Annotated in this window: 55 protein-coding genes (2 of these 55 only partly in view); 30 read left to right on the forward strand and 25 right to left on the reverse strand. The window is 60.9% G+C overall.

Translation table 11 applies throughout. The features are described from left to right. The 8 genes from mlaD to hisC all read left to right on the forward strand — a co-directional run. Window positions 1-108, forward strand: partial view of an outer membrane lipid asymmetry maintenance protein MlaD gene (gene mlaD / locus J3P91_RS04200; RefSeq protein WP_030139861.1) — the final stretch only. The gene continues 360 nt to the left of window position 1, outside the view; only the last 108 of its 468 coding nucleotides appear in the window; its start codon lies off the left edge, out of view; its stop codon occupies window positions 106-108. Window positions 109-119: 11 nt separating this feature from the next. After that, a complete protein-coding gene (locus tag J3P91_RS04205) occupies window positions 120-773 on the forward strand; it encodes an MlaC/ttg2D family ABC transporter substrate-binding protein (RefSeq protein WP_434569796.1) in 654 nt (217 codons plus the stop codon). 8 nt (window positions 774-781) lie between these two features. Beyond that, window positions 782-1,087 carry an STAS domain-containing protein gene (locus tag J3P91_RS04210; protein WP_434604994.1) on the forward strand — a complete coding sequence of 102 codons (306 nt, stop codon included), beginning with the start codon at window positions 782-784 and terminating at the stop codon, window positions 1,085-1,087. A gap of 114 nt (window positions 1,088-1,201) precedes the next feature. Beyond that, window positions 1,202-1,441 carry a BolA family protein gene (locus J3P91_RS04215; protein WP_090281791.1) on the forward strand — a complete coding sequence of 80 codons (240 nt, stop codon included), beginning with the start codon at window positions 1,202-1,204 and terminating at the stop codon, window positions 1,439-1,441. A gap of 22 nt (window positions 1,442-1,463) precedes the next feature. Then, window positions 1,464-2,729: a UDP-N-acetylglucosamine 1-carboxyvinyltransferase gene (murA, locus tag J3P91_RS04220; protein WP_434569795.1), complete on the forward strand. Its 1,266-nt coding sequence runs from the start codon at window positions 1,464-1,466 to the stop codon at window positions 2,727-2,729. A gap of 129 nt (window positions 2,730-2,858) precedes the next feature. Continuing rightward, window positions 2,859-3,494: an ATP phosphoribosyltransferase gene (hisG, locus tag J3P91_RS04225; RefSeq protein WP_434602831.1), complete on the forward strand. Its 636-nt coding sequence runs from the start codon at window positions 2,859-2,861 to the stop codon at window positions 3,492-3,494. A 124-nt stretch (window positions 3,495-3,618) separates the two neighbouring features. Next, window positions 3,619-4,956 carry a histidinol dehydrogenase gene (hisD, locus tag J3P91_RS04230; RefSeq protein ID WP_434569794.1) on the forward strand — a complete coding sequence of 446 codons (1,338 nt, stop codon included), beginning with the start codon at window positions 3,619-3,621 and terminating at the stop codon, window positions 4,954-4,956. Between the two features lies 1 nt (window position 4,957). Next, complete coding sequence (hisC, locus tag J3P91_RS04235; protein WP_434602832.1) at window positions 4,958-6,010, forward strand: histidinol-phosphate transaminase; 1,053 nt, start codon at window positions 4,958-4,960, stop codon at window positions 6,008-6,010. A gap of 610 nt (window positions 6,011-6,620) precedes the next feature. Here the strand turns inward: hisC and J3P91_RS04240 are convergent. The 3 genes from J3P91_RS04240 to algW form a co-directional block, all read right to left on the reverse strand. Beyond that, window positions 6,621-7,340, reverse strand: coding sequence for a DUF4198 domain-containing protein (locus J3P91_RS04240; RefSeq protein WP_434602833.1), 720 nt, complete (start codon window positions 7,338-7,340; stop codon window positions 6,621-6,623). Between the two features lie 14 nt (window positions 7,341-7,354). Then, a complete protein-coding gene (locus J3P91_RS04245; protein WP_434602834.1) occupies window positions 7,355-9,460 on the reverse strand; it encodes a TonB-dependent siderophore receptor in 2,106 nt (701 codons plus the stop codon). A 163-nt stretch (window positions 9,461-9,623) separates the two neighbouring features. Beyond that, entirely contained in the window at window positions 9,624-10,784 is a 1,161-nt protein-coding gene (algW, locus tag J3P91_RS04250; protein WP_305496771.1) for a Do family serine endopeptidase AlgW, read from the reverse strand. 104 nt (window positions 10,785-10,888) lie between these two features. On the opposite strand from algW, the gene J3P91_RS04255 reads away from it, so the two are divergent. The 3 genes from J3P91_RS04255 to cysN all read left to right on the forward strand — a co-directional run bounded on the left by J3P91_RS04255 (window position 10,889) and on the right by cysN (window position 14,743). After that, window positions 10,889-11,647 carry a Nif3-like dinuclear metal center hexameric protein gene (locus J3P91_RS04255; protein ID WP_434569790.1) on the forward strand — a complete coding sequence of 253 codons (759 nt, stop codon included), beginning with the start codon at window positions 10,889-10,891 and terminating at the stop codon, window positions 11,645-11,647. Window positions 11,648-11,917: 270 nt separating this feature from the next. Then, window positions 11,918-12,835, forward strand: a complete 918-nt coding sequence (gene cysD, locus J3P91_RS04260; RefSeq protein WP_007912374.1) for a sulfate adenylyltransferase subunit CysD — start codon at window positions 11,918-11,920, stop codon at window positions 12,833-12,835. Between the two features lie 9 nt (window positions 12,836-12,844). Further along, entirely contained in the window at window positions 12,845-14,743 is a 1,899-nt protein-coding gene (gene cysN, locus J3P91_RS04265; RefSeq protein WP_434569789.1) for a sulfate adenylyltransferase subunit CysN, read from the forward strand. A 167-nt stretch (window positions 14,744-14,910) separates the two neighbouring features. Here cysN and J3P91_RS04270 read toward each other — a convergent pair whose 3' ends face one another. The 3 genes from J3P91_RS04270 to J3P91_RS04280 are packed head-to-tail and all read right to left on the reverse strand — an operon-like array spanning window position 14,911 to window position 18,318. Further along, window positions 14,911-15,819, reverse strand: a complete 909-nt coding sequence (locus tag J3P91_RS04270) for an acyltransferase (protein WP_434602835.1) — start codon at window positions 15,817-15,819, stop codon at window positions 14,911-14,913. Continuing rightward, window positions 15,820-17,919: a phosphate acetyltransferase gene (gene pta, locus J3P91_RS04275; RefSeq protein WP_305496764.1), complete on the reverse strand. Its 2,100-nt coding sequence runs from the start codon at window positions 17,917-17,919 to the stop codon at window positions 15,820-15,822. It lies immediately after the preceding gene. Window positions 17,920-17,979: 60 nt separating this feature from the next. Next, window positions 17,980-18,318, reverse strand: a complete 339-nt coding sequence (locus J3P91_RS04280; RefSeq protein WP_434569787.1) for a DUF3565 domain-containing protein — start codon at window positions 18,316-18,318, stop codon at window positions 17,980-17,982. On the opposite strand from J3P91_RS04280, the gene J3P91_RS04285 reads away from it, so the two are divergent. The 3 genes from J3P91_RS04285 (at window position 18,287) to J3P91_RS04295 (ending at window position 20,658) form a co-directional block, all read left to right on the forward strand. After that, a complete protein-coding gene (locus tag J3P91_RS04285; protein WP_305496761.1) occupies window positions 18,287-18,772 on the forward strand; it encodes an FKBP-type peptidyl-prolyl cis-trans isomerase in 486 nt (161 codons plus the stop codon). The two genes, J3P91_RS04280 and J3P91_RS04285, sit on opposite strands and share 32 nt — an antisense overlap. Window positions 18,773-18,887: 115 nt before the next feature. After that, window positions 18,888-19,370 (forward strand): glutathione peroxidase, encoded by a 483-nt coding sequence (locus tag J3P91_RS04290; protein ID WP_434569786.1) that lies wholly within the window; start codon window positions 18,888-18,890, stop codon window positions 19,368-19,370. A 184-nt stretch (window positions 19,371-19,554) separates the two neighbouring features. Beyond that, window positions 19,555-20,658: an NADH:flavin oxidoreductase gene (locus tag J3P91_RS04295; RefSeq protein ID WP_434602836.1), complete on the forward strand. Its 1,104-nt coding sequence runs from the start codon at window positions 19,555-19,557 to the stop codon at window positions 20,656-20,658. A 137-nt stretch (window positions 20,659-20,795) separates the two neighbouring features. Here J3P91_RS04295 and J3P91_RS04300 read toward each other — a convergent pair whose 3' ends face one another. The 3 genes from J3P91_RS04300 to cysZ all read right to left on the reverse strand — a co-directional run bounded on the left by J3P91_RS04300 (window position 20,796) and on the right by cysZ (window position 24,458). Further along, window positions 20,796-21,995 (reverse strand): glycosyltransferase family 4 protein, encoded by a 1,200-nt coding sequence (locus J3P91_RS04300; protein ID WP_434602837.1) that lies wholly within the window; start codon window positions 21,993-21,995, stop codon window positions 20,796-20,798. A 67-nt stretch (window positions 21,996-22,062) separates the two neighbouring features. Beyond that, entirely contained in the window at window positions 22,063-23,616 is a 1,554-nt protein-coding gene (locus tag J3P91_RS04305) for a family 20 glycosylhydrolase (RefSeq protein WP_434602838.1), read from the reverse strand. A 110-nt stretch (window positions 23,617-23,726) separates the two neighbouring features. Further along, on the reverse strand, window positions 23,727-24,458 hold the full coding sequence (gene cysZ, locus J3P91_RS04310) for a sulfate transporter CysZ (protein ID WP_434602839.1): 732 nt from the start codon (window positions 24,456-24,458) through the stop codon (window positions 23,727-23,729). 311 nt (window positions 24,459-24,769) lie between these two features. Between cysZ and trxB the strand changes: the two genes are divergently transcribed. Beyond that, window positions 24,770-25,732 carry a thioredoxin-disulfide reductase gene (trxB, locus tag J3P91_RS04315; protein ID WP_212799028.1) on the forward strand — a complete coding sequence of 321 codons (963 nt, stop codon included), beginning with the start codon at window positions 24,770-24,772 and terminating at the stop codon, window positions 25,730-25,732. 197 nt (window positions 25,733-25,929) lie between these two features. On the opposite strand, the gene J3P91_RS04320 is transcribed toward trxB, so the two are convergent. The 7 genes from J3P91_RS04320 to J3P91_RS04350 form a co-directional block, all read right to left on the reverse strand. Further along, entirely contained in the window at window positions 25,930-27,180 is a 1,251-nt protein-coding gene (locus tag J3P91_RS04320; RefSeq protein WP_434602840.1) for a 2-aminoadipate transaminase, read from the reverse strand. A gap of 289 nt (window positions 27,181-27,469) precedes the next feature. Further along, window positions 27,470-27,808, reverse strand: coding sequence for a HopJ type III effector protein (locus tag J3P91_RS04325; protein WP_434602841.1), 339 nt, complete (start codon window positions 27,806-27,808; stop codon window positions 27,470-27,472). Beyond that, complete coding sequence (locus J3P91_RS04330; protein WP_434602842.1) at window positions 27,801-28,097, reverse strand: DUF1244 domain-containing protein; 297 nt, start codon at window positions 28,095-28,097, stop codon at window positions 27,801-27,803. The genes J3P91_RS04325 and J3P91_RS04330 overlap by 8 nt, the downstream gene beginning before the upstream one ends. 97 nt (window positions 28,098-28,194) lie before the next feature. Further along, window positions 28,195-28,575, reverse strand: a complete 381-nt coding sequence (gene folX / locus J3P91_RS04335; protein WP_434602843.1) for a dihydroneopterin triphosphate 2'-epimerase — start codon at window positions 28,573-28,575, stop codon at window positions 28,195-28,197. Then, a complete protein-coding gene (gene folE / locus J3P91_RS04340) occupies window positions 28,576-29,133 on the reverse strand; it encodes a GTP cyclohydrolase I FolE (protein WP_434569779.1) in 558 nt (185 codons plus the stop codon). 20 nt (window positions 29,134-29,153) lie between these two features. Beyond that, complete coding sequence (folM, locus tag J3P91_RS04345) at window positions 29,154-29,858, reverse strand: dihydromonapterin reductase (protein ID WP_434569778.1); 705 nt, start codon at window positions 29,856-29,858, stop codon at window positions 29,154-29,156. A 217-nt stretch (window positions 29,859-30,075) separates the two neighbouring features. Next, window positions 30,076-30,636 carry an antibiotic biosynthesis monooxygenase gene (locus J3P91_RS04350; RefSeq protein ID WP_434569777.1) on the reverse strand — a complete coding sequence of 187 codons (561 nt, stop codon included), beginning with the start codon at window positions 30,634-30,636 and terminating at the stop codon, window positions 30,076-30,078. Window positions 30,637-30,855: 219 nt separating this feature from the next. Here J3P91_RS04350 and J3P91_RS04355 point away from each other — a divergent pair, with 219 nt between their 5' ends. Further along, complete coding sequence (locus tag J3P91_RS04355; protein ID WP_434602844.1) at window positions 30,856-31,815, forward strand: MerR family transcriptional regulator; 960 nt, start codon at window positions 30,856-30,858, stop codon at window positions 31,813-31,815. A 53-nt stretch (window positions 31,816-31,868) separates the two neighbouring features. Here J3P91_RS04355 and J3P91_RS04360 read toward each other — a convergent pair whose 3' ends face one another. Together J3P91_RS04360 and J3P91_RS04365 are read right to left on the reverse strand one after the other, a co-directional pair. Continuing rightward, on the reverse strand, window positions 31,869-32,474 hold the full coding sequence (locus J3P91_RS04360; protein WP_305496748.1) for a hypothetical protein: 606 nt from the start codon (window positions 32,472-32,474) through the stop codon (window positions 31,869-31,871). Between the two features lie 52 nt (window positions 32,475-32,526). After that, window positions 32,527-33,003, reverse strand: a complete 477-nt coding sequence (locus tag J3P91_RS04365; protein WP_434602845.1) for a PAS domain-containing protein — start codon at window positions 33,001-33,003, stop codon at window positions 32,527-32,529. A 155-nt stretch (window positions 33,004-33,158) separates the two neighbouring features. Between J3P91_RS04365 and J3P91_RS04370 the strand changes: the two genes are divergently transcribed. The 4 genes from J3P91_RS04370 to J3P91_RS04385 all read left to right on the forward strand — a co-directional run bounded on the left by J3P91_RS04370 (window position 33,159) and on the right by J3P91_RS04385 (window position 36,503). Beyond that, window positions 33,159-33,614, forward strand: coding sequence for a flavodoxin (locus J3P91_RS04370; RefSeq protein ID WP_434602846.1), 456 nt, complete (start codon window positions 33,159-33,161; stop codon window positions 33,612-33,614). A gap of 166 nt (window positions 33,615-33,780) precedes the next feature. Further along, window positions 33,781-34,563, forward strand: a complete 783-nt coding sequence (locus tag J3P91_RS04375) for a class II aldolase/adducin family protein (protein WP_434569773.1) — start codon at window positions 33,781-33,783, stop codon at window positions 34,561-34,563. Continuing rightward, window positions 34,563-35,465 carry an alpha/beta fold hydrolase gene (locus J3P91_RS04380; RefSeq protein ID WP_434602847.1) on the forward strand — a complete coding sequence of 301 codons (903 nt, stop codon included), beginning with the start codon at window positions 34,563-34,565 and terminating at the stop codon, window positions 35,463-35,465. The genes J3P91_RS04375 and J3P91_RS04380 overlap by 1 nt, the downstream gene beginning before the upstream one ends. Before the next feature lie 126 nt (window positions 35,466-35,591). Then, window positions 35,592-36,503 carry an SDR family oxidoreductase gene (locus J3P91_RS04385; protein ID WP_434569771.1) on the forward strand — a complete coding sequence of 304 codons (912 nt, stop codon included), beginning with the start codon at window positions 35,592-35,594 and terminating at the stop codon, window positions 36,501-36,503. Between the two features lie 42 nt (window positions 36,504-36,545). Here the strand turns inward: J3P91_RS04385 and J3P91_RS04390 are convergent, their stop codons facing one another. Then, on the reverse strand, window positions 36,546-37,310 hold the full coding sequence (locus J3P91_RS04390; RefSeq protein WP_434602848.1) for an N-acetylmuramoyl-L-alanine amidase: 765 nt from the start codon (window positions 37,308-37,310) through the stop codon (window positions 36,546-36,548). Window positions 37,311-37,955: 645 nt separating this feature from the next. Here J3P91_RS04390 and J3P91_RS04395 point away from each other — a divergent pair. From J3P91_RS04395 to J3P91_RS04405, 3 genes are all read left to right on the forward strand, one after another. After that, window positions 37,956-39,749, forward strand: coding sequence for a DUF1302 domain-containing protein (locus J3P91_RS04395; protein ID WP_434602849.1), 1,794 nt, complete (start codon window positions 37,956-37,958; stop codon window positions 39,747-39,749). Window positions 39,750-39,771: 22 nt separating this feature from the next. Continuing rightward, a complete protein-coding gene (locus tag J3P91_RS04400; RefSeq protein ID WP_305496735.1) occupies window positions 39,772-41,139 on the forward strand; it encodes a DUF1329 domain-containing protein in 1,368 nt (455 codons plus the stop codon). Between the two features lie 213 nt (window positions 41,140-41,352). After that, entirely contained in the window at window positions 41,353-43,905 is a 2,553-nt protein-coding gene (locus J3P91_RS04405) for a LuxR C-terminal-related transcriptional regulator (protein ID WP_434602850.1), read from the forward strand. Between the two features lie 17 nt (window positions 43,906-43,922). Here J3P91_RS04405 and J3P91_RS04410 read toward each other — a convergent pair whose 3' ends face one another. Continuing rightward, complete coding sequence (locus tag J3P91_RS04410) at window positions 43,923-44,708, reverse strand: IclR family transcriptional regulator (RefSeq protein ID WP_434569768.1); 786 nt, start codon at window positions 44,706-44,708, stop codon at window positions 43,923-43,925. A 161-nt stretch (window positions 44,709-44,869) separates the two neighbouring features. On the opposite strand from J3P91_RS04410, the gene hmgA reads away from it, so the two are divergent. From hmgA to maiA, 3 genes are read left to right on the forward strand one after another with little or no spacing between them, the layout of a single operon-like run. Beyond that, window positions 44,870-46,174 carry a homogentisate 1,2-dioxygenase gene (hmgA, locus tag J3P91_RS04415; RefSeq protein ID WP_434602851.1) on the forward strand — a complete coding sequence of 435 codons (1,305 nt, stop codon included), beginning with the start codon at window positions 44,870-44,872 and terminating at the stop codon, window positions 46,172-46,174. 3 nt (window positions 46,175-46,177) lie between these two features. Beyond that, entirely contained in the window at window positions 46,178-47,482 is a 1,305-nt protein-coding gene (gene fahA / locus J3P91_RS04420; protein ID WP_434602852.1) for a fumarylacetoacetase, read from the forward strand. Window positions 47,483-47,491: 9 nt separating this feature from the next. Beyond that, on the forward strand, window positions 47,492-48,127 hold the full coding sequence (gene maiA / locus J3P91_RS04425; RefSeq protein WP_434569765.1) for a maleylacetoacetate isomerase: 636 nt from the start codon (window positions 47,492-47,494) through the stop codon (window positions 48,125-48,127). A 121-nt stretch (window positions 48,128-48,248) separates the two neighbouring features. Here maiA and J3P91_RS04430 read toward each other — a convergent pair whose 3' ends face one another. Further along, window positions 48,249-49,052, reverse strand: coding sequence for a SirB1 family protein (locus J3P91_RS04430; protein ID WP_434602853.1), 804 nt, complete (start codon window positions 49,050-49,052; stop codon window positions 48,249-48,251). A 187-nt stretch (window positions 49,053-49,239) separates the two neighbouring features. On the opposite strand from J3P91_RS04430, the gene J3P91_RS04435 reads away from it, so the two are divergent. Further along, on the forward strand, window positions 49,240-50,259 hold the full coding sequence (locus tag J3P91_RS04435) for a Glu/Leu/Phe/Val dehydrogenase dimerization domain-containing protein (RefSeq protein ID WP_434569763.1): 1,020 nt from the start codon (window positions 49,240-49,242) through the stop codon (window positions 50,257-50,259). Window positions 50,260-50,329: 70 nt separating this feature from the next. Here J3P91_RS04435 and J3P91_RS04440 read toward each other — a convergent pair whose 3' ends face one another. Continuing rightward, the gene (locus J3P91_RS04440; protein ID WP_434602854.1) at window positions 50,330-50,587 is read right to left on the reverse strand and encodes a YebG family protein; all 258 of its coding nucleotides are present in this window, start codon (window positions 50,585-50,587) and stop codon (window positions 50,330-50,332) included. A 291-nt stretch (window positions 50,588-50,878) separates the two neighbouring features. On the opposite strand from J3P91_RS04440, the gene J3P91_RS04445 reads away from it, so the two are divergent. Further along, window positions 50,879-51,379, forward strand: a complete 501-nt coding sequence (locus tag J3P91_RS04445) for a phosphate-starvation-inducible protein PsiE (protein WP_186611035.1) — start codon at window positions 50,879-50,881, stop codon at window positions 51,377-51,379. On the opposite strand, the gene J3P91_RS04450 is transcribed toward J3P91_RS04445, so the two are convergent. Continuing rightward, a complete protein-coding gene (locus J3P91_RS04450) occupies window positions 51,376-51,693 on the reverse strand; it encodes a DUF3509 domain-containing protein (RefSeq protein WP_305496721.1) in 318 nt (105 codons plus the stop codon). The genes J3P91_RS04445 and J3P91_RS04450 overlap by 4 nt on opposite strands. A gap of 179 nt (window positions 51,694-51,872) precedes the next feature. Between J3P91_RS04450 and J3P91_RS04455 the strand changes: the two genes are divergently transcribed. Together J3P91_RS04455 and J3P91_RS04460 are read left to right on the forward strand one after the other, a co-directional pair. Beyond that, window positions 51,873-52,013, forward strand: coding sequence for a hypothetical protein (locus J3P91_RS04455; protein WP_434602855.1), 141 nt, complete (start codon window positions 51,873-51,875; stop codon window positions 52,011-52,013). A gap of 188 nt (window positions 52,014-52,201) precedes the next feature. After that, window positions 52,202-52,612 (forward strand): HPF/RaiA family ribosome-associated protein, encoded by a 411-nt coding sequence (locus tag J3P91_RS04460; protein ID WP_434569761.1) that lies wholly within the window; start codon window positions 52,202-52,204, stop codon window positions 52,610-52,612. An 84-nt stretch (window positions 52,613-52,696) separates the two neighbouring features. Here the strand turns inward: J3P91_RS04460 and fecA are convergent, their stop codons facing one another. Continuing rightward, window positions 52,697-55,036 carry a TonB-dependent Fe(3+) dicitrate receptor FecA gene (gene fecA, locus J3P91_RS04465; protein WP_434602856.1) on the reverse strand — a complete coding sequence of 780 codons (2,340 nt, stop codon included), beginning with the start codon at window positions 55,034-55,036 and terminating at the stop codon, window positions 52,697-52,699. 112 nt (window positions 55,037-55,148) lie between these two features. Then, window positions 55,149-55,835, reverse strand: partial view of a FecR domain-containing protein gene (locus J3P91_RS04470; RefSeq protein ID WP_434602857.1) — the 3' portion only. Its footprint extends 261 nt past the window's final position; 687 of the gene's 948 nt are visible here — the last part of the coding sequence; the start codon falls outside the window, past its right edge — the gene reads right to left on this strand; the stop codon is at window positions 55,149-55,151.

Raw genomic sequence — 55,835 nt, forward strand, 5'->3', positions numbered from 1 at the left:
ACCCTGCTCAAGGATGGCGGGACCATTCACGACACGCAGTCGTCGCTGGTGCTTGAGGACCTGATCGGTAAATTCCTGCTCAATACCGTTAGCAAAGACGCCAAATGAGGAGCTTTTGAATGATCTCTATCCTGCGACGCAGCCTGCTGGTCCTGCTGGCGGCGCTGCCGCTGATGGGCAACGCCGTGGCGGCGCCTTCGGCGCACGACATCATCAAGACGACCACCGACCAACTGTTGGCCGATCTGTCGGCGAACAAGGAAAAGTACAAGCAGGACCCGAGCGCATTCTACGAGTCCTTGAATCGTATCGTCGGGCCGGTGGTGGATGCCGACGGTATTTCCAAGAGCATCATGACCGTCAAGTATTCGCGCAAGGCTACGCCCGCGCAGATGACCCGCTTCCAGGAAAACTTCAAGCGCAGCCTGTTCCAGTTCTATGGCAACGCCTTGCTCGAGTACAACAACCAGGGGATCACGGTCGACCCGGCCAAGGATGAGTCAGGCGAGCGCACCAGCGTCGGCATGACGGTCAAGGGCAACAATGGCGCCGTTTACCCGGTTTCCTACACACTCGAGAAAATCAACGGCGAGTGGAAAGTACGCAACGTGATCATCAACGGCATCAACATCGGCAAGTTGTTCCGTGACCAGTTCGCCGATGCGATGCAGCGCAATGGCAATGACCTGGACAAGACCATCAACGGTTGGGCCGGTGAAGTCGCCAAGGCCAAGGAAGTTGCCGAAGACGCCCAAGAGAAGCAGCAACAATGAATGAGCCGGTGAGTGAATCGGCCATTCGCCTGAGCGAGGCCGGCGAGCTGCTGCTCAGTGGCGTGCTGGATTACCGTACCGGCCCTGGTTTGCGCAAGCAGGGCCAGGCGCTGATCAAGTCCGCGAGGGCCGCTGAACTGGTAATCGACTGTTCGGGTGTGCAGAAGTCCAGCAGCGTCGGCCTGTCGCTGCTGCTGTGCTTCATGCGCGACGCCAGGGCCGCCGGCAAGACGTGGAGCATCCGCGGGATGCCCGAAGACATGCGCGAAATAGCCCAGGTCAGCGAATTGACCGAGCTGTTGGCGCATCCCTGACCCACATCGCTGGAAGCGCCCCCTGTCAGAGTCCTGCTTCGCGGGGTTCGCAGGCGCGGGGCTTTTTTGTATGATGTGCGACCCGTGCGCACAGGGCGCCGATTGAGGTTGAGCATGCAGGCTGTAGAAGTGAAGAGCTTTCTTGAAGGAAAGCTGCCTGATACGCAGGTAGAAGTTGAAGGCGAAGGCTGCAACTTCCAGTTGAACGTGATCAGCGATGAACTGGCGGCGTTGAGCCCAGTGAAGCGTCAGCAGAGCATCTATGCCCATTTGAACCCATGGATCGCCGATGGCAGCATCCACGCGGTCACGATGAAATTTTTCAGCCGCGCGGCCTGGGCCGAGCGCACCTGAGCCCAAGGGCCTCGAGATTCTTATGGATAAACTGATTATTACCGGCGGCGTTCGTCTTGATGGCGAAATCCGTATTTCCGGGGCAAAGAACTCCGCCCTGCCGATCCTGGCCGCGACGCTGCTGTGCGATGGCCCGGTGACCGTGGCCAACCTGCCGCACCTGCACGACATCACCACGATGATCGAGCTGTTCGGTCGCATGGGCATTGAGCCTGTAATCGACGAGAAGCTCAGCGTCGAAATCGACCCGCGCACCATCAAGACCCTGATCGCGCCGTACGAACTGGTGAAGACCATGCGTGCGTCGATCCTGGTACTCGGCCCGATGGTCGCTCGTTTCGGTGAAGCCGAAGTCGCCTTGCCTGGCGGTTGCGCCATCGGTTCGCGTCCGGTGGACCTGCACATCCGTGGCCTCGAAGCCATGGGCGCGGTGATCGACGTCGAAGGCGGCTACATCAAGGCCAAGGCGCCTGAAGGCGGCCTGCGTGGCGCGCATTTCTTCTTCGACACCGTCAGCGTGACCGGTACCGAAAACATCATGATGGCCGCCGCCCTTGCCAAGGGCCGCAGCGTGCTGCAAAACGCTGCCCGCGAGCCTGAAGTCGTCGACCTGGCGAACTTCCTGATCGCCATGGGCGCCAGGATCAGCGGCGCCGGCACCGACACCATCACCATCGATGGCGTCGAGCGCCTGCACTCGGCCACCTATAAAGTGATGCCGGATCGTATCGAAACCGGCACCTACCTGGTAGCCGCCGCCGTCACCGGTGGTCGCGTCAAGGTCAAGGACACCGATCCGACCATCCTCGAGGCCGTCCTGGAAAAACTCAAGGAAGCCGGTGCCGAAGTCACCTGCGGTGAGGACTGGATCGAAGTGAACATGCACGGCAAGCGGCCGAAAGCCGTCAACGTGCGGACCGCTCCATACCCGGCGTTCCCGACTGACATGCAGGCGCAGTTCATCTCCCTCAACGCCATTGCCGAAGGCACGGGCGCGGTGATCGAGACGATCTTCGAAAACCGTTTCATGCACGTCTACGAGCTGCACCGCATGGGCGCCAGGATCCAGGTCGAAGGCAACACGGCCATCGTCACCGGGACCGAAAAACTGAAAGGCGCGCCTGTCATGGCGACCGACCTGCGGGCTTCGGCCAGCCTGGTCATCTCTGCACTGGTTGCCGAAGGCGACACGCTGATCGACCGCATCTACCACATCGACCGTGGCTACGAGTGCATCGAAGAGAAGCTGCAGATGCTCGGCGCCAAGATCCGTCGCGTACCGGGCTAGTACCGGCTGAACGGGCACAAGGAGGTGCCCTCTGATTTCGTTTCACATCGAGGGTGGTTGCACCCTCGATGTCTGTCTGGCGCCGCTTGCGACCAGGCATGAGTACCTTGATAAGGACTGACGTTTCCCATGTTGACCATCGCACTGTCCAAGGGCCGCATCCTTGACGACACCCTGCCGCTTCTGGCCGAAGCGGGCATCGTGCCGACCGAGAATCCGGACAAGAGCCGCAAGCTGATCATTCCTACGACCCAGGCCGACGTGCGCTTGTTGATCGTGCGCGCCACCGATGTGCCGACCTATGTGGAACATGGCGCCGCCGATCTGGGCGTAGCCGGCAAGGACGTGCTGATGGAGTATGGCGGCCAGGGCCTTTACGAGCCGCTGGACCTGCGGATCGCCCGCTGCAAGCTCATGACCGCCGGCAAGGTCGGCGCCTCCGAGCCCAAGGGCCGCCTGCGGGTGGCGACCAAGTTCGTCAACATTGCCAAGCGTTACTACGCCGAACAAGGCCGTCAGGTCGACATCATCAAGCTCTACGGTTCGATGGAGCTGGCGCCGCTGATCGGCCTGGCGGATAAGATCATCGACGTCGTCGACACCGGCAATACGTTACGGGCCAATGGTCTTGAGCCGCAGGATTTCATCGCCGACGTCACCTCCCGGCTGGTCGTCAACAAGGCTTCGATGAAAATGCAGCACGCCCGCATCCAGGCTCTGATCGATACCCTGCGCAAGGCAGTGGAATCGCGACACCGCGGCTGATTCACCTGCGCGACTTCTGCGTCGCGCCCGTCTATCCGCGTCATAGCCAATTTTCTCAGGTGCCCACGCGAATGGACTGGTAGCTTAGGGCGCCTGAGCATTTGCCATTAATGAGGCCCTCGCCATGACCGCTCCCACCTCGATTCGCCGACTCAACGCTGCCGACCCGGATTTCGCACATCATCTGGATCATCTGCTGAGCTGGGAGAGTGTGTCCGACGACTCGGTCAATCAGCGTGTGCTCGACATTATCAAAGCCGTACGCGAGCGTGGTGATGCCGCACTGGTGGAGTTCACCCAGAAGTTCGACGGCCTGCAAGTCGCCTCGATGGCCGACCTGATCCTGCCGCGCGAGCGCCTGGAGCTTGCCCTGACCCGAATCACCGTGCCCCAGCGCGAAGCCTTGGAAAAAGCTGCGTCCCGCGTGCGCAGCTATCACGAAAGACAGAAGCAGGATTCCTGGAGCTACACCGAAGCCGATGGCACGGTGCTTGGCCAGAAGGTCACGCCGCTGGACCGCGCCGGCCTGTATGTGCCGGGTGGCAAGGCCTCCTATCCGTCTTCGGTGTTGATGAACGCGATTCCGGCCAAGGTGGCTGGCGTGACCGAAGTGGTCATGGTCGTCCCGACCCCGCGCGGGGAAATCAACGAACTGGTGTTGGCGGCCGCCTGCATCGCCGGCGTCGACCGAGTGTTCACCATCGGCGGTGCGCAGGCCGTGGCTGCGTTGGCCTATGGCACCGAAAGCGTGCCGCGGGTCGACAAGGTGGTCGGGCCGGGCAATATCTATGTCGCCACCGCCAAGCGCCACGTATTTGGCCAGGTCGGCATCGACATGATCGCCGGCCCTTCGGAGATCCTCGTGGTCTGCGACGGCCAGACCGACCCGGACTGGATCGCCATGGACCTGTTCTCACAGGCCGAGCACGACGAAGATGCCCAGGCCATCCTGGTCAGTCCGGATGCCGGGTTCCTCGACAAGGTCGCTGCCAGTATCGTTAAGCTGCTGCCGACCATGGACCGCGCCGAGATCATCAACACCTCGATCAATGGCCGTGGAGCGCTGATCAAGGTCGAAGACATGGAGCAGGCCATCGAGGTCGCCAACCGCATCGCGCCGGAACACCTGGAGTTGTCGGTGGCCGACCCGCAAGCCTGGCTGCCGAAGATTCGCCATGCCGGTGCGATCTTCATGGGCCGTCACACGTCCGAGGCATTGGGTGATTATTGCGCGGGCCCCAACCACGTGCTGCCGACTTCCGGCACCGCGCGTTTCTCGTCGCCGCTGGGCGTTTACGATTTCCAGAAACGTTCGTCGATCATTTTCTGCTCCGAGCAGGGCGCGTCCGAACTGGGCAAGACCGCTTCGGTGCTGGCCCGCGGCGAATCGCTGAGCGCCCACGCCCGTAGCGCCGAATACCGCATTCTTGACGAGCCATCCATTGAAGGGCAGGGGAACTGAAATGAGTAAATTCTGGAGCCCGTTCGTCAAGAACCTGGTGCCCTACGTGCCGGGTGAACAGCCGAAGCTGACCCGGCTGGTCAAGCTCAACACCAACGAAAATCCCTACGGCCCATCGCCCAAGGCCCTGGCCGCGATGCAGGCCGAGCTGAACGACAATCTGCGCCTGTATCCGGACCCCAACAGTGATTTGCTGAAAACCGCCGTGGCCCGGTATTACGCAGTGCAGACCAACCAGGTGTTCCTGGGCAACGGTTCGGATGAAGTGCTGGCGCACATCTTCCACGGCTTGTTGCAGCACGATCAGCCGTTGTTGTTCCCGGACATCAGCTACAGCTTCTATCCGGTTTATTGCGGGCTGTACGGTATCCAGTTCGATGCGGTGCCGCTGGATGAGCAATTCCGGATCGACCCGGCAGACTACGCCAAGCCCAATGGCGGGATCATTTTCCCCAACCCGAATGCGCCGACCGGTTGCCTGCTGGCGCTGGACGCGGTGGAACAGATCCTCAGGGCCAGCCCGGATTCAGTGGTAGTGGTCGATGAGGCCTATATCGATTTCGGCGGCGAAACGGCCATCAGCCTGGTGGATCGTTATCCGAACCTGCTGGTGACACAAACCCTGTCCAAGTCACGCTCGCTGGCGGGGCTGCGCGTGGGCCTGGCGGTGGGCCATCCGGACTTGATCGAAGCGTTGGAGCGGATCAAGAACAGCTTCAACTCCTACCCGCTGGATCGCCTGGCGAATGTCGGCGGCGCGGCAGCGTTCGATGATCGCGAGTATTTTGACCAGACCTGCCGGTCGGTCATCGAGCACCGCGAATGGGTAGTTGGGCAGCTTGAAGCCAGGGGTTTTGAAGTACTGCCGTCGGCGGCCAACTTCATCTTCGCCCGTCACCCCCGACATGACGCAGCGGGGCTGGCGGCGAAACTGCGCGAGCAGGGCGTGATCGTGCGGCATTTCAAGCAGGCGCGCATCGCCCAGTTCCTGCGGATCAGCATCGGCACACCGGAGCAGAACCAGGCACTGATCGAGGCTATGGGCGAGCTCTAATCTTCAACACGGCCCTGTGGGAGCGAGCCTGCTCGCGATGGCTGACTGTCTGTCACTTCAAGGGTGGCTGAACTGACGCTTTCGCGAGCAGGCTCGCTCCCACATGTGTGTTCCAGGGTGTCCAACAGATCGGCAACACAGCCAAATCCCCTGTGGGAGCGAGCTTGCTCGCGATGGCTGAGTGTCTGTCACTTCAAGAGTGGCTGAACCGACGCTTTCGCGAGCAAGCTCGCTCCCACATGTGTTTCAGAGTGTCCGGAAGGTCAGCAACACAGCCAAATGCCCTGTGGGAGCGAGCCTGCTCGCGAAGGCTGAGTGTCTGTCACTTCAAGGGTGGCTGAACCGACGCTTTCGCGAGCAAGCTCGCTCCCACATGTGTTTCCCAGGGTGTCCAACAGATCGGCAACATAGCCAATCCCCTGTGGGAGCGAGCCTGCTCGCGATGGCTGACTGTCTGTCACTTCAAGGGTGGCTGAACTGACGCTTTCGCGAGCAGGCTCGCTCCCACATGTGTTTCCAGGCGGGCCGGAAGGTTGGCAACACAGCAAATCCGCTGTGGGAGCGAGCCTGCTCGCGATGGCGTCCGCTCAGCTCCCGCAGTTTTCGAGCCTCACTCGTGATGCGGCTCACCCAGGAATGTCAGCGAAGTAAACACCCCGCGTGTCGCCACGTCCTTGTTGTCCTTGAGCGGGATTTCCATGCTTGCGGCGATCACGTTCAAGCCTTCATTGCGCACCAGCACCTTGGCCCGGCCTTCGGCGTCGGTTTCAGCGCTGACGGTGTTCGGTGCGCTACGGTAGTCGCCGACCAGCTTCACGCCGGCCGCCGGTTTGCCATCGAGCAGCACCCGCACCGGCAGCGATTGGCCGGGGCCGACGGTCAGCGGGTCGACTTCCGGCAGAATCACGAACTTGATCGGTTCGAGCTTCGGCAGTTTGGCGCCCGGCTCGTAGATCGCCAGGCTGTACTTGAAGGTCTGGGTTGATTCAATCGCCCCAGGCACTTTGCTGCGGCCTTCGTTGGTCCATTTCTTGTCGGCGGTCTGCGACCACATGCCGTTGTCCAGGGCGACCGCTAGCACGGCCGGCGGCTTGAGCGGCTGCAGGCGCGCGTGGTCCGACAAACGCTCCACCGTGACCGGGATCATCTTGCCGCCGAGGTCGTAGGCCCAGGCGCCACTGATTTTCTGCGCCTTGAAGGCGTTGTCTTCGGCGCCGTGGCCGTAGATCACCTCGATATTGCCGCGGCGTTGTTCGGTCCACAGGCCATGGGCCGAGGCGTCGATAGCCAGGAGCATACCGAGCAGGGCAAAGGTCTTGGGGTATTTCATGCTGATTTTCCTTTTTATAGATCGAGGGTGAGGCTGACAGTGACGTTGCGCGGATCGCCGGGGGTGATCCAGTAATTGCTGTAGGAGCGTTCGTAGTATTTTTCGTCGAGGACGTTGTTCAGGTTCAGGCCGACGGTGACGTTGTCACTGGCCTTGTAATGGGCCAGCAGATCCACGGTGTGGTAGGCCGGCAGTTCGAAGTCCTTGCCGGCCTCGCCCGAGCGATCACCGACATAAGTGAATGCCGCGCCAACGTCCGAGCCGCGCAGGTGGCCGTCCTGGAATTGGTAGACCCCCAGCAGGCTGCCGCTGCGCTTGGCGACGCCGAGGATCCGGCTGCCCTCGGGAATCTGCTCGTCGCCCTTGGTCACTTCGGCATCGATGTAGGCGAAGGCGCCAATTACCCGCACGGCGTCGGTCACCTGGCCGGTGACCTGCAGGTCGATGCCCTGGCTGCGGGCCTTGCCCACGGCGCGGCTGAAGTCGGTTCCGGCGACTTGGGTCAGGACGTTTTCCTTCTCTATATGAAAAGCCGCCAGGGTGGTGCTCAGGCGATCGTCGAATAGCTCACTCTTGATTCCGAGTTCATAACCGACACCTTCCTCCGGGTCGAAGGTCTTGCCACTGGCATCCAGGCCGTTATTGGGCTTGAACGAAGTGGAGGCGTTGGCGAACAGCCCGACTTCAGGCGTCAGTTGATACAGCAGCCCCGCGCGTTGCGTCAGGGCGTCATGGCGCTGACGGCTGGTGACGTCGTTGACATGATTGTCGATGCTCTGCTCGAAGTGCTCGTAACGCACGCCAAGCAGGCCGCGCAGTTTGTCGGTGAAGACGATTTGGTCTTGCAGGTTCAGGGCCCTGCTTTCGACATGCTCGAAGAAGTCCGTGCCGGAGCGCGTACCGTTGGGTTTCGGCTGGCCGTAGATCGGGTTGTAAATGTCGATGGGATAAGCGCTGCCAGCAATGGTCGTCACGCGCTCGTTCTTGCGGTAGTCCTCGTATTCCGTGCCGATCAGCAGTTCATGTTGCCAAGGGCCGAGGTCGAACTGGCCGCGCAGTTCCAACTGAGTGATGCTGTCGTGCCAATCGTTGTCGCGCTCGCGGTAGCGACGGTTCACGGTGTGGCCGTCGGCGTTCAGGGCGCGCGCCTCTGAGGCGAAGCCCCAGAGTTCACCCTGCTTGTAATGGCTGGCCAGACGCAGTTGCCAGGTATCGTTGAGCTGATGCTCAAGGGCGGCCTGGAGCATGTTGTTGTGATTGTCGATGTCGCCGTCGTTGGGTTCGCCGAGGAAAGTCGAGCGTGAGACGCCACCCCAGCGATTATTCGGAGCGACGATGCCGCGATCGAACGTCGAGCTGTGGCGCACGACTTCGCTTTCCACCAGCAGTCGAGTGTCCGGGCTCAGTTGCCAACTGATGGACGGGGCCACGAAGACGCGCTTGCTGTCGACGTGATCACGGAAGCTGTGGTTGTCCTCCACCGCCAGGTTTACTCGCGAAAGCAGGTTGCCTTCGGCGTCCAGTGGCGTATTGACGTCCAGCGCGGTGCGATAGCGGTCCCAGCTGCCTGCGCTGGTCTGCAGTGTAGTGAAGGCTTCGGGTTGGGGTTTCTTGGTGACAATATTCACCGTCCCGCCAGGGTCTCCCCGACCATAAAGGCTGGCCGCCGGGCCCTTCAGAACTTCGATGCGTTCGATATTGGCGGCGTCCGGGGTGCTTGGGTAACCGCGGTTGGCGCTGAAGCCATCCTTGTAGAACTCCGACGTGGTAAAGCCGCGCACGCTGTATTCATAAAGCGTCAGGCCGCCGAAATTGTTCTGCTTCGATACGCCACCGGCATATTCCAGCGCCCGTTCGACGCTGGTGCTGCCCAGGTCCTTGAGCACGCTGGCAGGAATCACGCTGATGGATTGGGGTACGTCACGCAGGGCGGTGTCGGTTTTGGTCGCGCTGGCGGAGCGGGTGGCGCGATAACCTGAAACGGGGCCGGTAGGGGATTCGTACTCGGACGTGACGTTGATGGCGTCCAGTTCCAGGGGCTGACTTTCTTCGGCGAAGGCGGGATCACCGAGCAGGCCCAGGGCGAGGCTGGCAGCGGAAATCCGTTTGAAGGATGACATGTTATGCTGTTCCAATTTTTAGTATTGAAACAATATAACACTACTAATGAGAATTTATGCTATCTGTATTTCAGGTGCAGCTATAGGCGCCGCAGAACGAGGGAGTACATGTGGCGAGGGGATAAATCCCCTCGCCACATGTGATCTGATCAAGGTGCCGCGGTTACTCTTCTTCCTTGAGCACCACGGGTGCCGGCGGTGGACGCAGGCCGATTTCGGCGGTGAGCTTGAGCTCCTTGCCGTTGCGCATCACCTGGATGGTGACCTTGTCGGTGGGCTTGATCCGCGCCACCTGGTTCATCGAGCGGCGGCCGTCGCCGGCCGGTTCGCCGTCGATGCTGAGGATCACGTCGCCCAATTGCAGGCCGGCTTTCTGGGCCGGACCGTCGCGGAAAATCCCCGCCACGACGATGCCGGGGCGCCCGGACAAGCCAAAGGACTCCGCCAGTTCCTGGGTCAGCGGCTGGACTTCAATGCCCAACCAGCCGCGAATCACCTGGCCGTGCTCGATGATCGACTTCATCACCTCCATGGCCAGCTTCACCGGAATGGCGAAGCCAATGCCCTGGCTGCCGCCGGACTTGGAGAAGATCGCCGTATTGATCCCGGTGAGATTGCCATTGGCATCCACCAGCGCACCACCGGAGTTACCGGGATTGATCGCGGCGTCGGTCTGGATGAAATCCTCGTAGTTGTTCAGGCCCAACTGGTTGCGACCGGTGGCGCTGATGATCCCCATGGTTACGGTCTGGCCGACGCCGAACGGGTTGCCGATCGCCAGGGCCACGTCGCCAATACGGATGCTGTCGGAACGGCCGATGGTGATTGCCGGCAGGTTTTTCAAATCGATCTTCAGCACGGCCAGATCGGTTTCCGGGTCGCTGCCGATCACCCGCGCCAGGGTTTCACGACCGTCCTTGAGTGCCACCACGATCTGGTCGGCACCACTGGTGACGTGGTTGTTGGTCAGGATGTAGCCTTCCGGGCTCATGATGACGCCCGAGCCCAGGCTTGATTCCATGCGCTTCTGCTTGGGGGAATTGTCACCAAAGAAGCGTCGGAATTGCGGGTCCTCGAACAGCGGGTGACCGGACTTGTTGACGACCTTGGTGGTGTACAGGTTGACCACCGCCGGCGCGGCGAGGGTCACCGCATCCGCATAGGACACGGGGCCCTGCTGCGGAGCCTTGGCCTGCGGTGCCTGTTGCAGATTGACGTCGAGGCTTGGCAAGCCGACCCATTCCGGGTAGCGCTGGATAATCAGTAGTGCGACAAGTACGCCGGCCAACAGCGGCCAGCCGGAAAAACGCAGCGCCTTGAGCATTAAGCACGTCCTACAAAGGTTGCAGGCGGAATGGGACCGCCCATAATGTCGCGCATTATACGAGGCCGCGCACGCCTCTGAACGGGATATTTAGGAGTCTTTTTATGGCCGTAGCCCTGAGCACCCTGGTTGAAGAAGCGGACCGGTACCTGGCAAGCAGCCGGGTCGCCGATTACTGCCCCAATGGCTTGCAGGTCGAGGGCGCGCCGCAGGTGATGCGCATCGTCAGCGGCGTGACCGCCAGCCAGGCATTGCTCGACGCCGCCGTGGAGGCCAGCGCCGACCTGGTGCTGGTGCATCATGGTTATTTCTGGAAGGGTGAGAACCCGTGCATCACCGGCATGAAGCAGCGGCGCCTGAAAACGCTGCTCAAGCACGAAATCAGTCTCCTGGCTTACCACTTGCCGCTGGATCTGCACCCCGAGGTGGGCAATAACGTGCAACTGGCCCGGCAGTTGGACATCACCGTCGAGGGGCCGCTGGATCCGGAGAACCCGAAAATCGTCGGCCTGGTCGGCTCCTTGTCCGAGCCGATGACGCCCCGGGATTTCGCCCGCAAGGTCCAGGAAGTGATGGGGCGCGAGCCGTTGTTGATCGAAGGCGAGCAGATGATCCGCCGGGTGGGCTGGTGCACCGGCGGCGGCCAGGGCTACATTGATCAGGCGGTACTCGCCGGGGTTGACCTGTATCTCAGCGGCGAAGCGTCGGAGCAGACCTTCCACAGCGCCCGGGAGAACGGCATCAGCTTCATCGCCGCCGGGCATCATGCGACCGAGCGCTACGGCGTCCAGGCGCTGGGTGACTATCTGGCGCGACGCTTCGCGCTGGAGCACATCTTCATCGATTGCCCGAATCCTATCTGACTGTTTATATCCCTGTGGGGAGTTGTAGCCCCTGTGGGAGCGAGCTTGCTCGCGATAGCGGCGGATCAGTCGACATTAATGTAGCTGACACTCCGTCATCGCGAGCAAGCTCGCTCCCACAGAAAAGCATGTGCGGGGCCCGAACCACTGGGCATATCCATATGCTGTTTCGATCTAGTTGGCGCCCTGATTAGAAGAGGTCGCTGTGCTAGGATTCCCCGCTCGAACACGGCCCGCTGGCCGTTCATAAGAAAGCTTTCGTGAGTAGCCATGGTCGACAAACTGACGCATCTGAAACAGCTGGAGGCGGAAAGCATCCACATTATCCGCGAGGTGGCCGCCGAGTTCGATAACCCGGTGATGCTGTACTCCATCGGTAAAGACTCCGCCGTGATGCTGCACCTGGCACGCAAGGCGTTTTTCCCCGGCAAGCTGCCGTTTCCGGTGATGCACGTCGACACCCGCTGGAAATTCCAGGAGATGTACAAGTTCCGCGACAAGATGGTCGAAGAACTGGGCTTGGACCTGATCACCCACATCAACCCGGACGGCGTCGCGCAGAACATCAACCCGTTCACCCACGGTAGCGCCAAGCACACCGACATCATGAAGACCGAGGGCCTGAAGCAGGCGCTCGACAAGCATGGTTTCGACGCTGCATTCGGCGGTGCCCGTCGCGATGAAGAGAAGTCCCGCGCCAAGGAGCGCGTCTACTCGTTCCGCGACAGCAAGCACCGCTGGGACCCGAAGAACCAGCGCCCCGAGCTGTGGAACGTCTATAACGGCAAGGTCAACAAGGGGGAGTCGATCCGCGTCTTCCCGCTGTCGAACTGGACCGAGCTGGACATCTGGCAGTACATCTACCTCGAAGGTATCCCGATCGTGCCGCTGTACTTCGCCGCCGAGCGGGAAGTGATCGAGAAGAACGGCACGCTGATCATGATCGACGACGAGCGCATCCTCGAGCACCTGTCCGATGAAGACAAGGCGCGCATCGTCAAGAAGAAAGTGCGTTTCCGTACCCTTGGCTGCTACCCGTTGACGGGCGCGGTGGAGTCCGAGGCCGAAAGCCTGACGGACATCATTCAGGAAATGCTCCTGACGCGAACTTCCGAGCGCCAGGGCCGGGTCATCGACCACGATGGCGCAGGCTCGATGGAAGACAAGAAACGTCAGGGTTATTTCTAAGGGGTTGTCATGTCGCACGCATCTGATTTGATCAGCGAGGACATCCTCGCCTACCTGGGCCAGCACGAACGTAAAGAGCTGCTGCGCTTTTTGACCTGCGGTAACGTCGACGACGGCAAGAGCACCCTGATCGGGCGCCTGCTGCACGACTCGAAGATGATCTACGAAGATCATCTGGAAGCGATCACTCGCGATTCGAAGAAAGTCGGCACCACCGGTGACGACATCGACCTGGCGTTGCTGGTCGACGGCCTGCAGGCCGAGCGCGAGCAAGGCATCACCATTGATGTCGCCTACCGCTATTTCTCCACCGCCAAGCGTAAATTCATTATCGCCGACACGCCCGGCCATGAGCAGTACACCCGCAACATGGCCACCGGTGCCTCCACCTGTGACCTGGCGATCATCCTCGTGGACGCCCGCTACGGCGTGCAGACCCAGACCCGTCGCCACAGCTTCATCGCCTCGTTGCTGGGCATCAAGCACATCGTCGTGGCCATCAACAAGATGGACCTCAAGGACTTCGACCAGGGCGTATTCGAGTCGATCAAGGCCGACTACCTGAAGTTCGCCGAAGGCTTGAAGATGAAGCCCACCAGCATGCACTTCGTGCCGATGTCGGCGCTCAAGGGCGACAACGTGGTGAACAGGTCCGAGCGTTCGCCGTGGTACACCGGCCAGTCGCTGATGGAAATTCTCGAGACCGTGGAAGTGGCGGGCGACCGCAACTTCACCGACCTGCGTTTCCCGGTGCAGTACGTCAACCGTCCGAACCTGAACTTCCGCGGTTTCGCCGGCACCCTTGCCAGTGGCATCGTGCACAAGGGCGACGAAGTGGTAGTGCTGCCGTCGGGCAAGAGCAGCCGCGTGAAATCCATCGTCACCTTCGAGGGCGAGCTGGAACACGCCGGCCCAGGCCAGGCTGTGACGTTGACCATGGAAGACGAGATCGATATCTCCCGTGGCGACCTGCTGGTACACGCCGACAACGTTCCGCCGGTGACCGACAGCTTCGAAGCGATGCTGGTGTGGATGGCCGAAGAGCCGATGCTGCCGGGCAAGAAGTACGACATCAAGCGCGCCACCAGTTACGTGCCCGGCTCGATTGCCAGCATCGTCAACAAGGTCGATGTGAACACCCTTGAGGAAGGCCCGGCCAGCGCGTTACAGCTCAACGAAATCGGCAAGGTGAAGATCGCCCTGGATGCGCCGATCGCCCTGGACGGTTACGAGAGCAACCGCACCACGGGCGCCTTCATCATCATCGACCGCCTGACCAACGGCACCGTCGGTGCCGGCATGATCGTCGCCCAGCCGCTGGCCCACGGCAGCAGTACGCACCATGGCAAACTGGCCCATGTGTCGGTGGAAGAACGCACCCAGCGCTTCGGCCAGCAGCCGGCCACCGTGCTGTTCAGCGGCCTGTCGGGCGCGGGCAAGAGCACGCTGGCCTATGCGGTGGAGCGCAAGCTGTTCGACATGGGCCGCGCGGTGTTCGTGCTCGATGGTCAAAACCTGCGTCACGACCTCAATAAAGGCTTGCCGCAGGACCGTGCCGGGCGCACCGAGAACTGGCGTCGTGCGGCTCACGTCGCCCGTCAGTTCAACGAAGCGGGCCTGTTGACCCTGGCCGCCTTCGTTGCACCGAGTGCCGAAGGGCGCGAGCAGGCCAAGGACCTGATCGGCCGCGAGCGCCTGCTGACAGTCTACGTCCAGGCCTCGCCGACGGTGTGCGCCCAGCGTGATCCGCAAGGGCTGTACGCCGCCGCTGGCGACAACATCCCGGGCGAGTCCTTCCCGTATGACGTGCCGCTGGATGCTGATCTTGTGATCGACACCCAGTCGCTGACCCTGGAAGAGAGCGTCAAGCAGGTGCTGGATCTGCTGCGCAAGCGTGGGGCGATCTAAGGATCAGCGCTGTAAATGAAAAGCCCGCAGATGAGTGATCATCTGCGGGCTTTTTTGTTGTCTGGAAAATTGCTATCGCGAGCAAGCTCGCTCCCACAGTAGATTCGTGGCGCTCACACATACCCTGTGGGAGCGAGCTTGCTCGCGATGAGGCCTGTACAGTCACCTCAAGACTTGGCGGGATGCTCGCGATGCATCTGCTCAAGCAGCGCATCCTTGTCCTGCCACAACTGGTTGATCCAGCCTTGGAACTCCAGGCGATACTCCCCATCCTGGTCGTAGCTTTTGCCGATGAACTGCGGTGGGATCTTCAGCTCCTGGAAATGCACCACCACCTCGCCAACGTTGCCGCAGAGCAAATCCCAATAGCCCGGACGACCGCCCGGATAATGGATCGTCACGTTGATGATCGACTCCAGTTGCTCGCCCATCGCATCAAGCACAAACGCGATCCCGCCGGCCTTGGGCTTGAGCAGGTAGCGAAACGGTGATTGTTGCTGGGCATGCTTACCCTCGGTGAAGCGCGTGCCTTCGACGAAATTGAAGATGCCCACGGGGTTGTTGCGAAATTTCGCGCAGGTCTTGCGGGTGGTTTCCAGGTCCTTGCCTTTCTTATCCGGATGCTTTTCCAGGTACGTCTTGGAGTAACGCTTCATGAACGGAAACCCCAGCGCCCACCAGGCCAGGCCGATCACCGGCACCCAGATCAGCTCCTGCTTGAGAAAGAACTTCAATGGACGGATGCGTCGGTTCAGCACGTATTGCAGCACCATGATGTCGACCCAGCTCTGGTGGTTGCTGGTGATCAGGTACGAGTGCTGGTAGTCCAGGCCTTCCAGGCCGCTGAGGCGCCAGCGGGTAGGGCGCACCAGGTTCATCCAGGCCTTGTTGTTACTGATCCAGGCTTCGTGGATGTGGCTCATCAGCCAGTCGGTGAAACGCTGGGCGGCGGGGAAGGGCAGCAACAGCTTGAAGATCGCCACGACGAACAGCGGCGTACAGCAGGCGATGGTGTTCAGCGCCAACAGCAGCGAGGCAATGACGCCGCGCACGGGGGCAGGCAGGAAATCCAGCATTTAAATGTCCAGAGGTCGGTTGGCGGCTTGGATCGCTGTCAGGGCGATGGTGTACACGATGTCATCGACCTGGGCGCCGCGCGGCAGGTCGTTCACCGGTTTGCGCAGGCCTTGCAGCATCGGCCCGAGGCTGACGCAGTCGGCGCTGCGCTGCACGGCCTTGTGGGTGGTGTTGCCGGTGTTCAGGTCCGGGAAAATGAACACCGTGGCGCGGCCGGCTACCTGGCTGTTGGGCGCCAATTGCCGGGCCACGGCCTCGTTGGCGGCGGCGTCGTATTGCAACGGGCCGTCGATCAGCAAGCCATGTTGTGCCTCGTGGGCCAGCAGGGTGGCTTCGCGGACCTTCTCCACTTCTTCACCGCTGGCCGATTCGCCGCTGGAATAGCTGAGCATCGCCACCCGTGGCGTGATGCCGAACGCTGCGGCTGAATCGGCGCTTTGCAGGGCGATTTCGGCCAGCTCCGCTGCACTGGGGTGCGGGTTCATCACGCAGTCGCCGTAGACCAGCACTTCCTCGGGAAACAGCATGAAAAATACCGAGGACACCAGCGAACAGCCGGGTGCGGTCTTGATCAGTTGCAACGCCGGGCGAATGGTATTGGCGGTGGAGTGGATGACCCCCGAGACAAGCCCGTCGACTTCATCCAGCGCCAGCATCATGGTGCCGATCACCACGGTGTCTTCCAGTTGCTGCTCGGCCATCGGTGCGTTCAGGCTCTTGCTTTTGCGCAGCCGCACCATGGGTTCCACGTAGCGCTCGCGGATCGTATCCGGGTCGAGAATCTCCAACCCAGGCGGCAGTTCGATGCCTTGGGCCCGGGCCACCGCTTCGACGTCGGCCGGCTTGGCCAGCAGCACGCAACGGGCGATGCCTCGGGCCTGGCAAATCGCCGCCGCCTGTACGGTCAGCGGTTCGCTGCCTTCGGGCAAGACGATACGCTTGTTGGCCGCTTGGGCGCGCTGGATCAGTTGGTAGCGGAACACCGCCGGCGACAGGCGCATTTCCCGGGGCGTGCCGCAGCGTTGGTGCAGCCAGTTGGCGTCGAGGTGACTGGCAACAAAATCGGTGATGATCTCCGCGCGTTCGCGATCATCGATGGGGATTTCCTTGTTCAGGCTGTTGAGCAGGTTGGCGGTGTCGTAGGAGCCGGTGCTCACCGACAGCACCGGCAACCCCGCCTGCAAGGCGCCTCGGCACAAGTCCATGATGCGCGGGTCGGGCAGGGTGTCGCTGGTCAGCAGCAGGCCGGCCAGCGGCACGCCGTTGATCGCCGCCAGGCTCACGGCCAGGATGATGTCATCGCGATCGCCCGGGGTGACCACCAGTACGCCGGGCTTGAGCAGCTCCACCGTGTTGCGCATGGTGCGGGCGCAGATGATGATGTTGCTCATGCGCCGGGTTTCGTAGTCGCCGGCGTTGAGTACCTGCGCGCCCATCAGGTCGGCCACGTCGCGGGTGCGCGGGGCGTTGAGTTCGGGGCGAAAAGGGATGCAGCCGAGCAGGCGGAAGTCGCCGCTGCGCAGCAGGGGCGAGTGCTCCTTGAGCCGTGCTGAAAACGCTTCCATGCTTTCGTCGGTGCGCACCTTGTTGAGGATCACGCCGAGGACCTTCGGATCTTTCGGCCCGCCGAACAGTTGCGCCTGCAACTCGACACGACCGGACAGTTCGGTCAGCACTTCGTTTTCCGGCGCCGACACCAGGATCACCTCGGCGTCCAGGCTCTTGGCCAGGTGCAGGTTGACCCGGGCGGCGTAGCTGGCGCTGCGGGTCGGGACCATGCCCTCGACGACCAGCACGTCCTTGCCGATCGCGGCCTGTTGATAGAGGGTGATGATTTCTTCCAGCAATTCATCGAGCTGGCCATCGCCGAGCATGCGCTCCACATGGGCCAGGCCCAGTGGTTGCGGTGGCTTGAGGCCGTGAGTACGGGCCACCAGTTCGGTGGAGCGTTCCGGGCCGGTATCGCCAGGGTGGGGCTGGGCGATGGGTTTGAAAAAGCCGACTTTCAGCCCGGCCCGTTCGAGGGTACGCACCAGCCCGAGGCTGATGGAGGTCAGACCCACACCAAAGTCGGTGGGCGCGATAAAAAAAGTCTGCATGCGGATTCTCTAGAGGGGCATGGCAAGGCTGCAGCCTATGACTGGCTGTCTACCGTCAATTCAGTCGCCAAGGTTAGCGCTAACCGGGCCTTGAGCGCACCAGCCGCAATCAAAGGGCTGGCCTATTTTTTCAGTACGTTGCGCCGGGTCCAGCACCCAGGCCCGGGATTGCCACGGTGGCTGGTGGCGCAGGTGCTGGGTGTGGCCACAGGACAGCTCGGCCACCCAGTGCCCGTCCTCATCCTGATGGAAACCGGTGACCGTTGGTCTGTTCGAGCTAGCCCGTTTGTCCGGGTTCCGTTCGCTTTCGGGCAAATCCTTGTTTAGACTTGTCCGTTCTTCATTCTTATGCAAAAGGTCTCGCCCCATGCTGATCGCCGCCAATAAGGCTGTCTCCATCGACTATACCCTGACCAACGACGCTGGTGAGGTCATCGACAGCTCCGCCGGCGGCGCTCCGCTGGTCTACCTGCATGGCGCAGGCAACATCATCCCGGGCCTGGAAAAAGCCCTGGAAGGCAAAACCACCGGTGACGAGCTGAAAGTGGCCGTTGAGCCGGAAGACGCTTATGGCGAATATTCCGCCGAGCTGGTCAGCACCCTGAGCCGCAGCATGTTCGAAGGCGTGGATGAGCTGGAAGTGGGCATGCAGTTCCACGCTTCGGCGCCTGATGGCCAGATGCAGATCGTCACTATCCGTGACCTCGACGGCGACGACGTGACTGTCGACGGCAACCACCCGTTGGCCGGTCAGCGCTTGAACTTCCAGGTCAAGATCGTCGACATCCGTGATGCCAGCCAGGAAGAAATCGCCCATGGCCACGTCCATGGTGAAGGCGGCCATCAGCACTGATTTCTGCGCTACGCTCAAGTTGACTGGAGAGGCGCCCTATGGCGCCTTTTTAGTCGCTTGCTGTTAGCATCGCCCATGGCTGTTTCGAAAAGATCCGCAAACCCTGGAGTTCGTCATGAGTGCTTTCCACGACCTTAAACTGCAAGCCCTGGATGGTCAGGAGCTTCCCCTCGCGCCATTCAAGGGCCAAGTCGTGCTGGTGGTCAACGTCGCCTCCAAATGTGGCCTGACGCCTCAGTACGCGGCGCTGGAAAATCTTTATCAGCAATACAAGGACCAGGGGTTCAGCGTGCTGGGCCTGCCCTGTAATCAGTTCGCCGGCCAGGAGCCAGGAACCGAGCAGGAGATCCAGGAATTCTGCAGCCTCAATTACGGCGTTACGTTCCCGCTGTCGAGCAAACTGGAAGTGAACGGCCACGACCGTCACCAGCTGTACCGTCTGTTGGCGGGTGAAGGTGCCGAGTTTCCCGGGGACATCACCTGGAACTTCGAAAAATTCCTGCTCGGCAAGGACGGTCGGGTGTTGGCGCGTTTCTCGCCGCGCACGCCGCCGGATGATCCTTCGGTCATCCAGGCAATTGAAAAAGCGCTGGCTTGAAGCTCAGCTTGTGATTGCTCCGTGGCGAGGGAGCTTGCTCCCTCCCACAGGATGGTTGAGCCCATACCTCAGCGCGGCCTTTTGATCCTTAATCACTCCAATCAATAGTGCTACCCAGCGCTGTGCATGCCCCATATTATCGTCGTCATATCCGATCTGTGACCTCGTTTTCATGGAGTGCCCCATGCCTGTAAAAGCCCTGTTCAAACCCTTTCATCTCGGCGCGCTGGAATTGCCGACCCGGGTCGTGATGGCGCCGATGACGCGCTCCTTTTCGCCTGGCGGTGTGCCGAACTCCAAGGTGATCGAGTACTACCGTCGTCGCGCGGCGGCCGGGGTCGGCCTGATCATCACCGAGGGCACCACGGTCGGCCATCAGGCGTCCAATGGCTATCCGAACGTACCGCACTTCTATGGCGACGCCGCGCTGGCCGGCTGGAAAAAAGTGGTCGATGCCGTGCACGCCGAAGGCGGCAAGATTGTTCCGCAACTGTGGCATGTGGGCAACGTGCGGCGCCTCGGCACCGAGCCGGATGGCGCCGTGCCGGGCTACGGCCCGACTGAAAAACTCAAGGACGGCCAGGTCGTGGTCCATGGCATGACCCAGACGGACATCGACGAGGTCATTGCGGCATTCGCCCAAGCGGCAAAAGACGCCCAGAGCATCGGCATGGACGGGGTGGAAATCCACGGTGCCCACGGCTACCTGGTGGACCAGTTTTTCTGGGAAGGCAGTAACCAGCGCACCGACAGTTATGGTGGCAGTCTGGCCAATCGTTCGCGCTTCGCGATCGAGCTGATTCGCGCGGTGCGGGCTGCGGTAGGTGAGGGCTTCCCGATCATTTTCCGTTTTTCCCAATGGAAACAGCAGGACTACACCGCGCGCCTGGTGCAGACGCCCGAAGCGCTGGGAGAATTTCTCAAGCCCCTGGCGGATGCCGGCGTGGATATCTTCCACTGTTCTACGCGTCGCTTCTGGGAGCCGGAATTCGAAGGCTCGGACCTGAACCTGGCCGGCTGGACCCGCAAGCTCACGGGCAAGCCCACCATCACCGTCGGCAGCGTCGGCCTTGATGGTGAGTTCCTGCAATTTATGGTGAACACCGACAAGGTTGCGCAACCGGCCAGCCTGGAGAATCTGCTCGAGCGCCTGAACAAGGAGGAATTCGATCTGGTGGCGGTGGGGCGCGCGCTGCTGGTGGATCCGGACTGGGCGCAGAAAGTGCGTGAAGGGCGCGAACAGGAGATCCTGCCGTTCAGCCGCGAGGCGTTGATGACCTTGGTTTAAGCATCGCCTGAGCTGACGCTATCGCGAGCAAGCTCGCTCCCACAGGGGATTTCGGTAGAACACCAGATATATATTCCGCCGAAGATTCAATGTGGGAGCGAGCTTGCTCGCGATGGCGCCCTCAGCATCAGCGACAATCAACGCACCGTCGGCGCCGCAGGCAGCACCTGCTCACCCACACAAACCCCGCGCAACTGCGCCTCGAACTGCTCGATCACCGATGCCCAGCCCTGGCGACTGGCATGCTGGCGCGCATTGAGCCGCACACAACGCAAGGCCTCGCGCTCTTCCAGCAGCCAGCGGGCCGCGTCGCAAAAGGCTTCTTCATCCCCTGGCATCGCCAGCACACCGTTGTAGCCGTGACGGATGTGCTGCGCCGCCGCAGCCTGATCGTAGGCCACCACGCCCAGCCCCGAGGCAAGTGCTTCGAGCACGACGTTGCCGAAGGTTTCGGTCAGGCTCGGAAAGACAAACACATCCCCGGACGCATAATGCGCAGCCAGCGCTTCGCCACGCTGTGCGCCGCAAAAGATCGCCTCGGGCAATAGCTGTTCGAGAGCGGACCGCTGCGGGCCGTCACCGATTATCACCAGTCTGATTCGCCGTGCCGGGAAGGCGCTGCTCAGCATGTCGAAACTGCGCTTGAGCAGCCCGAGGTTTTTCTCCGGCGCCAGGCGTCCGACGTGGATGACGGCAATATCCTCCTCGCCCAGGCCCCATGTTTCACGAAGGTCTGTGGAGCGTTTGGCTGGATGGAACAATTGGCTGTCCACGCCGCGGGACAGCAACGCCACGCGTTCGAAATGCCGGCGTTCCAGTTCCAGGCGCTGGCTGAGGCTGGGCACCAGCGTCAGGCTGGAGCGGTTGTGGAACCAACGCAGGTAATGGGTCAGCCCGCGGCTTAGCAAGCCGAGGCCATATTGCTGGGTGTACTGCTGGAAATTGGTATGGAAGCCGCTGACCACCGAAATCCCCAGGCGCCGCGCTGCCCGTAGCGCGGACAAGCCCAGCGGGCCTTCCGTGGCGATATACAACACGTCCGGGCGATGACGTTTCCAGCGCCTGAGCAACTTGTGCATCGACGCCTGCCCCCATTGCAACCCCGGATACCCGGGCAAAGGCCAGCCCCGGCATAGCAGTAACTGCTCGTCACTGGCCAGGCCGTGGTCCCCGGCCTGGCGGGGGCGGATCAGTTCCACCCGGTGCCCGCGGGCACGCAAGCCGTCGTAGAGACGACCCAGGGTGTTGGCTACGCCATTGATTTCCGGCGCAAAGGTTTCGGTGACGAGGGTAACGTGCAAGAGTGTGGTCATGACCCCAGTGTCGACCGGGGCCATTTCGTCATTGCGTCAATTGAGTGACGAATTTATGACTCGGGGTTGCGAGACTTTTATCTTCCCAGTGTCAATGCTCAGGTGGCGCGCTAGAGACGGACCTGGCAACAGCTCCCAAATCATCGTATCTGACTGGCGCATGGGGTGAGCCCCACGAATGTTGGCCTAGTGGTAACAGCCAAAGTTTCAAGTCCGCTAGGACTTTTTCGGGAGTCATGTGAACCGCTTCGTCGGCCCATATTTGTATACCACCGCCTTTCAACTTGGGATTGTCAGGCTCAACGATCGTTACTTTCTCCCCAGCCTCGTCCATGAAGTGGTTGAGGCGCCAGATATTATAAAGGCCATAGGGCGAATGTTTTGAGTCGATCAGATTGGTCCAGCCTGATCGAATGACGAAATAAAAATCTCCATGCGCGTTCAAGACGTTGTACCCAGCCTTTATGAGGTCATCGACGTTCATCTCGTTGCGTTTGCTGCCCCAAATACTCCAGCAAAGTATGTCGATAGTCGTGGATATGGGAATTATCGGGTTCTTCTGGGTGACCGAGTCGTTCCACACCCGTACAGTTTTGCCCCTGGCCTGCACCCGCTCCGCCAGTTCATTGACAAAATACCTGAATCCATCCTGTGAGCCGGCACTGGGGTTTCCAGACTGGTCCTTGGCATATTTCGCCAATTGAGACGTGTTATTGATCGTCACAGGATCCAGGAAATACTCGTCAGCTTCGAGATTGACGAATTTGCAAGAGGGAAACAACTCGAGGAGGTCGTCAACGAGTTCGGTAACAAATGTCCGAGCGGCGGGAATACTGAAGTCCAGTGCGCGTGGAGCCATATCGCCGCTGTCTAATTTCAGTTGAAATTGGATTTTTTTTGAGAGGATGTAACCCATATGGCCGACCGGCTCTATTCCTGGAATCACCTCTATGTAATAAGCCTTCGCTGTCTGAAGGATTTCGTCGAGCTCGGCAGCGGTCCATGCGTCTGGGCTGGAAATGTCCGGGTGGGAGGGGAATTTAATCCTCACCCCCTCGTTGTCAGTGAGATGCAGATATAAAGTGTTGAGTTGATTCCAAGCCATTTCTCGCAGCAGGTCTTTCATCCAACCCACGCTATAATGCTTACGACCCACATCAATCAATACCGAACGTTCACTCTGCGACGGCGCGTCGATCACTTCTGCCCAAGTAAGCGCGTAGGAAACACGTGCAGCTTTGTGCAGAGTTGTCAGCGCCAAGGCCATGGCTTGCAGTGATTTTGCCGTAACGCTGATCATCGACGAGATATCGATCCGGTAGAGCTCGAGAACGCCTTTCGCTGGGATTGGAATATCGCTTGTTGGAACGTCAGCCAACCGTAGCACTACATCTCCCGGCGCAACTGCTTCTGTTAGAACTACATCCAGCGACGCTGGCAGTTGTGCCGCTAGGGCAAGTCCGTCAGCCAGTCGCTTGGCCAGTGGGCGCAGGCTTTCAGTGCCGATGACAACCCGAGTCTGCTGGGTAACTCTATAAATATCTCCATTAGTTTGTCTGGCGTGCAGGACCGTCGGGCTAAGTTCGAGCCAGGGAAAGGAATTGGCTCGTTCTGTATTCGCAGCTTCGCTATTTTGAATTTGCATGTCAAAGCCCTTTCAAAGTTTGAAAGGGCCATTAAAGCGCCTGCCGACAACGGCGCCTACTGTAAGAGTTGACAGGTCTCAGTCGAAAAACGAAAAGTTTTTTTGCCGACTCATCCTCGCTCCTTTACCCAAAACAACGTCGCCCCGGCCACCGCGGCCGGCATCATCAGGATGTTCACCACCGGGATCAGCAGCACCAGGTAGACGCTGCCGCCAAAACCCAGGCTCTGCCAGCGTTTTTCCCGCAGCCAGGCGAGCATTTCGTTCCAGCCCAGCTTATGGTTGTCCGCCGGGTAGTCGATGTACTGGATCGCCATCATCCAGATGCCGAACAGCAGCCACAGCGGTGCGGCGACGATATTGATCACCGGGATGAATGACAGCACGAACAGCCCCAGGGCCCGGGGCAGAAAATAGCCGAGCTTGCGCGCCTCCCGGGCCAGGGTACGCGGGATCATCGCAACCAGCTCGTCCCAACTGAACGCGGGGAAATCATCGGTGCCGCGAACCACTACCTCGACTTTCTCGGCGAGAAAGCCATTGAAGGGCGCTGCAATGATATTGGCGAGCATGGTGAAGCTGAAAAACACCATCAGTACGACAAGGACGACGAACAGTGGCCAGAGCACGTAACTGAGAAAGCTCAGCCAATCGGGCAACGACGGCATGAGCGTGTCGACCCACAGGCTGAACTGGTGACCGGCGAGGTAGATCAGCCCGACGAACAACACCAGATTGATCGCCAGCGGCAACAATACAAACAGGCGCAGGCTGGGGCTCAGGACCAGTTTGAGTCCTTCTCGCAAATATTGCGGGCCGGACAGGACAGGGGCGGCGGGCATAGGTGGCTCCGAGGGTAGGTGGACGCGCCGACCTTACCGGCTTTGCCCGACGCGCGAAAGCCACGACACGGTGTGTAACAAAGGTTTAGCGCAGGATCGCACCTATCGGAAGCGCTGCCGCGGATAGAGCTCACCTATGAGCTGGATTGTTAAACCGTATTTCCTTAATCTTCGCTCCCTCGATACGCTGCACCCATTCTTTTACAGGACTGTCGAAACCAAGCCTTCCCCAAGTGCGTCAACGGTCCTTTTTTATTCGCGCCGCTCACCCGGCGTTCCGGCCCGCAAGGTCCGGTCAACAGGAGCAGGTCATGTCTGAAGTCCGTCATTCGCGAGTGATTATCCTTGGTTCCGGCCCTGCCGGTTACAGCGCTGCGGTTTATGCGGCCCGTGCCAACCTAAAGCCGCTGCTGATCACCGGCATGCAGGCCGGCGGTCAGTTGACCACCACCACTGAAGTCGACAACTGGCCGGGTGATGTCCATGGCCTGACCGGTCCGGCCTTGATGGAACGCATGAAGGAACACGCCGAGCGCTTCGAGACCGAGATCGTTTTCGACCACATCAACGCCGTGGATTTCGCCGCCAAGCCCTACACCCTGACCGGCGACAGCGCGACCTACACCTGTGACGCCCTGATCATCGCCACTGGCGCCAGCGCCCGCTACCTGGGCCTGCCATCGGAAGAAGCTTTCATGGGCAAAGGCGTGTCCGCCTGCGCCACCTGCGATGGTTTCTTCTACCGCAACAAGCCGGTCGCCGTGGTCGGTGGCGGCAACACCGCTGTTGAAGAAGCGTTGTACCTGGCCAACATCGCCAGCACGGTCACGCTGATCCACCGTCGCGAAACCTTCCGCGCCGAGAAGATCCTGATCGACAAGCTCAACGCCCGTGTCGCCGAAGGCAAGATCATCCTCAAGCTCAACGCGACCCTGGACGAAGTGCTGGGCGACAACATGGGCGTGACCGGTGCCCGCCTGAAGAACAACGACGGCAGCTTTGACGAGATCAAGGTCGACGGGGTCTTCATCGCCATCGGCCACACGCCGAACACCTCGTTGTTCGAAGGCCAGCTGGAGCTCAAGGACGGTTACCTGGTGGTCAAGGGCGGTCGCGACGGCAACGCCACGGCCACCAGCGTCGAAGGTATCTTCGCGGCCGGCGACGTGGCCGACCACGTCTACCGCCAGGCGATCACCTCGGCCGGCGCCGGTTGCATGGCGGCCCTGGACACCGAGCGTTACCTGGATGGCTTGCAGAACGTTTCGTTCTGATTCATCGGGTACAAAAAAAACCGGCTTCGGCCGGTTTTTTTATGCCTGTCACATGACCAACGGGTGGATGCCGAGCCCTTGTGGGAGCGAGCTTGCTCGCGATGACGGTGTGTCAGTCAACATAGATGTTGGCTGACCTGACGCTATCGCGAGCAAGCTCGCTCCCACAGGTTTTTTTGTGGTCAGAGCATTGCGTTTCAGCCCAGTTTTGTCAGGCACGCCTCGAGAATATCCAATCCCTCTTCCAGCACCGCCGGCTCGGTCGTCAACGGCGCCAGCAGCCGAATGATGTGCCGGGATTTGCCGCTGGGCATCAGCAGCAAGCCCGAATCCCGTGCCGCCGCCAACAATTGCGTCAGTTGCGCCGACGCCGGGGTGCCATCGGCGTGGGCCAGTTCGATGCCGCGCATGGCGCCGACTCCGGTCAACCGCCCCAGATAGGGGGACAGCCCGCGACGGCGCCAGGATTCGTAGCGGCTTACAATGGCCTCTTCCTGTCGCGCGCCCCAGGCCCGCAGGTTCGCGTCGGTCATCTCGTCCAGGGTCGCCAGCGCGGCGGCGCAGGCGATAGGGTTGCCCGAGTAGGTTCCGCCGAGGCCGCCCTTGGGCAGGTTGTCCATCAGGGCTTTGCGTCCCATCACCGCCCCCAGCGGGACACCGCCGGCGATGCTCTTGCCCAGCAGGATCAGGTCCGGTTCGATGCCCAGCCGCGAAAACGCAAAACGTTGGCCGGTACGGCCGAAACCGGACTGGATCTCATCGATGACCAATACGATGCCCTTGTCGTCACAGAACTGGCGCAGCGCCTGGGCGAAGGCTATCTCCATCGTCAGGAAACCGGCTTCGCCCTGCACCGGCTCGACGATGAAACAGGCTACGTCGTTTACGTCGATCTCGACGCTGAACAGCCGATCCATGGCTTTCAGGGCTTCGGCACAGGTCACGCCGTTGTCCTGGCTGGGATAGGGCAGGTGATAGACCGGTCCGGGCAGGACACCGACTTTCTGTTTGTAAGGCGCAACCTTGCCGTTGAGGTTGAGGGTGGCCAGGGTCCGGCCGTGGAAACCGCCGTCAAACGCGATTACGGCGGTGCGCCCCGTGGCGCCGCGGACGATTTTCAAGGCGTTCTCCGCTGCCTCGGCGCCGCTGTTGGTAAGCATGCCGCTAAGCGGATAGTCCACTGGGATGAATCTTGCCAGGCGCTCCATCAATTCGAGATAAGGCCGGTGCGGCGCGGCATTGAACGCATAGTGAGTCAACCGGGTGGCTTGCTCGCGAATCGCCTCGACGACACGCGGATGACAGTGGCCGAGATTCAGCACGCCGATGCCGCCGACAAAATCAATGTAGCGCTTGCCATCCGTGTCCCAGACTTCGGCATTTTTTCCATGGTTGAGGCTGATGGGGTGAACGAAGGAAATCGATTGGCTGATGCTTTCGCGGCTCATGGATGACGGCTCGGAGGAAGAAATATTGCCTTTATCTAAGCCGCGGGGAGAGGTGCCCGGCAAACGAAATAAAGTTGCCGGGTCAATCATAAAAGTCGGGATGTGGATAGTGCGAAGCTTGCCAGAACCGCTTTTGTGGCGAGGGAGCTTGCTCCCGCTGGACTGCGAAGCAGTCCCAAATCGGCAAGTGCGGTGTATCAGTTGCAGCGGGGCGGGGCCAGGGGGCTACTTCGTAGCCCAGCGGGAGCAAGCTCCCTCGCCACGAGAGCTGTTTTCCAGAGTCTTTGAATCAGCGCCGTTGCAGCGGCTGCGCCTCGAACTTCACGCCGGCGAGACCATGTACCATCAACGCGCGGATATTGCCGTGATCGCTGCCCTCGGGCGTGGCCAGCACCGAACGGTAATGCTCGCCAAACGCCAGCAGTGCTTCTTCATCGCTCAAACCTTCAAGCAACGCCAGGCCCAGGGTCTTGCACGAACCTTCGTTCTGCCCGGCGGCGTTCTCGACGCCACCGTTGTTGAAAGCCTGGGGCTGGTAGTCGTAGCCATCGGCGACAAAGGCCAGGGTATCGGCGAAAACATGTTCGCCACTCTTGAGGCTGGCGCGGAAGGTGTTCAGCTCAGGCATCGGGAGTTCCTTTCGCGAACGCCGCTTGCTGTTCGGCGCTGGCTTCTTTCTGGTATTGAGCTTTCCATTCGGCATAGGGCATGCCGTAGACGACTTCGCGGGCATCGTCGAGGCTGACCTCGATCTGACGCTCGTCGGCGGCAGCCTTGTACCACTTCGACAGGCAGTTGCGGCAGAAACCGGCGAGGTTCATCAGGTCGATGTTCTGCACATCCTTGCGGCTGTCCAGATGGGCAACCAGCCGGCGGAAGGCGGCGGCTTCGAGTTCGAGGCGTTGTTGATCGTTCATGAGGATCTCTGCGAGACAGCTTCAAGGGGCAAGCTTCAAGCTGCAAGTGGGTTTGCGATGTTCAGGCTTGAAGCTTACAGCTTGAAGCTTTTGGCTGCTACGAAGTAGCCCTGCTTGCCGCGAGCGTAATCGATACGGACTCGGCGAAGCGCAAGGCGTGGGGCTTGTCGACTTCGACTTCGGCGTACAGCACTGAATCGTTGGCCATGACCAGGTCGAGCAGTTCCTGGGTGAGGCGTTCGAGCAGGGCGAAGCGGTTGCCTTCCACGTGGGCGATGATCGCCTTGGTGATGGTGCGGTAGTTCAGCGCGTGGTCGATGTCATTGTCGCGCACTGCCTCTTGGGCTGCGTAGAGGATGGTCAGGTTGATCAACACATCCTGCTTGTTGAGGATCTCGTCCTCGTTGATGCCAATGAACGTACGCAGGCGCAGGTCCTTGACCTTGATGCGCGCCATGGCGGGCTGAAGTTGTGGCATTTATTGGCTCCGTCGAATCAATTGCAGGAACTCCTGGCGCGTGGTGCTGGACTCGCGAAAGGCGCCGAGCATCACCGAGGTGTTCATCGTCGAGTTCTGTTTTTCGACACCGCGCATCATCATGCACATGTGCTGGGCTTCTATCACCACCGCAACGCCGGCGGCCTGGGTGACCTGCTGCACCGCGTCAGCGATTTGCCGGGTGAGGTTTTCCTGGATCTGCAGGCGACGGGCGAACATATCCACCAGCCGGGCGATCTTCGACAGCCCCAGGACCTTGCCCGTAGGAATATAAGCCACATGGGCCTTGCCGATGAAGGGCAGCAGGTGATGTTCGCACAATGAATAGAGTTCGATGTCGGCAACGATCACCATTTCATCGCTGTCGGAGGCGAACAGGGCGCCGTTGACGATCTGTTCGATGCTCTGTTCATAGCCATGGCAAAGGTACTGCATGGCCTTCGCGGCCCGCACCGGTGTATCAAGCAGGCCTTCGCGTTCCGGGTCTTCGCCCAGGCCGATCAGGATCTCGCGGTAATGCTCGGGCGACAGGGCCATTGCGCTTCCTCGGTACAGGATTATTTGATGTGCCGCCCACCGTTGACGGTCAGGGTCGTGCCGGTGACGTAGGGGTTGTCCAGCAGATAACGCAGGCTCTGGTAGATCACTTCACTGCCCGGCTCGAAACCCAGCGCGGATTTGGCCAGGGCCTTGGCCCGATAGGCTGCATCGTCGTCGGGATTGAACAGTAGCAGGGCCGGGGCGATACCGTTGACCTTGATGGCGGGTGCGTATTTCGCCGCGAAAGAAAGCGTGAGGCTTTCCAGGCCAGCCTTGGTGGCGCAATAGGCGATGTGCTTGCTGCTGCCCTTGCGCGTCACGTCATCACTGATGTGCACGATATCCGCCGGCACCGAGCGCCGCAGCAGCTCGGCGCACTGCAGGTTGATCAGGTAAGGCGCGAGCATGTGCACGCCAAACATCGCGCCGAAGGCGGCCGCCTCATCGCCTGGGGTTTCGGCCAGCCAGGCCGAGGCGTTATGCACAATGGCGCGTAGCTGGTCGGTGTGCTGCTTGAGTTGTTCGATGAAGGCGAGGATTCCCGCTTCACTGGAAAAATCGGCAAACAGCATCGTGGCCCCTGAGTCCCGTAGCGTCTGCACGCCCGGGCGTTCGGTGCGATAGGTGGCGATGACCGGTTGCCCGTCTTCCAGCAACCGACGGGCGCAGTGCAGGCCGACACGCTGGGCTGCGCCGGTGATGAGGATCGGAGCGGTAGGCATGGAGCGGCTCGGTTTGCGGCGGAAGCAAAACTATAACAGTGCCGGATGCCGTGTACCTATTGGCAACCGATCCAGTGAATGCATTGCCAATTTCACCGTGGGAGCGAGCCTGCTCGCGAAGGCGTTGGTCCAGCTCGATTCAATTTGGCTGGCACGCCGCTTTCGCGAGCAGGCTCGCTCCCACAGGGACACCTCTTGAAGCTGACGGCATGCTGTATCAATGATTCTGCGTCGCCGGCACTGGTCGTTGTGGTGCGCCAGCGAGCCAGTTCGCCAGCAAGTGGGTCGATAACGGGATAAACAGATAAACCATCAACGGCGTCAGGATGAGCGTGCTGATCAGCACCCGGCTCAACATGCCCAGTTCACCCAGTAATGGCCCCAGCAGGAAATTGAACAACAACGAAACCGGAAAAAACGCCAGCCAGATAGCCACCGCCTGTTTCCAGCGCGGCGGGCGCTGGTTGACGGCGCCGAACCAACCGTCGATGCCCCGCACTCGATGTTCGGAGGGATGGGCAAACAGCTCGCTGCCGCGTCCCAGCCAAGCCGTGCGCGAGGCCGAATGTTCCCATGCATGCAGGGTCTGCTCATCGGCGAAACGGAAGATGATCTGGAATTCGTCGTCTTCGGGCGGCGGCGCAAGTACGCCTGAGCCCAGGTAGCCGGGGAAGTCGGTCGCCAGTTGCTCGCCTTCGCGCAACCAGGCGATCAGGTCCTGATAGCGGCCATTGGCGACGCGGCGGGCAACCATCAACGTGACGGGTGAGGCAGACATTTTGTATCTCCATGTTACGGTTGCGGCACTCCGGGTAGGAGATTCGCTTGAAGAACGGCCCCAGGGTAAGGGGCGGCGTTCGATGCCTGAAGGCAAGCAAGGATTATTCCTTGTAGCGCAAAAAACAACAAATTCGAATATGGTTCGCCATCTCCCTTGTAAAGACATCCCCGGTGAGGAGTAAACTGGGTTCCAATTGGAGCCGGGTAAGCCTTCGGAATGAGCGTGATCATCGAAGAGAACCTTGCGTTTCAGGCCGCCATGGCTTTGAAAAGCGAGGAGTTGTTTCCCATCCGCGAAGTGGCGCGGGTGACTGGCGTGAATCCGGTGACCTTGCGCGCGTGGGAGCGGCGCTACGGCCTCATCCAGCCCACACGCACCGAAAGCGGGCACCGCCTGTATTCATTGAGCGATATCGAAAAGGTTCGCAGCATTCTCGGCTGGATCGAACGCGGGGTAGCGGTGAGCAAGGTGGGAAAGATTCTCGCCAGGACCGAGTCGGTGCAGCCAGCCTCCAGGTTCATTTCGCCCGATCTGGTGCGCGCCGATTACGCCCAGTGGCAACAGCTCGTGGCTGAAGCAGTCGGCAACTTTGACGATGTGGAGCTGGATCGGGTCTATGGACAGATTTTTTCCAGCTATACGGCACCGATCGTCTTCCAGGACATCCTTATGCCGCTCTGGCGAGCATTGCTCCAACGCCAGCATGAGTTCGGGCAGACCAGTGAGTGGCTGTTTTTAGACGGTTTCTTGCGCTCGCGTGTCTTGCAACGACTCTTGCTGAAGCGCGACACTTCGGCGCGCCGGGTCTTGGTCAGCGCCATAGCCGGCCAATGCCGGGAATTGGAGTTGCTGGTCACGACGCTGTTCATCTCCAGGGCCGAGGTGGGTGTCAGGGTCATGACTGTCGGCCAACCCTTTGACGAATTGACCCTGATTTGCCAGAAGATCAAGCCTTTGGCGCTCGTGCTGGTTTCCAATCATGCGCCGGCCGCGGAGCTGCCCAAGCGGCTGAACAGGCTGGCGATGAGCCTCGATTGCCCGGTCATGCTCGCCGGCGATGCATCAGACCTGGCGCAGGAAAGCCTGGCGGGCTCTTCAATTGCCTGCCTGGGAAATGAAGGCATGCTGATGCGCCAGCGCTTGCGTCAATTTCTGGCGGGCAACCTGGACACTTGAATGGCTTGCTAGGCTTTGTACGAAAAGTCGCGCAGGCACTTTTCGTACAAAGCCTAGAGGTGCATCGCCGGATGGGTCAGACGATGTTGCTGGAGGATGTACTGACGCAGGCGCTCGGTTTCGTCCTGGTCATGCTGATTCAGATGGTAGGCATACAGGCCCTGATCGGTTTCCCGTTCGAACGTACCGCGAAGCGAAATTCTCTCGTAGCCTGAAGGGCTGAACCACAACGCGAACTGTTTTGGCGGTTTGGTGCGGTTGCGAATTTCCAGCAGAACGCCCTTGCAAGAGACCTCGTGTACCCATAAAGGACCTGGCTGACCCTTGGCATTTTCCAGCGCAACCGGTGCCTCGAGCGTCAGGCGCCATGGACGCACCTTAGGTCCGTCCTCATAGATACTCGGCACACCCAGGCGCAGGTGCATGGCATGGAATTCGTCTTCCACCAGATGCAACGGAAAGGTCATCTGCTGGTTTTCGAAATTGGCTTGTAACGTGACCTGCTCGTTTGCCGCCAGGCGCGTCAAAAGATCACGGATCTGCGACCCACCGTTTACCAGCAAGCTCGACGTGACATCCCGCTCGTTCAACTGCGGGCTGTGCTGCATGGTCCGGATGAAATCCAGCTCATCCTGGGTAAGAAGGGCGTCGCGCTGCATACGGTGCTCGAAAAATATGTGCGAGTTCACGGGTGATTGTAGTGACTGACCATTAATTCGCCGTTTTGTTTGCGCCGTTCGTCGCATCCAGGCGCGCAATCGTCTCCCGTGCTTCAGCCAACTCCTTTTCGAGCTGGGCGATTCGCTGTTGAGCCTTCATCTGGATTGTCACGTCCTTCTGCACACCGACGAAATAAGTGTGCCCGTCAGCCTGGTTTTTCACGGTCGACAACGACAGCTCATTCCAGAACGGCGTGCCGTCCTTGCGATAGTTGCGAAGGACCTGTCGGCATGATCCGCCTTGCTTCAAGGCCATGCGGATATGCGCCAGGGCCGGTTGATCGCGATCGCCGGACTGCAGGAAACGGCAGTCCTGGTAGAGGATCTCGTCGCGGCTGTAGCCGGTCAGCCGTTCAAACGCCGGGTTTACATAAATCAGGATATTGTCTTCGTCGCCTTCCTTTTCGGCGATGACGATCCCGTCGTTCGAAGCGCTGATCACCAATTGCATCAAGTGAGCATTAATCATGAAGCCTCCAGCAATGGTCATCCCTGCGTGCGCTGCATTCTAGAAGAACCCTGGGAGATGTCCACTTGCCATTATCGGTTGTTGAGAATCAATCCCGGCATCACTGTTCAGCCTGCTACCATTGCGGCTCTTTATTCCGCTTCAGGATCAGATTGATGAAAGTCGCCATCCTTTCCGGCTCCGTATACGGCACCGCCGAAGAAGTCGCCCGGCATGCCGCCAAATTGCTTGATGACGCCGGTTTCCAGACATTCCACAATCCGCGGGCAACCCTGGCGGATATCCAGGCGTTTGGCCCGCAGGCGTTGCTGGCCATAACGTCCACTACCGGCATGGGCGAGCTGCCGGACAACCTGATGCCATTGTATGCGACGATTCGCGACCAATTGCCCGCGTCGTTTCGCGGCCTGCCCGGTGCGGTGATCGGCCTCGGGGATGCCAGCTATGGCGATACGTTCTGCGGTGGTGGCGAGCAGATGCGCGAATTGTTCGCCGAGCTGGGCGTGCACGAGGTGCTGGCCATGTTACGCCTGGACGCCAGTGAGAGTGTGACGCCGGAAAGCGATGCCGAGCCCTGGCTGGGCGAATTGATCGCTGCATTGCGCCATTGATGGAGGAGCGGCCGGCACTGATCGCGGATGTTCGCCTGATGACCCGCTCGGTCAGTAAGCTGGCTGCCAATGCAACTACCGGCCCTGGCGGAGCTGACTAGACTGGTTTTCTGTTCATGGAGGTTGGATACGCCTCCACCATAACAAGAAGCCAGAGGTCATAACCGTGAGCGTGACGCCCATTCAATCGACACCCGGCATCAAGGACCAGGTCAGCGCCGCGGAATGGCAAACCCGCGTCGATCTTGCCGCCTGTTACAGGCTGGTCGCGCTGCACGGCTGGGACGACCTGATCTTTACCCATATCTCCGCCAAGGTCCCCGGCACCGAAGATTTCCTGATCAACCCGTTCGGGTTGATGTTCCATGAAATCACCGCGTCGAGCCTGGTCAAGGTCGACCAGGCCGGCAACAAGCTGATGCCCAGCCCCTATGAGATAAACCCGGCGGGTTACACCATTCACAGTGCGGTGCACGAGGTGCGGCACGATGTGATGTGTGTGTTGCACACCCACACGGCCGCCGGTGTCGCGGTATCGGCGCAAAAACAGGGCGTGCTGCCGATCAGCCAGCAATCGCTGTTCGTGCTGTCGAGCCTGGCGTATCACCCTTACGAAGGGGTCGCCCTCAATCCTGAAGAGAAGGCCCGCCTGCAAGCGGACCTGGGCGACAGTAATTTCCTGATGCTTCACAACCACGGCCTGCTGACCTGTGGCGGCACCATCGCCGATACCTTCCTGATGATGTTCATTTTCCAGCGAGCCTGTGACATCCAGGTTCTGGCGCAGACCGGCGGCGCCGAGTTGATCGCCATCGAGCCTCAGGTGCTGGCCGGTGCCCGGGCGATGGTTGCCGGGGTGACCCGAAGCGCCCAAGGCATGGGGGGCGCGCTGGCCTGGCCGGCATTGCTGCGCAAACTCGATCAGCAAGATCCGGGTTATAAAAGCTGATGCCCATGGTCCAGATTCCGCTGCGTATCTGGCGCCAGCGCGGACAGACCTTCATGTTTCGGGGTCACGCTATCCGCTATTGGGTGGCGGGCCACGGCGAGCCTCTGCTGTTGATCCACGGGTTCCCGACCGCCAGTTGGGACTGGCATTACCTGTGGCAGCCGCTGGCACAGCGTTACCGGGTGATCGCCTGCGACATGCTCGGTTTCGGTGACTCCGATAAACCCGTGGATCACGCCTATAGCCTGTTGGAGCAGGCCGATCTGCAGCAAGCGTTGCTGACGCATTTGAATGTGACGCAGGGAGTTCATGTGCTGGCCCACGATTATGGCGACAGCGTGGCCCAGGAGTTGATTGCCCGGCACAGCGAGGCGCGCGCCGACGTCGCCAGTTGTGTCTTTCTCAATGGAGGACTGTTCCCCGAGACCCATCGTCCGGTGCTGATGCAAAAGTTGCTGCTCAGCCCCTTGGGGTGGCTGATAGGCCGGGCCTTCTCCAGGGACGGGCTGGTGAAGAGTTTCCAACGGATTTTCGGCCCCAGGACCTGCCCGACCGAAAGCGAGATGGATGATTACTGGAGCCTCGTCGAAACCCATCACGGGCCCCGGATCATGCACAAACTCATCGCCTATATTCCCGAACGACGGGTGCAACGCGACCGCTGGGTGCAGGCGATGCAGCGCGACGAAGTGCCGTTGCGGGTCATCGACGGGGCAATTGATCCGATTTCCGGTGCGCACATGGTGGCGCATTACCGAGCCTTGATTCCGAACGCCGACACGGTGCTGTTGCCTGATATTGGCCACTATCCACACACCGAGGCACCTGTTCAGGTACTCAAGCATTACCTGGCATTTCGCGAAATCATCGCGGCGCCGATCAGGCAAATGGCCTGTTCATGACCGATTGCCTGGCATCATCCCCTCACCTTATCGCCCACCATTCACTCTGAGCCCAGTTGATTGTGGCCTGCCGACTTGTGCCGGACACTCGTGCCAATGTCCTATTGGCCTGCTGGAGTTCTGCCCATGAGTGAATCTGTGCGCTTCGAAGATAAAGTCGTGATCGTCACGGGAGCCGGCGGCGGCCTTGGCCGCGCTCATGCGCTGCTGTTTGCCCGGCAGGGCGCACGCGTGCTGGTGAACGATCTCGGCGGCTCAGCGCAGGGGGAAGGCGCCAACGCCTCGGCAGCGGATCGGGTGGTGGCTGAAATCCGTGCCGCCGGTGGTATTGCCGAAGCCAATCATGACTCGGTCACTGACGGCGACAAGCTTGTGCAAAACGCCCTCGACGCGTTCGGCAGGGTGGATGTGGTCGTCAATAATGCCGGTATCCTGCGCGACAAGACCTTCCATAAGATGGACGATGCCGACTGGGACCTGGTTTACCGTGTCCATGTCGAAGGTGCCTATAAAGTCACCCGCGCCGCCTGGCCGCACCTGCGCGAGCAGAACTACGGACGAGTGATCTTCACCGCCTCCACGTCCGGCATCTATGGCAACTTCGGCCAGTCCAACTACGGCATGGCCAAGCTTGGCCTGTACGGCCTCACTCGCACCCTGGCTATCGAAGGTCGCAAGAACAACATCCTCGTCAACGCCATCGCCCCCACCGGCGGCACCCGTATGACCGAAGGCCTGATCCCGCCGCAGGTATTCGAACAACTCAAACCTGAACTCGTCAGCCCGCTGGTCGTGTACCTGGCCAGCGAAGCCTGCCAGGAAACTTCCGGATTGTTCGAAGTAGGCGGCGGCTGGATGGGCAAGGTGCGCTGGGAGCGCAGCCTCGGTGCCGGCTTTGATCCGCGCGAGGGGTTTTCACCCGAGGACGTCGCCGCTCACTGGCAGCAGATTTGCGACTTCGAAAACGCAGTCCACCCGAACGACAACCTGGAAGCTTTGAAAGAGATGATGGCGAACCTGCAGCGTCACGCCATTTGAGTCGGGTCCCTGGGCACGTTGTCGCCAAGCGCGGCACCGCGCTCAGGGGAAGTACTTCTGCACCAGGGCCGCGAGATTCGCAGCGGTCTCCATGTCCATCACACCGTCATGTTTCGCCGGGCGAAAATGCAGCTGGAAGGCGCGGACCAGGCGTTGGAACCCGGTACTTGTTGACGCAGCCGAGGTGTCATAACCGTATCGTTTGAACCACCCGATCAGTTGTTCGCGAGGGGGAATTCCATCGGCTTGGTATGCCTGTATAAAAGTTTCTTGCGTGGCGTCATCAAACCAGGCGCCAATACCCTTGAGATACAACGCATGCCACGGAAACATCGGGCCAGGATCACTCTTGCGCCCGGCGGCGATATCCGAGTGCCCCACCACGTTTACCGGACTGATTTCCGGATAGCGTTTGAGGATATCCGTTGCCAGGTATTCGATCGCCTCGATTTGCTGGGGCGCATAAGGCGGAAAGGTAAATTGCCCTTGGTTGTCCGTCGCCAGGTTGACGATTTCGACGCCGAGCGAAGTGTCGTTCAGGTTGCTGCGATTACCCCAACTGCTCACCCCGGCATGCCAGGCCCGCTGGCGCTCGTCCACCAGATTGAAAATCTGCGGCTCCTCGAAGCCCGCCTTCAAATAGGTAGGGTCGGCAAAATCCGGGATGAGGTAATGAGCACTCACGGACGGGCCGGTCAAAGCGTTTATCGAAGAGGCGAAGTTGCCCGCGGTGTAATGGAAAACTAGAAAGCGAACGCGACTGTTGTAGCCTTTTTTTGAACGATGGGTTGTGTTGTTTATTAGCATTATCAAATAACTCACTGGTTAATAATCGAAGCGAAGCGCTGCGATTGAATTTCAGCGTAACAGTGGATATTTGAGGCGTACGTAGTTGGCTTCTGGCTTTGTTGTAGGAAGAGACGGCAAAAAATAGTGTCGTTAAAGTTTCATCGGTAAATATTGCTCAAGTTATGTAGGAAACAAGAAAGTCCCCCCGCGGAAATAACCCGGAAATAAAAAAGGCCGCTGCAAAACGCAGCGGCCTAAACGTGACGTTGTAAAGGAGCTACAAATCAACGTCAGTGGACACGGGGACGATGGATTGATGCGCAATCCATCCGAATGACGGTGCGCCAGGCGCGAGGGACGCCTGGCGGCTTGCGCTTGCAGGCCCGTTGTCCTGCAAGCCCGGCCAGCATAGGGATTGGACGTTTTCGGAAACAGCCCGGATCCCGACATGCACTGTTGCAGTGCATGCAACAGTGCAAAAGCAGCGATGAAAATGCACGCCGTTGATAACCTCTCATCCAGTCCATTCATGCACCACGCAAAGGCCCGGCCCGCAAGGGCTGTCATCCCTTGGAGGTACATCGCGAATACCCCCTTGGTGCGCTTATCGCCCATGACGTGGGGCAGTAGGGTGGAGGCTCTGTCACTCACCGGGGAAGACGCATGACAACAATAACAATGCGCGCCATCTTCAAGCCGCAGGCGCTGGCCGTCGCGGTGGCCTTGGGTTGCTGTGCCCAGGCGCAGGCCGTTTCATTCAACATTGGCGAAATCGAGGGGCAGTTCGACTCCTCGCTGTCGGTTGGCGCGAGCTGGGGCATGCGCGATGCCGACAAGGATCTGGTCGGCACCGTCAATGGCGGTACGGGCCAGTCTTCCACCGGTGACGACGGCCGATTGAATTTCAGGAAAGGCGAGACCTTCTCGAAAATCTTCAAGGGCCTCCACGACCTCGAACTCAAGTACGGCGACACCGGCGTGTTTGTCCGTGGCAAGTATTGGTACGACTTCGAGCTCAAGGACGAAAACCGCGAGTTCAAGGACATCAGCGACAGTAACCGCAAGGAGGGCGCCAAGTCGTCGGGGGCGCAGATCCTCGATGCCTTCGTCTATCACAATTATTCCATCGCCGATCTGCCGGGCACGGTACGCGCCGGCAAGCAGGTGGTCAGTTGGGGCGAAAGTACCTTCATCGGCAACTCCATCAACAGCATCAACCCGGTGGACGTGTCCGCGTTCCGTCGCCCGGGTGCGGAGATCAAGGAAGGCCTGATCCCGGTCAACATGCTGTTCGCCTCCCAGGGCTTGACCGACAAGCTCACCGTCGAAGGTTTCTACCAACTGGAGTGGGACCAGACGGTTGTGGACAACTGCGGCACTTTCTTCGGCAACGATGTGGTCGCCGACGGTTGCACCGACGGCTATACCGTAGGCAGCCCGGCGATTGCGCCGTTCGTGCCGTTGACCACCGCGTTCGGCCAGGGCATCCAGGTGACCAGCGAAGGCGTGGTCATTCCCCGTGGCGGTGACCGCGATGCGCGGGACTCCGGCCAGTGGGGCACGGCGTTGCGCTGGCTCGGCGATGACACCGAGTACGGCCTGTACTTCATGAATTACCACAGCCGCACGCCGACCGTTGGCACCACTACGGCGGGGCTCTCTACGCTGGCTGCGCTGCCGCGGATGGTCGCGACTGCAAACGCCATCGCCCCTGGCAGCGGCGCGGGCCTGGCGCAAAGCGTGATGTTGGGGCGCGGTGGGTATTACCTCGAATACCCTGAAGACATCCGCCTGTACGGCGCCAGTTTCTCCACCACGTTGCCGACTGGCACGGCGTGGACCGGCGAAATCAGTTACCGCCCCAATGCACCGGTACAGGTCAATACCAACGACCTGACCCTGGCCTTGGTGAACCCGATCGCCGGAGGCGCCGCGTCACCGATCGCCACTTCGCCGGGCGCGGACAACACTGGTTACCGCCGCAAGGAAGTGACCCAGGTCCAGAGCACCCTGACGCACTTCTTCGACCAGGTGCTGGGCGCCGATCGCCTGACCGTGGTCGGTGAGGCCGCGGTCGTCCATGTCGGCGGCCTCGAATCGAAGGACGAGCTGCGTTATGGACGCGATTCGGTCTACGGCCAGTACGGCTTCAACGGCGACACCGACGGTTTTGTCACCTCGACCTCCTGGGGTTATCGCGCCCGGGCGATTCTCGACTATTCCAACGTTATCGGCGGGGTGAACTTCAAGCCCAACCTGTCCTGGTCCCATGACGTGGCCGGCTATGGGCCCAACGGTCTGTTCAACGAAGGCGCCAAGGCGGTCAGCGTGGGCGTCGATGCCGATTACCGCAACACGTACACCGCCAGCCTGAGCTACACCGATTTCTTCGGCGGCGATTACAACGTTCTCGAAGACCGCGACTTCCTCGCGCTGAGCTTCGGCGTGAACTTCTGATCTGGCTGACAAGGAAAACCCAATGCGCAAGATGATCCTGCAATGCGGTGCCCTGGCCCTGAGCCTGCTGGCCGCGAACGTAATGGCGGCGGTCTCGCCGGAGGAAGCGAACAAACTGGGCACCAGCCTCACCCCGCTGGGCGCGGAAAAGGCTGGCAACGCCGATGGCTCGATCCCGGCCTGGACCGGCGGTATCCCGAAGAACGCCGGTGCCGTGGACAGCAAAGGCTTCCTCGCCGACCCGTTCGCCAGTGAAAAACCGCTGTTCACCATCACCGCCGCGACCGTGGACAAGTACAAGGACAAACTCTCCGAAGGCCAGGTCGCGATGTTCAAGCGCTACCCGGAAACCTACCGGATCCCGGTCTACCCGACCCACCGCAGCGTTGGCCTGCCGCCGGAGATCTATGAGGCGGCCAAACGTAGCGCACTGAACGTGAACGCCATCAACGACGGCAACGGCCTGGCCAACTTCACCGGCAACCGCTACTACGCGTTCCCGATTCCCAAGACCGGCGTGGAGGTGCTGTGGAACCACATCACCCGCTACCACGGCGGCAACCTGCGGCGCGTCATCACCCAGGCCACACCGCAGACCAACGGCAGCTTCACGCCGATCCGCTTCGAAGAAGAGATCGCCGTGCCGTTCCTGATCAAGGACGCCGATCCGGAAAAAGCCAGCAACGTACTGACTTATTTCAAGCAAGAGGTGACGGCCCCGGCGCGTCTGGCCGGTAACGTGTTGCTGGTGCATGAAACGCTCGACCAGGTGACGGAGCCGCGTCTGGCATGGATCTACAACGCCGGCCAGCGTCGCGTGCGTCGTGCCCCACAAGTCGCCTATGACGGCCCGGGCACCGCTGCCGACGGCTTGCGTACTTCCGACAACTTCGACCTGTTTTCCGGCGCCCCGGATCGCTACGACTGGAAGCTGGTAGGCAAGAAGGAAATGTACATCCCGTACAACAGCTACAAACTCGATTCACCGAGCCTCAAATACGATGACGTGATCAAGGCCGGGCACATCAACCAGGACCTGACGCGTTACGAGTTGCACCGGGTCTGGGAAGTAGTGGGTACGGTCAAGCCCAGCGAGCGGCACATCTACGCCAAGCGCCACATGTATATCGATGAGGACAGCTGGCAAGCGGCACTGGTGGACCACTATGACGGGCGCGGCCAGTTGTGGCGCGTGGCCGAAGGGCATGCCCAGTTCTATTACGACCATCAGAACCCGGGCTACACACTCGAAGCGCTCTACGACATCATCGCTGGCCGCTACATTGCCCTGGGGATGAAAAACGAAGAGAAGCACGCCTACGTCTATGGGTTCGAGGCTCGGGCAGCCGACTACACGCCGGCAGCGTTGCGGTCGAGCGGGGTTCGCTAGATCGTCTTGGCAGAATACCCGTGGCGAGGGAGCTTGCTCCCGCTGGGCCGCGAAGCGGCCCCAAAGCCCTCCAGACCCTGAGCAAAACCAATGACCGACAGCTGAGCTGCCGGTCATTTTTTTATGAGCAGCAATCAGCGCGCTGAATATTTCTCCTAAGGTGCTCGACACAGGTCTAGGGTGATGGAACAACAATAAAAGGGACCTTGCACAATGACCGCCATGACCCCGTGTCCGGACCGTCCCGGGCTGCTGCCGCGCCTGTCTTCGACGCATGTGCCACGCCGGTCCTTGAGCGAGTCGTTGCTGGCTTCCGAGGCGCGGGTAAAGCTGCTTTACGCACCGGCGGGCAGCGGCAAAAGCGCGTTGTTCGCTGAATGTTTCCTGCAAGCGCCCCCGGGCTGCCGGCTGCATTGGCTGCCGCTGGGGGGCGCGGCGATGGATGTCGCGCAATTCTGTGAGTGCCTGGCCCAGGCCCTCGGATTGCCGGTGGTCGATGAGGCGAGCCTGTTGGCTCACCTGGCACGGTTGCAAACCCCGACATGGTTGTTTCTGGATGATTATTGTCGGGTGCCCAATCCGGCACTCGATCAATTGCTCGACCGCTTGCTGAACACCAGCAGTCCGGCGCTGCATCTGTGGCTCAATGGCCGTCGCCGCCCGCACTGCAATTGGCCGCGCTTGTTGCTGGACGACGAGCTGCACGAGTTCGACGCGCAAGCCCTGGTTTTTACCGCCGAGGATGTTCAGCAATTGCTCGGGCATTTGCCCGGCCCACTGGCAGCACGCACCGCCCGCGAGGTGGTTCAGCGCAGTGGTGGCTGGTGTGCCGGGGTGCGCTTCGCCTTGCTCGAACGTTGCGAGTGGGCGCGGAGCAACGCTTCGTCGGGGCGTGCCGGGACTTTGCCCGACTACCTCGAATATGAATTGTTTGGCGCCTTGTCCCCGGAGCTGGCGCAGGCCTGGCGCGTGCTGGCGCATTTGCCGCGCTTCAATGCCCGGCTTTGCGAGCATCTGTTCGGCGATACGGTGGGGGCCGAATGCCTTCCCTTGCTGCTGGACCTGGGATGCTTCATCGAGCCGTGGGCGCAGTCTTCGGAATGGATGCAGATTTTCCCTCCGCTGGCCCGCCTCGTGCGTGACGAGCCCTGGCCCCAGGCGCGCTCCTGGCACCGGCGGGCCTGCCAATGGTTCGCCGCCGAGCAGGATTGGCCGATGGCATTCGAACAGGCCATGCAAGCGGGGGAGTTCGAGACGGCCGTGAGTGTCCTCCAGCATCTGAATTTCGAGCATGTCTTGCAGGGCAACAACGTCCAGCTGTTATTGAGCCTGCATGACCAGCAGGACGAGGCGTTGTCCCTCGATACGCCGCAATCGGTGGGGCTGGTTACCGCAGCCTTGCTCTGCGCCGGACGTTTCGCCGAGGCCGAGCGGTGCATCGAGCAATTGGGCAGGTTCGCGCCACAGCCGCTCGCCTGCCGGCAGCGAGAACTGATTGCCCGCTGGCAGGTCTTGCGTGGCTGGCTGCTGCATCTGGACGGCGAGGGCGAACCGGCGCGTGAGCATTTCCTTCAGGCCGAAGCCGGCCTCGAACCGCACGCCTGGGCCCTCAAGGTGCTGTGCCTGATCGGCCAGACGCAGCAGGCACTGCTCAAGGGTGAGCTGGCGTCCGCGCAATGGATCAACCGTCAGGCGCTGTGCCTGGCCCGGGCTCATGGCTCGCTGGTGTTCGAAGGATTGCTGGAACTGGATCACGCCCAAGTGCTTGAGCAACGCGGCGCGCCCCATCGGGCGGATCATTTGTTGAGCGCCGTCCAGGTGCTGCTCGACAGGCCAGGCCAGGATTTTTCCGCGTTGCTGGGACGTATCGCCCTGCGACGTGGGCGCCTGGCGTTACGCATGGGAGCTGACGAGCAGGCCGCCGAACACTTTCAAGCCGGCCTGGAGGCGGGCCTGCGCAGCCAGGACAAACAAGTGCTCTACGGCTTTCTCGGCAAGGCTTGCCTGGCGGCCAACCGGGGTGACTATGGCGAAGCCTTCATGCAGCTGCGCGACGCCGAGCGGATCATGCAGCAGCGACACATCCCCGACACGGTCTATCGCGGCGTGCTGCTGCAAACCAGCTGTCAATTCTGGTTGCAGCAAGGGCGCCCGGAACTTGCCCATGAAGTCTTGACCCGGGTCTTGCGGCATTTCCACGGGCCGCAGGCCAAGCAGGCGCCGCCAGCCACCCTGGAACTGATTCCGCGCCTCGAGTATCTGCTGGTGCTGGCCGAGGTCTACCTGCATCGGGCGCATGAGCCGCAGGCTCGCCTGCAGGCGATGATCGCCCAGGCACGACAGCGCGAAATGCACGCATTGGAAACGGAGTTGCAGTTGGCGCTGGCGGAGGTCGTCTGGTTGTCCGCCGATCGCACCTCTCTTGGCTCGATCGCGCCGGAGGCGCTCAAGCAAGTGGCCTGTTGGCGGGCGCAGCAAGCCTTGGGTGAGCTGCGTATGCGCCAGCCTGAACTGGTGCACTGGATGCAATCTCAGGAGCGGATCGAGCTGCCGGGACGCGCGGTGGAAGAAACGCTCCTCAGCCAGCGCGAACTGGAAGTACTGGAACTCATTGCCCAGGGCCATTCAAACCAGCAGATCGCCGAGCGCCTGTTCATCTCGCTGCATACGGTGAAAACCCATGCGCGGCGGATCCATAGCAAGCTGGGCGTACAGCGGCGGACACAAGCGGTCGCAAAAGCGAAAAACATGGGGGTGATGAGTTAGCGAATATCTTGCTGGGCTCATGACCCTGAGTCATACCCCATTCGCCGGCTCACGGCCCGGGTCGCGGTCAACAGGCGCTGCGCCGCCGGGCCGTTTTCGTCGGCGTGGAACAGCGATGTCGGACCCACAATGGTCATGACTGCCGCCACCTGGCCCATGGCGTTGAAAACCGGTGCGGACAAGGCATCAATGCCGGGCATCAACAAGCCATGCACATGGTGCAGGCCGCGACTGCGGATCTGCCCCTGCAAGGCGGCATAGACATTGTCATCGGCCAAGGCGTGGTCAGTGGCGTCGCGCACCTCCTGTTCGCGCAGCTCGATGGTTTCGCGCTCCGGCAGGTAGGCACTGAAAACCAATCCCGTGGATGAGCTGAGCAACGGCAGGACCGAGCCCAGTTGCGTCACCACGGTCACGGCCCGCACGGCGGGTTCGATCCGCACGACGGTCGCGCCGTGATTGCCCCACACCGCGAGAAAACAGGTTTCGTTCAAGTCGTCGCGCAGTTCGGCCAAGGGCAGGGCGGCCACTTGCAGCACATCCATGCCGTTGAGCGCCGCCAGCCCTACGCGCAAGGCTTCGCGGCCCAAACCGTAGTGGTTGGTTGCGCTGTTCTGTTCGGCGAAGCCACTCGCGATCAGGGCTTGCAGGTAACGATGAACCTTGCTGGCCGGCATCTGTACATGTTCGGCCAGGCGTGACAGCGAGGTGGAAGGGGACAACTCGGCCAAGGCCTTGAGGATGTCGGTGCCGACCTCAGCGGAGCGGACTTTCTGTTTACCGTTGCTGGGCGGGTTTTCCATGGAGGTTCTGGTCCGGAAGCGAATGGGCGTCTTTATAGCTTGACGGTGGTCGTCGAGCAAATTACGTTATGCGTAATCGAATTACGATAAAAATAACCCGGTGCGCCCAGGCTCCTCCACAGAGCGACGGGACGCATCCAGTCCTGTATTCAGGAGGCTCCATGAACCTCGATTCCACGGCGTCGGACCTGGCTTACCAGTCTGGCTTCGGTAACGAATTCGCCAGCGAGGCGCTGCCCGGCGCACTGCCCGTTGGCCAGAACTCTCCGCAGAAAGCCCCGTACGGCCTGTACGCCGAACTGTTTTCCGGCACCGCCTTCACCATGGCCCGCAGCGAAGCGCGGCGAACCTGGATGTACCGCATCCGTCCCTCGGCCAACCATCCGGCCTTCGCCAGGTTGGAACGGCAATTGACTGGAGGCCCGCTGGGTGAGGTGACGCCCAATCGCCTGCGCTGGAGCCCGTTGCAGCTCCCCACCGAGCCCACCGATCTGATCGACGGCCTGGTCCAGATGGCGGCCAATGCCGGTGCGGACAAACCCGCCGGTATCAGCATTTATCACTACTGCGCCACCCGCTCCATGGAGCGGGTGTTCTTCAATGCCGACGGTGAGTGGCTGATCGTGCCGCAACTGGGACGGCTGCGCATCGCCACTGAGCTGGGTGTGCTGGAAGTGGCTCCGCTGGAAATCGCTATACTGCCTCGGGGGCTGAAATTTCGTGTCGAACTGCTCGACCCGCAAGCCCGCGGCTACATCGCCGAGAACCACGGGGCGCCGTTGCGCCTGCCAGACCTCGGGCCGATCGGCAGCAATGGCCTGGCCAATCCAAGGGATTTCCTGGCCCCCGTCGCCCATTACGAAAACCTCGTGCAACCGACCACGCTGGTACAGAAGTTCCTCGGTGAACTGTGGGCCTGCGAGCTGGACCATTCGCCGTTCGACGTGGTGGCCTGGCATGGTAACAACGTGCCGTACAAATACGATCTGCGGCGATTCAACACGATCGGCACGGTCAGCTTCGACCACCCCGATCCGTCGATTTTCACCGTGTTGACTTCGCCGACCAGTGTCCATGGCCTGGCGAATCTCGATTTCGTGATTTTCCCGCCGCGCTGGATGGTGGCGGAAAACACCTTCCGTCCGCCGTGGTTCCATCGCAACCTGATGAATGAATTCATGGGCCTGATCCAGGGCGCCTACGATGCCAAGGCCGAGGGCTTCCTGCCGGGCGGCGCGTCGCTGCACAGCTGCATGAGCGCCCACGGCCCGGATGGCGAGACCTGCACCAAGGCGATCAATGCCGAGCTCAAGCCAACGAAAATCGACAACACCATGGCCTTCATGTTCGAGACCAGCCAAGTGCTGCGTCCCAGCCGTTTCGCCCTGGACTGCGCACAATTGCAAACTGACTACGACGCCTGCTGGGCCTCGCTGCCGGTCACTTTCGACCCGACCCGGAGATAACCCATGACCCAAGTTTCCCCTACCCTCAGCTGGGTTGTTTGCGCTAATGGTCATCCCGACTTCCCGCTGCAGAACCTGCCGCTGGGCATCTTCAGTGTCGCTGGCGAAGCTCCCCGTAGCGGCGTGGCGATTGGTGAGCGGATCTTCGATCTGCAGGCCGCGTTGCAGGCGGGCCTGTTTGACGGCAAGGCGGCTGAAGCCGTCGAGGCCATGCAGGGCGGCCAGTTGAACGCCTTCTTCGACCTGGGGCGCGAGGCCCGGGTTGCCCTGCGCGAAAGATTGCTCGAACTGTTGCGCAAGGACAGCCCCCAGCGGGACGCGATCCAGGCCCAGGGCGCGCGGTTGCTGCCACTGGCGGCGGACTGCCAGATGCACTTGCCAGCGAAAATCAATGACTACACCGACTTCTACGTAGGCATTGAGCACGCGCAGAATGTCGGCAAGCTGTTTCGGCCGGACAATCCGCTGCTCCCCAACTACAAGTACGTTCCCATCGGTTATCACGGTCGCGCTTCGACGGTTCGCCCGTCCGGTACCGATGTGCGCCGTCCGCAAGGCCAGACGCTGCCGCCCGGCCAGGCCGAACCGATCTTCGGCCCGTGCGCGCGGCTGGATTATGAGCTGGAGCTGGGTATCTGGATCGGCAAGGGCAACGCCCTGGGCGAGCCCATTGCCATCGGCGATGCGGCCGAGCACATCGGCGGTTTCTGCTTGCTCAACGATTGGTCGGCCCGGGATATCCAGGCCTGGGAATACCAGCCGCTGGGGCCTTTCCTGTCGAAAAGTTTCCTCACCAGCGTATCGCCGTGGGTGGTGACGGCCGAGGCTCTTGAGCCGTTCCGTCGCCCGCAGCCGGCACGCCCGGAAGGCGACCCCCAGCCGCTGCCGTATCTGCTGGACAAGCGTGACCAGGCTGGCGGAGCCTTTGATATCGAACTGGAAGTCCTGCTGCTGACCGAATCCATGCGCGAGCAGGGCCTGGCGCCTCATCGCCTGACCTTGAGCAACACCCGGTACATGTATTGGACCGTGGCGCAGATGGTCGCGCACCACAGCGTCAACGGTTGCCAATTACAGGCCGGCGATCTGTTTGGCTCGGGCACATTGTCAGGGCCTGAAAATGGTCAGTTCGGCAGCCTGCTGGAAATCACCGAGGGCGGTAAAAAGCCGATCGAACTGGCGTCCGGCGAAATCCGCAAATTTCTCGAAGACGGTGACGAAATCATCCTGCGCGCCCGTTGCGGCCGCGAAGGTGCCGCCTCCATCGGTTTCGGCGAATGCCGCGGCAAAGTCTTGCCGGCGCATTGAGGGGGCGGCATGGAGCTTTACACCTACTACCGTTCCACGTCGTCTTACCGGGTGCGCATCGCGCTGGCGCTCAAGGGCCTGGATTACCGGGCCCTGCCGGTCAACCTGATCGCGCCGCCCGGGGGCGAACATCGCCAGCCGGCCTACCTGGGGATCAATCCCCAGGGGCGGGTACCCGCGCTGCGTACCGATGAGGGCGCTTTGCTGGTCCAGTCTCCGGCGATCATCGAGTACCTGGAGGAACGTTATCCACAGGTGCCGTTGCTCAGCCGTGACCCCGTGCTTCGCGCACATGAGCGTGGCGTGGCCGCACTGATCGGCTGCGACATCCATCCACTGCACAATGTCAGCGTGCTCAACAAGCTCAGGCAGTGGGGCCACGACGAAGCGCAGGTGACGGAGTGGATCGGGCACTGGATCAGCCAAGGGCTGGCAGCGGTGGAGCAGCTGATTGGCGAAGACGGCTATTGTTTCGGCGCGGCGCCAGGCCTGGCGGACGTTTACCTGATCCCGCAGCTGTATGCGGCCGAGCGCTTCAATGTGTCGTTGCAAGAGTATCCACGAATCCGCCGGGTGGCGGCGTTGGCGGCAGCCCATGCGGCGTTCCAGCAAGCGCATCCGGCGAGTCAGCCTGATACTCCCTGAGTCGCCCCTGTGGGAGCGAGCCTGCTCGCGAAGGCGGTGGGTCAGACGCTCTGATAGTGAGGCCGCCTGCTTCATCGCGAGCAGGCTCGCTCCCACAGGGTGTGTAATGGGCCGCCGGGGCTCAATGCACAATCGTATTCGGCGGCAGATGCCCCAGCCGCTCGGTCAGCCGGATCCGCTGGATCGGGTCATCACTGAGCATCAATGCATGTTCGAGATCGAAACGCTCGGCGTTGGGGCAATCGAGTCGCTGGTAGAGGCTGGCGCGGGCCAGGTAGTCGGCGGCGCTGGCGTTACCCAGTTCCAGCACCCGTTCGGCATCGACCAGCGCGGCGATGTAGTCGTCGTTGGCCAGATGCAGTTGCCTGAGATTGCGCGACAGCCGCTGGAGCATCTGCATCGGCTCGGCGCAGACCATGTGCTCGGCCTTGAGCGGCAGGTTCGCGCCGTATTGGCGATGCAGCAAGTCCCGGCAGTCATTGGGGTACAAGCGGCGACCGCCGCAGGGGTCGAGCAGGTGGTCCGCGCCAGGTACGCGCAGCAGGAAATGGCCGGGGAAATTGACGCCGGTCATCGGGATTTCCAGGCCCTTGGCCAGTTCCAAGGCTATCAGGCCCAAGGCCAGCGGTTGCCCTCGCTTGCGGACCAGGACCTTGTCCAGCAGCGCCGCGCCAGGCCGTAGCGGCGTAGCGTCGTCCTGGGCGAAACCCAGATCATTGAGGCGCCGAAGCAGGGGCTGGCCCAATTCGCTGACAGGCAGCATCGGCAGGCCGTGGCTGACTTTCTGCTGCAGCTCCCTGAAATCCTTCAATAACGCTGGCACGTCCACTTCACGATCATGCTCGGCGGCGATCCACAGGGCTGCTTCGAGCAGTGCCGGTGGCGAGCGGTGCAGACAGTCAAAAAAGGCTTGGCGCGGTTTCATCACAGTCTCCGGACTATGCCTCGTTTTAGCTCTGCCGCGAGGTTTCGTCCAGTCTCGCAAAGAGGGGGTAGCCGGTTATGCCGAAAAGACTGACGATCATGCGGCGTTATTCCGGCGTACTCCTGCAATTTTCGATTGCGCGCCTATACTGGCGAGACAGACAAAAAAGTGATTCGGGAGCCTGTCGATGTTTGCTCTCATGCAAAGCTCCCGCCTTGAATCGCTGCACTTGAGCGTAGACCCGGCAACCGGGTTGAAGGCGGTGATTGCCATTCATTGCAGCCGTCCTGGGCCTGCACTGGGTGGCTGTCGTTATCTTTCCTACCCCGACGACGAAAGTGCCGTGGCCGACGCCGTGCGCCTGGCCCAAGGCATGAGCTACAAGGCCGCGCTGGCCGGCCTGCCCGTGGGCGGGGGCGTGGCGGTCATCATGCGTCCGGCACACGTCGAGAGCCGTGCGGCGCTGTTCGAAGCCTTCGGCCGCTGCATCGAGCAACTGGATGGTCGCTACATTACCGCCATCGACAGCGGCACATCGGTGGCGGACATGGACTGTATCGCCCAGCAGACTCGTCATGTCACCAGCACCACTGCCGCGGGAGACCCGGCGCCCCATGCGGCCATGGGGGTGTTCGCCGGGATCCGCGCCACGGCCATGGCTCGCCTGGGCAGCGACAACCTGGAAAGCCTGCGGGTGGCCATCCAGGGCTTGGGCAATGTCGGTTATGCGCTGGCTGAGCAACTGCATGCGGCGGGCGCCGAACTGCTGGTCAGCGATATCGACCCCGGTAAAGTGCAACTGGCGATGGAGCAACTGGGCGCCCATCCCATCGCCAACGACGCACTGCTCAGTACTCCATGCGACATCCTGGCTCCCTGCGGCCTCGGCGGGGTACTCAACAGCCAGAGCGTGGCGCAACTGCGCTGCTCGGCCGTTGCCGGCTCGGCGCATAATCAGTTGAGCAACCTGCAAGTCGCCGACCAGTTGGAAAGACGCGGGATCCTCTATGCACCGGACTACGTGATCAATTCCGGCGGCCTGATCTATGTTGCCTTGAAACACCGCGGCGAAGAGCTGCCGACCATCACGGCGCATCTCGCCAAGATCGGTGCCCGGCTCACGGAAGTCTTCGCCCATGCCCAGGCCGAAAAACGCTCACCGGCCAGGGTGGCTGACGAGCTCGCGGAGCGTCTGTTGTACCGATAAAAAAAGATCGCAGGCTCCGGCAGCACCTACACCGTGTAGGAGCTGCCGAAGGCTGCGATCTTTTTGATCATTAGTCCGACGGATTGAGCAGTTCGGACAACGCGTCTGGCTGGCTCTTGAATGCCTTGGCGAACACATCGCGATTCTTCGCCATGTAGATGCCGGCTTCCTCCACCTGTTGTTCGCTCAGCGATGGAACGGCTTTTTGCAACACTTCGGCGAGCAATTCAGCGAGTTCCAGCATTTTGTCATGACGGTCAGCTTCGGCTTTATCCATGAACAATCGCTCCAGATCTCGGCTGCTGCGGTATACCACTTCGACGGCCATTCACCACCTCACATGCCTTCACATTGGTTTTGTCTGTGACTACTGTATTTATATACAGGCCAAAGGATAAGCGAATCCTGACGCTTTGAATAGTGGCTTTTTAATGTAGACCGGTTTCGAAGTTTGTCGCCCAAGACAAACGTGCCCGCGACGGGACCGCTGATGTCGCCAACGTGTCGAATGCCAGCCCGGTGCCATCTCACTGCGGTCGCTGGCCTTTTTTCTGCATGCAGAACAACCGTCACGTCCAACCCGCATCATCCGGTCGAGTCGACCTAAGGAAACTACATCGTGAAAATCAACTGGGCCGAGAACCTGCGCCAGAATGTCCACCAACTGGCTGAATCCCTGGGCAACCTGTTCGTCGAGACCTTCCACTACCTGGCGTTGTTCGCCATCGGTGCGGTGACGGCATGGGCCGCCGTGATGGAGTTCCTGCAGATGATCGAGGAGGGTCATATCAAGATCGATGACATCCTCCTGCTGTTCATCTACCTGGAGTTGGGGGCGATGGTCGGGATTTACTTCAAGACCAATCACATGCCGGTGCGATTTCTCATCTACGTGGCGATCACCGCGTTGACGCGCCTGCTGATTTCCAACGTCTCGCATCACAGCCCGCCGGACCTGGGCATCATCTACTTGTGCGGCGGCATCCTGCTGCTGGCGTTCGCGATCCTGGTGGTGCGCTACGCGTCGTCGCAGTTTCCCTCGGTGAAGATCGAACACCCGCACCGTAAGGTCGGCGCGGGTTCGAGCGAGCATGCCGAAGTGGAGAAGGGCGAAATCTAGAGACCGGCGGCGCTGGACGCCTGGCCCTGTGCCTGCGGTGGCGGCACCTTGATGTTGTCGCCGCCGGTCATGGCTTCGAGGATGGCCACGGCGCTGTGGCCCTGCTCGATGGCAATGCCGAATTGAATGCTCTGCACCAGGCGCTTGAGCCGTTCCGGGTCGTTGCGTTGCTGCGCGCTGATCATGCGCTTGGCAACGACGCGCCCGGCCTTGGACAAGGTCAGCATGATGCTGCCGTCCAGGCCCTGGATGCTCAGGTTGATCTGGTATTGCGGCGCGAAGGCGTCCGTAATGATCTGAAAAGGGTTGTCCATGATGCGTCACCGCCTGATTGAACGTGCAGTTGTTGACCGGCCATGATCGGGATTAGTTCGCAACACCGGACCACCGGCCATTCCATGATCGTATCCATCGCCAGATTCCCGGGGCGGGCAGGCGGCTGACCCATTGATCGCAGCCCGCGGCGCCTCCTGCAAGGAAGGTAGCAAGGGGCATGCCGGAAAAACTGTCGGACAATGATCACGGCGCCTGGACGCGCAATGCTCTGCAATGCGGTTATGGCGGCAGCCCGTTTCGGGGCACTGGCGGGCCGATGTTCGCTGACGGTGCGGGGCACGCAGGCGGATTGGAATGAACAAGCAGGGCGAGACAACTCCCGACATTAACAGCGCTGTTGCTCGTTGTCCGGCTTTATTTGCAAATGAATATTTATCTTTTTTCGGGGGTTGAATTGTTCTTCCGCCAGCCCGACTCTGTACTCAAGGGGCCGTTGCGCTAACGTCGATTGGCCCCTGGCGAGCTAGCCGAAATAAGGGATGAACTATGCAAATCCAAGTCAACAGCGATAACCATATTCAAAGCAGCATCCGACTGGAGGAGTGGGTACGTACTACCATTGAAAGCACGCTCGAACGTTACGAAGAAGACCTGACACGGATCGAGGTTCATTTGGGGGATGAGAACGGCGACAAGCCCGGTCCCCATGATTTGCGTTGCCAACTTGAGGCTCGGCCAAAAGGCCACCAGCCAATTTCCGTAACGCACAAGGCCGAGTCGCTGGAGCTTGCGATCGAAGGCGCAGCCACCAAGCTGGAACATAAACTGGAGCATCTGTTCGGCAAACTGCGCGGCAAGCGCGCCGCCACCACCGGCCAGACCGAGTCGATTGCACTGGCTGATGCCATGCTGGAAGAAGAATTCCTCGAGAACGAACGGGCTGCGCTTAACGGCTGAACCCGGTCACTGAAATTACCCACCAAACAGACGGGCCTGCAATAGCAGGCCCGTCTTGTTTCAGCTATTCACTGTGGCCCCGAATCAGAACGCCACGGACGTCTGCACATACAACGTGCGCGGTTCCCCTACGTACTTGCCCCGATTGTTGTCGTCAAACGAGCGGGTGAAGTATTGGGTATTGAAGATGTTCTTCACGCCCACCGCGACGTTCAGGTCCGACAGTTGCGGGCCGAAGTCATAAGCGGCGCGGCTGCTGAACAGCATGTAGCCAGGGATATTGCCGGTGCTGCCATCGGCGCTTTCCGCGCGGGTATTGGCGTTGTCGGCAAACTGCGCGCTCTGGTAGGTGCTGTCCAGGTTCAGCTTCCACGGCCCATCCGTGTAACCCACGCCCAGCGTACCTTTGTGCCTGGAGGAGAAGGGCACGCGGTTGCCCTTGTTCGGTCCGTCTTCGCGAATGGTGGCGTCGACGTAGGCGTAAGTGGCGTAAACGTCAAAACCGGCCAGCGCCGGGCTCAGGCCGTCGAGGGCATAATTGATGCTGGTTTCGATGCCCTGGTGGCGGGTCTCGCCCCGGGCGATCACCGAGTCGTTGGTCTGATTGCTTTCGTACTGGTTGTCGAAGTTGATCAGGAAGGCGCCGATCTCTGCCCGCAGATTGCCATTGTCATAACGGGTGCCAAGCTCCCAGGTGCGGGCCTTCTCCGGCTTCACTTCACCGCTGCTGACGCGGTTGGGCATCTGGCTGTACTGCACGCTGCCGAACGAGCCTTCGGTGTTGGCATACAGATTCCATTCGTCGGTCAGGTGGTACAGCACATTCAGCGCTGGCAGGGCGGTGTTGTAGTCGCCCTTGTACTTCACGTTGGTCAGGTTGTTGGTTTGTTGCGATTCGATCATTTCGTAGCGAATACCGGGCGTGATCGTCCATTTGCCGATATCGATCCGGTCATCGATGAAAAATGCATTGGCTTCGGTTCCGCCGCGGGTATCGCGGTCGTTGCGGCTGGAGGTGGTCGGCAGCTCGTTGCTGGCGATCGGTGTGCGATAACGCAGTTCATGACCGGCTTCGTTGATATAGCGATAGCCGACGCCGACCTCGTGGCTGGTCGGGCCGAGATCGAAGCCTTGGGCGAACCGGGTTTCCAGGCCGCGTACCCAATATTCACGAGGCGACAGGGACAGGAAGGAGCCCTGGTCCAGATAGCCGCTGCGCAAGGTCTTGGTGAAAAACGTGTTGGCGGTGAATTCTCGCCGGTCCTGCTGGTAGCGGTAGCCGAAATTGACCAGGGTACGACGACCCCAGAACCGGTCTTTCTGGCGGGTGGACTGATACGGGTCGGCGTTGTAGTCGGCCACATTCAGGCCGCCGGGCATGTCGGCCTCGCCTTCGTAATACTGGGCCATGGCGTTGAAGCTGTTGGCCTCGTCCAGTTGATAGTTGCCCTTGAGGATCAGATCGTCGATCTGCGTGTCGCTGTGCTCACGCCAGTCGCCGCCGCGGGTGCCGGAATACAACAGGGCGCCGCCCAGGCCGTTATCGGCGGTGCCGCCGGCCAGCAGATTGGCGGACGTCTTGAAGCCATCGTGGCTGGAGGACGGGCTCGTCTCGGTCTGGAAACCGCCTTTGACAGTCGGTGCATCGGGTATTGCCCGGGTCACGAAGTTGACCACGCCGCCGACGTTTTGCGGGCCGTAGCGCACCGCGCCGCCCCCGCGCACGACATCCACCGCGTCCAAGTTGCCCATGCTCACGGGGGCAAAGGACAGCTGCGGTTGGCCATACGGCGCGAAAGGCACTGGAACGCCATCCATCAGTACCGTCGAGCGGGAAGCCAGGCGCGGATTGAGGCCACGGATACCGAAATTCAGCGCCATGTCATGGCTACCGGTGCCGTTGTTTTCCGGTGCGTTGACGCCGGGAATGCGATTGAGCACGTCCCGGGCCTGGGTCGCGCCCTGGCGTTCGAATTCTTCGCGGCGGATAACGTCCCGAGCGCCCGGGTGTTCGAAGACGTTGGTCGGCGCTGCGTCGCCGAGCCAGTCACCGACCACGGTCGTGGTGCCGATGTCCAGTGCAGTGCTGCTGACCGGTTGCAGGCTGAAAGCATTGTCCCCCTCGGGCCGGGCTTGCAGGCCTGTGCCTTCAAGCAGCGCGTTCAAGCCTTGCTCGGGGCTGTAGCTGCCTTCCAGGCCGCGACTCTGCAGGCCGCCGGTCAGTTGCGAGCCGAAGGAAATCAACACGCCGGCTTCGCGGCCGAATTGATTGAGAGCGTTTTCCAGCGACGACGGCGCAATGTGATAGGCCTTGGACTCTGCAGCCAGCACGGCGGGCAGTGCAACGAAACTCAAGCTGGCCCCCAGGAACAGTTGACGCGCGGCGCGAGCGAGCGGGGTGAGACGGGTGGGTTGCTGCGGCATGGATGGGAGTCCCGAGAAGGTTATATCGAAGTGGCTTTCCCTCTCTGTCACCCAAGGTGTGGAAAATGGCTCACTGGCAAATCATTTTTTTTGTGGGTGGGCCGCCATGGGCTCAAGCGCGAGCTTCGACCGTGACCCAATAGCGGGTGAAACGCCGCACTTTTACCGGCAGGCTGATTTCCAGCAGATCAAGGATTCGCTCGCCGTTGTCCAGCGGATAAGTTCCGGAGACCAGAAGGTTGGCGACCGCCTCGTCGCAGTGCAGCTGGCCGCGTCGGTAGCGGCCCAGTTCCTCAAGGAAATCCGCCAGGCGCATGTGCGCGGCGACCAGCATGCCCTCCGTCCAGGCACCGCTGTTGGCGTCAAGCGCCGTGGCGGGACCGGTGCCGTTGATGCCAAGGGACGCTTGTCGGGAAGCCCCCAGCAGAAAAGCCGGGCCGTGCCTGCCGCGAATGTCCACCTGGCCGGCAAACACTGCGACTTGGGTGTGGTCTGCATACTCACGCACGTTGAAACGGGCGTCGTGGCTTTCCAGCAGGCCATGGGCGGTCAGCACCTGCAGGGGGCGTGGGTCCTGGGCTGCGGTCAATAGCAGTTCCCCTTCCAGCAGGCGGATCAGGCGGCGCTGAGCGTCGAAGCGAATATCGACCGCGCTGCCGCTGTTGAGCTGCAGCTGGCTGCCGTCATCCAGCGCCAGGCGACGCCGCTCGCCCACCGGGCTGCGGTAATCGGCGAGCAATGGCGGCAACAACTGGCGTTCACGCAGGCCCCAGGTCGCGGCCGAGCCGGCACCCAGCAG

The organism is Pseudomonas sp. Z4-7, assembly GCF_051131965.1.
Lineage (GTDB): Bacteria > Pseudomonadota > Gammaproteobacteria > Pseudomonadales > Pseudomonadaceae > Aquipseudomonas.

Bases quoted from the DNA above. Each gene is read 5' to 3' on its own strand.
- J3P91_RS04205 (WP_434569796.1), top strand. From the start codon at position 120: ATGATCTCTATCCTGCGACGCAGCCTGCTGGTCCTGCTGGCGGCGCTG.
- J3P91_RS04215 (WP_090281791.1), top strand. From the start codon at position 1,202: ATGCAGGCTGTAGAAGTGAAGAGCTTTCTTGAAGGAAAGCTGCCTGAT.
- murA (WP_434569795.1), top strand. From the start codon at position 1,464: ATGGATAAACTGATTATTACCGGCGGCGTTCGTCTTGATGGCGAAATC.
- hisG (WP_434602831.1), top strand. From the start codon at position 2,859: ATGTTGACCATCGCACTGTCCAAGGGCCGCATCCTTGACGACACCCTG.
- hisD (WP_434569794.1), top strand. From the start codon at position 3,619: ATGACCGCTCCCACCTCGATTCGCCGACTCAACGCTGCCGACCCGGAT.
- hisC (WP_434602832.1), top strand. From the start codon at position 4,958: ATGAGTAAATTCTGGAGCCCGTTCGTCAAGAACCTGGTGCCCTACGTG.
- J3P91_RS04240 (WP_434602833.1), bottom strand. From the start codon at position 7,340: ATGAAATACCCCAAGACCTTTGCCCTGCTCGGTATGCTCCTGGCTATC.
- J3P91_RS04245 (WP_434602834.1), bottom strand. From the start codon at position 9,460: ATGTCATCCTTCAAACGGATTTCCGCTGCCAGCCTCGCCCTGGGCCTG.
- algW (WP_305496771.1), bottom strand. From the start codon at position 10,784: ATGCTCAAGGCGCTGCGTTTTTCCGGCTGGCCGCTGTTGGCCGGCGTA.
- J3P91_RS04255 (WP_434569790.1), top strand. From the start codon at position 10,889: ATGGCCGTAGCCCTGAGCACCCTGGTTGAAGAAGCGGACCGGTACCTG.
- cysD (WP_007912374.1), top strand. From the start codon at position 11,918: ATGGTCGACAAACTGACGCATCTGAAACAGCTGGAGGCGGAAAGCATC.
- cysN (WP_434569789.1), top strand. From the start codon at position 12,845: ATGTCGCACGCATCTGATTTGATCAGCGAGGACATCCTCGCCTACCTG.
- J3P91_RS04270 (WP_434602835.1), bottom strand. From the start codon at position 15,819: ATGCTGGATTTCCTGCCTGCCCCCGTGCGCGGCGTCATTGCCTCGCTG.
- pta (WP_305496764.1), bottom strand. From the start codon at position 17,919: ATGCAGACTTTTTTTATCGCGCCCACCGACTTTGGTGTGGGTCTGACC.
- J3P91_RS04285 (WP_305496761.1), top strand. From the start codon at position 18,287: ATGCTGATCGCCGCCAATAAGGCTGTCTCCATCGACTATACCCTGACC.
- J3P91_RS04280 (WP_434569787.1), bottom strand. From the start codon at position 18,318: ATGGAGACAGCCTTATTGGCGGCGATCAGCATGGGGCGAGACCTTTTG.
- J3P91_RS04290 (WP_434569786.1), top strand. From the start codon at position 18,888: ATGAGTGCTTTCCACGACCTTAAACTGCAAGCCCTGGATGGTCAGGAG.
- J3P91_RS04295 (WP_434602836.1), top strand. From the start codon at position 19,555: ATGCCTGTAAAAGCCCTGTTCAAACCCTTTCATCTCGGCGCGCTGGAA.
- J3P91_RS04300 (WP_434602837.1), bottom strand. From the start codon at position 21,995: ATGGCCCCGGTCGACACTGGGGTCATGACCACACTCTTGCACGTTACC.
- J3P91_RS04305 (WP_434602838.1), bottom strand. From the start codon at position 23,616: ATGCAAATTCAAAATAGCGAAGCTGCGAATACAGAACGAGCCAATTCC.
- cysZ (WP_434602839.1), bottom strand. From the start codon at position 24,458: ATGCCCGCCGCCCCTGTCCTGTCCGGCCCGCAATATTTGCGAGAAGGA.
- trxB (WP_212799028.1), top strand. From the start codon at position 24,770: ATGTCTGAAGTCCGTCATTCGCGAGTGATTATCCTTGGTTCCGGCCCT.
- J3P91_RS04320 (WP_434602840.1), bottom strand. From the start codon at position 27,180: ATGAGCCGCGAAAGCATCAGCCAATCGATTTCCTTCGTTCACCCCATC.
- J3P91_RS04325 (WP_434602841.1), bottom strand. From the start codon at position 27,808: ATGCCTGAGCTGAACACCTTCCGCGCCAGCCTCAAGAGTGGCGAACAT.
- J3P91_RS04330 (WP_434602842.1), bottom strand. From the start codon at position 28,097: ATGAACGATCAACAACGCCTCGAACTCGAAGCCGCCGCCTTCCGCCGG.
- folX (WP_434602843.1), bottom strand. From the start codon at position 28,575: ATGCCACAACTTCAGCCCGCCATGGCGCGCATCAAGGTCAAGGACCTG.
- folE (WP_434569779.1), bottom strand. From the start codon at position 29,133: ATGGCCCTGTCGCCCGAGCATTACCGCGAGATCCTGATCGGCCTGGGC.
- folM (WP_434569778.1), bottom strand. From the start codon at position 29,858: ATGCCTACCGCTCCGATCCTCATCACCGGCGCAGCCCAGCGTGTCGGC.
- J3P91_RS04350 (WP_434569777.1), bottom strand. From the start codon at position 30,636: ATGTCTGCCTCACCCGTCACGTTGATGGTTGCCCGCCGCGTCGCCAAT.
- J3P91_RS04355 (WP_434602844.1), top strand. From the start codon at position 30,856: ATGAGCGTGATCATCGAAGAGAACCTTGCGTTTCAGGCCGCCATGGCT.
- J3P91_RS04360 (WP_305496748.1), bottom strand. From the start codon at position 32,474: ATGCAGCGCGACGCCCTTCTTACCCAGGATGAGCTGGATTTCATCCGG.
- J3P91_RS04365 (WP_434602845.1), bottom strand. From the start codon at position 33,003: ATGATTAATGCTCACTTGATGCAATTGGTGATCAGCGCTTCGAACGAC.
- J3P91_RS04370 (WP_434602846.1), top strand. From the start codon at position 33,159: ATGAAAGTCGCCATCCTTTCCGGCTCCGTATACGGCACCGCCGAAGAA.
- J3P91_RS04380 (WP_434602847.1), top strand. From the start codon at position 34,563: ATGCCCATGGTCCAGATTCCGCTGCGTATCTGGCGCCAGCGCGGACAG.
- J3P91_RS04385 (WP_434569771.1), top strand. From the start codon at position 35,592: ATGAGTGAATCTGTGCGCTTCGAAGATAAAGTCGTGATCGTCACGGGA.
- J3P91_RS04390 (WP_434602848.1), bottom strand. From the start codon at position 37,310: ATGCTAATAAACAACACAACCCATCGTTCAAAAAAAGGCTACAACAGT.
- J3P91_RS04395 (WP_434602849.1), top strand. From the start codon at position 37,956: ATGACAACAATAACAATGCGCGCCATCTTCAAGCCGCAGGCGCTGGCC.
- J3P91_RS04400 (WP_305496735.1), top strand. From the start codon at position 39,772: ATGCGCAAGATGATCCTGCAATGCGGTGCCCTGGCCCTGAGCCTGCTG.
- J3P91_RS04405 (WP_434602850.1), top strand. From the start codon at position 41,353: ATGACCGCCATGACCCCGTGTCCGGACCGTCCCGGGCTGCTGCCGCGC.
- J3P91_RS04410 (WP_434569768.1), bottom strand. From the start codon at position 44,708: ATGGAAAACCCGCCCAGCAACGGTAAACAGAAAGTCCGCTCCGCTGAG.
- hmgA (WP_434602851.1), top strand. From the start codon at position 44,870: ATGAACCTCGATTCCACGGCGTCGGACCTGGCTTACCAGTCTGGCTTC.
- fahA (WP_434602852.1), top strand. From the start codon at position 46,178: ATGACCCAAGTTTCCCCTACCCTCAGCTGGGTTGTTTGCGCTAATGGT.
- maiA (WP_434569765.1), top strand. From the start codon at position 47,492: ATGGAGCTTTACACCTACTACCGTTCCACGTCGTCTTACCGGGTGCGC.
- J3P91_RS04430 (WP_434602853.1), bottom strand. From the start codon at position 49,052: ATGAAACCGCGCCAAGCCTTTTTTGACTGTCTGCACCGCTCGCCACCG.
- J3P91_RS04435 (WP_434569763.1), top strand. From the start codon at position 49,240: ATGTTTGCTCTCATGCAAAGCTCCCGCCTTGAATCGCTGCACTTGAGC.
- J3P91_RS04440 (WP_434602854.1), bottom strand. From the start codon at position 50,587: ATGGCCGTCGAAGTGGTATACCGCAGCAGCCGAGATCTGGAGCGATTG.
- J3P91_RS04450 (WP_305496721.1), bottom strand. From the start codon at position 51,693: ATGGACAACCCTTTTCAGATCATTACGGACGCCTTCGCGCCGCAATAC.
- J3P91_RS04455 (WP_434602855.1), top strand. From the start codon at position 51,873: ATGCCGGAAAAACTGTCGGACAATGATCACGGCGCCTGGACGCGCAAT.
- J3P91_RS04460 (WP_434569761.1), top strand. From the start codon at position 52,202: ATGCAAATCCAAGTCAACAGCGATAACCATATTCAAAGCAGCATCCGA.
- fecA (WP_434602856.1), bottom strand. From the start codon at position 55,036: ATGCCGCAGCAACCCACCCGTCTCACCCCGCTCGCTCGCGCCGCGCGT.